Source organism: Nocardia amikacinitolerans NBRC 108937 (genome assembly GCF_001612615.1).
GTDB lineage: Bacteria > Actinomycetota > Actinomycetes > Mycobacteriales > Mycobacteriaceae > Nocardia > Nocardia amikacinitolerans.
This window is the reverse complement of record NZ_BDAU01000034.1, coordinates 56,775-114,445: the sequence shown is the minus strand read 5'-3', so window position 1 is coordinate 114,445 and position 57,671 is coordinate 56,775. Positions and strand designations below refer to the sequence as shown.

50 protein-coding genes (2 of these 50 cut by a window edge) are annotated in these 57,671 nt (G+C 69.4%); 26 read left to right on the top strand and 24 right to left on the bottom strand.

Annotated features, from left to right (window positions below; all coding sequences use genetic code 11):
* Nucleotides 1-543 carry the start of a UPF0182 family protein gene (locus NAM01S_RS25245; protein ID WP_067789599.1) on the bottom strand. 2,442 nt of this gene lie to the left of the window's left edge, so the window shows 543 of its 2,985 coding nt (coding positions 1-543); its start codon is at nucleotides 541-543; its stop codon lies off the left edge, out of view.
* Nucleotides 544-745: 202 nt separating this feature from the next.
* Here NAM01S_RS25245 and NAM01S_RS25240 point away from each other — a divergent pair, with 202 nt between their 5' ends.
* A complete protein-coding gene (locus NAM01S_RS25240; RefSeq protein WP_067789502.1) occupies nucleotides 746-1,336 on the top strand; it encodes a PPA1309 family protein in 591 nt (196 codons plus the stop codon).
* Here the strand turns inward: NAM01S_RS25240 and NAM01S_RS25235 are convergent, their stop codons facing one another.
* Nucleotides 1,337-2,362: a YlbL family protein gene (locus NAM01S_RS25235; protein ID WP_218018461.1), complete on the bottom strand. Its 1,026-nt coding sequence runs from the start codon at nucleotides 2,360-2,362 to the stop codon at nucleotides 1,337-1,339.
* Nucleotides 2,363-2,522: 160 nt separating this feature from the next.
* Between NAM01S_RS25235 and NAM01S_RS25230 the strand changes: the two genes are divergently transcribed.
* The 3 genes from NAM01S_RS25230 to NAM01S_RS25220 all read left to right on the top strand — a co-directional run bounded on the left by NAM01S_RS25230 (nucleotide 2,523) and on the right by NAM01S_RS25220 (nucleotide 6,295).
* Nucleotides 2,523-3,938: a zinc-dependent metalloprotease gene (locus NAM01S_RS25230; protein ID WP_067789498.1), complete on the top strand. Its 1,416-nt coding sequence runs from the start codon at nucleotides 2,523-2,525 to the stop codon at nucleotides 3,936-3,938.
* 88 nt (nucleotides 3,939-4,026) lie between these two features.
* A complete protein-coding gene (locus NAM01S_RS25225; RefSeq protein WP_067789496.1) occupies nucleotides 4,027-4,893 on the top strand; it encodes a hypothetical protein in 867 nt (288 codons plus the stop codon).
* Nucleotides 4,894-4,951: 58 nt separating this feature from the next.
* Nucleotides 4,952-6,295: an ABC1 kinase family protein gene (locus NAM01S_RS25220; protein ID WP_067789495.1), complete on the top strand. Its 1,344-nt coding sequence runs from the start codon at nucleotides 4,952-4,954 to the stop codon at nucleotides 6,293-6,295.
* A 156-nt stretch (nucleotides 6,296-6,451) separates the two neighbouring features.
* Here NAM01S_RS25220 and NAM01S_RS25215 read toward each other — a convergent pair whose 3' ends face one another.
* From NAM01S_RS25215 to NAM01S_RS25205, 3 genes are all read right to left on the bottom strand, one after another.
* Nucleotides 6,452-6,742, bottom strand: coding sequence for a WhiB family transcriptional regulator (locus NAM01S_RS25215; protein ID WP_067789589.1), 291 nt, complete (start codon nucleotides 6,740-6,742; stop codon nucleotides 6,452-6,454).
* A 140-nt stretch (nucleotides 6,743-6,882) separates the two neighbouring features.
* The gene (locus tag NAM01S_RS25210; protein WP_143861393.1) at nucleotides 6,883-7,236 is read right to left on the bottom strand and encodes a hypothetical protein; all 354 of its coding nucleotides are present in this window, start codon (nucleotides 7,234-7,236) and stop codon (nucleotides 6,883-6,885) included.
* A 158-nt stretch (nucleotides 7,237-7,394) separates the two neighbouring features.
* Nucleotides 7,395-9,548, bottom strand: coding sequence for an ATP-dependent DNA helicase UvrD2 (locus tag NAM01S_RS25205; protein WP_067789489.1), 2,154 nt, complete (start codon nucleotides 9,546-9,548; stop codon nucleotides 7,395-7,397).
* Nucleotides 9,549-9,670: 122 nt separating this feature from the next.
* On the opposite strand from NAM01S_RS25205, the gene NAM01S_RS25200 reads away from it, so the two are divergent.
* Entirely contained in the window at nucleotides 9,671-9,901 is a 231-nt protein-coding gene (locus NAM01S_RS25200) for a mycoredoxin (protein WP_067789586.1), read from the top strand.
* 3 nt (nucleotides 9,902-9,904) lie between these two features.
* Here NAM01S_RS25200 and nudC read toward each other — a convergent pair whose 3' ends face one another.
* The gene (gene nudC / locus NAM01S_RS25195; RefSeq protein ID WP_067789486.1) at nucleotides 9,905-10,804 is read right to left on the bottom strand and encodes an NAD(+) diphosphatase; all 900 of its coding nucleotides are present in this window, start codon (nucleotides 10,802-10,804) and stop codon (nucleotides 9,905-9,907) included.
* A 25-nt stretch (nucleotides 10,805-10,829) separates the two neighbouring features.
* Nucleotides 10,830-11,894 (bottom strand): potassium channel family protein, encoded by a 1,065-nt coding sequence (locus tag NAM01S_RS25190; protein WP_067789483.1) that lies wholly within the window; start codon nucleotides 11,892-11,894, stop codon nucleotides 10,830-10,832.
* 142 nt (nucleotides 11,895-12,036) lie between these two features.
* Here NAM01S_RS25190 and NAM01S_RS25185 point away from each other — a divergent pair, with 142 nt between their 5' ends.
* Nucleotides 12,037-12,438 carry a DoxX family protein gene (locus tag NAM01S_RS25185; RefSeq protein ID WP_067789478.1) on the top strand — a complete coding sequence of 134 codons (402 nt, stop codon included), beginning with the start codon at nucleotides 12,037-12,039 and terminating at the stop codon, nucleotides 12,436-12,438.
* Between the two features lie 136 nt (nucleotides 12,439-12,574).
* Here the strand turns inward: NAM01S_RS25185 and NAM01S_RS25180 are convergent, their stop codons facing one another.
* Nucleotides 12,575-16,165 (bottom strand): ATP-dependent helicase, encoded by a 3,591-nt coding sequence (locus NAM01S_RS25180; RefSeq protein WP_067789475.1) that lies wholly within the window; start codon nucleotides 16,163-16,165, stop codon nucleotides 12,575-12,577.
* Nucleotides 16,162-20,091, bottom strand: coding sequence for a PD-(D/E)XK nuclease family protein (locus NAM01S_RS25175; protein WP_373862694.1), 3,930 nt, complete (start codon nucleotides 20,089-20,091; stop codon nucleotides 16,162-16,164). Before NAM01S_RS25175 ends, NAM01S_RS25180 begins: the two co-directional genes overlap by 4 nt.
* Nucleotides 20,092-20,323: 232 nt before the next feature.
* Between NAM01S_RS25175 and NAM01S_RS25170 the strand changes: the two genes are divergently transcribed.
* The 9 genes from NAM01S_RS25170 (at nucleotide 20,324) to mtnC (ending at nucleotide 27,893) form a co-directional block, all read left to right on the top strand.
* Nucleotides 20,324-21,100: an alpha/beta fold hydrolase gene (locus tag NAM01S_RS25170; protein WP_067789577.1), complete on the top strand. Its 777-nt coding sequence runs from the start codon at nucleotides 20,324-20,326 to the stop codon at nucleotides 21,098-21,100.
* 10 nt (nucleotides 21,101-21,110) lie between these two features.
* Complete coding sequence (locus NAM01S_RS25165) at nucleotides 21,111-21,431, top strand: MGMT family protein (protein ID WP_067789472.1); 321 nt, start codon at nucleotides 21,111-21,113, stop codon at nucleotides 21,429-21,431.
* Between the two features lie 9 nt (nucleotides 21,432-21,440).
* Nucleotides 21,441-22,190: a VOC family protein gene (locus tag NAM01S_RS25160; protein ID WP_067789469.1), complete on the top strand. Its 750-nt coding sequence runs from the start codon at nucleotides 21,441-21,443 to the stop codon at nucleotides 22,188-22,190.
* Between the two features lie 101 nt (nucleotides 22,191-22,291).
* Nucleotides 22,292-24,031: an NTP transferase domain-containing protein gene (locus NAM01S_RS25155; RefSeq protein ID WP_084483283.1), complete on the top strand. Its 1,740-nt coding sequence runs from the start codon at nucleotides 22,292-22,294 to the stop codon at nucleotides 24,029-24,031.
* Nucleotides 24,032-24,154: 123 nt separating this feature from the next.
* The gene (locus NAM01S_RS35315; RefSeq protein WP_157107903.1) at nucleotides 24,155-24,319 is read left to right on the top strand and encodes a hypothetical protein; all 165 of its coding nucleotides are present in this window, start codon (nucleotides 24,155-24,157) and stop codon (nucleotides 24,317-24,319) included.
* Nucleotides 24,320-24,514: 195 nt separating this feature from the next.
* Complete coding sequence (locus tag NAM01S_RS25150; protein WP_067789466.1) at nucleotides 24,515-24,862, top strand: DUF1330 domain-containing protein; 348 nt, start codon at nucleotides 24,515-24,517, stop codon at nucleotides 24,860-24,862.
* Nucleotides 24,863-24,973: 111 nt separating this feature from the next.
* Complete coding sequence (locus NAM01S_RS25145; RefSeq protein WP_067789571.1) at nucleotides 24,974-26,641, top strand: bifunctional S-methyl-5-thioribose-1-phosphate isomerase/methylthioribulose 1-phosphate dehydratase; 1,668 nt, start codon at nucleotides 24,974-24,976, stop codon at nucleotides 26,639-26,641.
* On the top strand, nucleotides 26,638-27,213 hold the full coding sequence (locus NAM01S_RS25140; protein WP_067789465.1) for a 1,2-dihydroxy-3-keto-5-methylthiopentene dioxygenase: 576 nt from the start codon (nucleotides 26,638-26,640) through the stop codon (nucleotides 27,211-27,213). Before NAM01S_RS25145 ends, NAM01S_RS25140 begins: the two co-directional genes overlap by 4 nt.
* Nucleotides 27,210-27,893, top strand: coding sequence for an acireductone synthase (gene mtnC, locus NAM01S_RS25135; protein WP_067789463.1), 684 nt, complete (start codon nucleotides 27,210-27,212; stop codon nucleotides 27,891-27,893). The genes NAM01S_RS25140 and mtnC overlap by 4 nt, the downstream gene beginning before the upstream one ends.
* 62 nt (nucleotides 27,894-27,955) lie before the next feature.
* Here the strand turns inward: mtnC and NAM01S_RS25130 are convergent, their stop codons facing one another.
* The 3 genes from NAM01S_RS25130 to NAM01S_RS34335 form a co-directional block, all read right to left on the bottom strand.
* The gene (locus tag NAM01S_RS25130) at nucleotides 27,956-28,897 is read right to left on the bottom strand and encodes a hypothetical protein (RefSeq protein WP_067789568.1); all 942 of its coding nucleotides are present in this window, start codon (nucleotides 28,895-28,897) and stop codon (nucleotides 27,956-27,958) included.
* 428 nt (nucleotides 28,898-29,325) lie between these two features.
* Nucleotides 29,326-30,171, bottom strand: a complete 846-nt coding sequence (locus NAM01S_RS25125; RefSeq protein WP_067789460.1) for a helix-turn-helix transcriptional regulator — start codon at nucleotides 30,169-30,171, stop codon at nucleotides 29,326-29,328.
* A 428-nt stretch (nucleotides 30,172-30,599) separates the two neighbouring features.
* Nucleotides 30,600-30,812, bottom strand: coding sequence for a YdeI/OmpD-associated family protein (locus NAM01S_RS34335; RefSeq protein WP_218018460.1), 213 nt, complete (start codon nucleotides 30,810-30,812; stop codon nucleotides 30,600-30,602).
* Nucleotides 30,813-31,230: 418 nt separating this feature from the next.
* Between NAM01S_RS34335 and NAM01S_RS25120 the strand changes: the two genes are divergently transcribed.
* From NAM01S_RS25120 to NAM01S_RS25095, 6 genes are all read left to right on the top strand, one after another.
* The gene (locus NAM01S_RS25120) at nucleotides 31,231-34,986 is read left to right on the top strand and encodes a nitrate reductase subunit alpha (protein ID WP_084483282.1); all 3,756 of its coding nucleotides are present in this window, start codon (nucleotides 31,231-31,233) and stop codon (nucleotides 34,984-34,986) included.
* A 10-nt stretch (nucleotides 34,987-34,996) separates the two neighbouring features.
* Nucleotides 34,997-36,766, top strand: coding sequence for a nitrate reductase subunit beta (gene narH, locus NAM01S_RS25115; protein ID WP_253799376.1), 1,770 nt, complete (start codon nucleotides 34,997-34,999; stop codon nucleotides 36,764-36,766).
* A complete protein-coding gene (narJ, locus tag NAM01S_RS25110; protein ID WP_067789453.1) occupies nucleotides 36,763-37,443 on the top strand; it encodes a nitrate reductase molybdenum cofactor assembly chaperone in 681 nt (226 codons plus the stop codon). The genes narH and narJ overlap by 4 nt, the downstream gene beginning before the upstream one ends.
* Complete coding sequence (gene narI, locus NAM01S_RS25105; RefSeq protein ID WP_067789452.1) at nucleotides 37,440-38,198, top strand: respiratory nitrate reductase subunit gamma; 759 nt, start codon at nucleotides 37,440-37,442, stop codon at nucleotides 38,196-38,198. Before narJ ends, narI begins: the two co-directional genes overlap by 4 nt.
* Before the next feature lie 132 nt (nucleotides 38,199-38,330).
* Nucleotides 38,331-38,555, top strand: coding sequence for a type II toxin-antitoxin system HicA family toxin (locus tag NAM01S_RS25100; RefSeq protein ID WP_067789450.1), 225 nt, complete (start codon nucleotides 38,331-38,333; stop codon nucleotides 38,553-38,555).
* Complete coding sequence (locus NAM01S_RS25095) at nucleotides 38,552-38,950, top strand: hypothetical protein (RefSeq protein ID WP_084483281.1); 399 nt, start codon at nucleotides 38,552-38,554, stop codon at nucleotides 38,948-38,950. The genes NAM01S_RS25100 and NAM01S_RS25095 overlap by 4 nt, the downstream gene beginning before the upstream one ends.
* Nucleotides 38,951-38,982: 32 nt before the next feature.
* On the opposite strand, the gene NAM01S_RS25090 is transcribed toward NAM01S_RS25095, so the two are convergent.
* From NAM01S_RS25090 to NAM01S_RS25080, 3 genes are all read right to left on the bottom strand, one after another.
* Nucleotides 38,983-39,429, bottom strand: a complete 447-nt coding sequence (locus NAM01S_RS25090) for a cupin domain-containing protein (RefSeq protein WP_067789448.1) — start codon at nucleotides 39,427-39,429, stop codon at nucleotides 38,983-38,985.
* A 170-nt stretch (nucleotides 39,430-39,599) separates the two neighbouring features.
* The gene (locus NAM01S_RS25085) at nucleotides 39,600-39,935 is read right to left on the bottom strand and encodes a TfoX/Sxy family protein (protein ID WP_067789445.1); all 336 of its coding nucleotides are present in this window, start codon (nucleotides 39,933-39,935) and stop codon (nucleotides 39,600-39,602) included.
* 44 nt (nucleotides 39,936-39,979) lie between these two features.
* Entirely contained in the window at nucleotides 39,980-41,719 is a 1,740-nt protein-coding gene (locus tag NAM01S_RS25080) for an N-acyl-D-amino-acid deacylase family protein (protein ID WP_067789443.1), read from the bottom strand.
* A gap of 162 nt (nucleotides 41,720-41,881) precedes the next feature.
* Here NAM01S_RS25080 and NAM01S_RS25075 point away from each other — a divergent pair, with 162 nt between their 5' ends.
* Nucleotides 41,882-42,523 carry a TetR/AcrR family transcriptional regulator gene (locus NAM01S_RS25075; RefSeq protein ID WP_067789439.1) on the top strand — a complete coding sequence of 214 codons (642 nt, stop codon included), beginning with the start codon at nucleotides 41,882-41,884 and terminating at the stop codon, nucleotides 42,521-42,523.
* A gap of 119 nt (nucleotides 42,524-42,642) precedes the next feature.
* On the opposite strand, the gene NAM01S_RS25070 is transcribed toward NAM01S_RS25075, so the two are convergent.
* From NAM01S_RS25070 to NAM01S_RS25045, 6 genes are all read right to left on the bottom strand, one after another.
* Nucleotides 42,643-43,422, bottom strand: coding sequence for a sirohydrochlorin chelatase (locus tag NAM01S_RS25070; protein WP_067789436.1), 780 nt, complete (start codon nucleotides 43,420-43,422; stop codon nucleotides 42,643-42,645).
* On the bottom strand, nucleotides 43,419-44,663 hold the full coding sequence (locus tag NAM01S_RS25065; protein ID WP_067789433.1) for a uroporphyrinogen-III synthase: 1,245 nt from the start codon (nucleotides 44,661-44,663) through the stop codon (nucleotides 43,419-43,421). Before NAM01S_RS25065 ends, NAM01S_RS25070 begins: the two co-directional genes overlap by 4 nt.
* A 6-nt stretch (nucleotides 44,664-44,669) precedes the next feature.
* Nucleotides 44,670-45,065, bottom strand: a complete 396-nt coding sequence (nirD, locus tag NAM01S_RS25060; protein ID WP_067789430.1) for a nitrite reductase small subunit NirD — start codon at nucleotides 45,063-45,065, stop codon at nucleotides 44,670-44,672.
* Nucleotides 45,066-45,129: 64 nt separating this feature from the next.
* Complete coding sequence (nirB, locus tag NAM01S_RS25055) at nucleotides 45,130-47,670, bottom strand: nitrite reductase large subunit NirB (protein ID WP_067789428.1); 2,541 nt, start codon at nucleotides 47,668-47,670, stop codon at nucleotides 45,130-45,132.
* 28 nt (nucleotides 47,671-47,698) lie between these two features.
* Entirely contained in the window at nucleotides 47,699-49,156 is a 1,458-nt protein-coding gene (locus NAM01S_RS25050) for a nitrate/nitrite transporter (protein ID WP_084483280.1), read from the bottom strand.
* Between the two features lie 261 nt (nucleotides 49,157-49,417).
* Nucleotides 49,418-50,701, bottom strand: a complete 1,284-nt coding sequence (locus NAM01S_RS25045; RefSeq protein ID WP_157107902.1) for a CynX/NimT family MFS transporter — start codon at nucleotides 50,699-50,701, stop codon at nucleotides 49,418-49,420.
* Between the two features lie 41 nt (nucleotides 50,702-50,742).
* On the opposite strand from NAM01S_RS25045, the gene NAM01S_RS25040 reads away from it, so the two are divergent.
* The 4 genes from NAM01S_RS25040 (at nucleotide 50,743) to NAM01S_RS25025 (ending at nucleotide 54,868) form a co-directional block, all read left to right on the top strand.
* Nucleotides 50,743-51,414: a FadR/GntR family transcriptional regulator gene (locus NAM01S_RS25040; RefSeq protein ID WP_067789416.1), complete on the top strand. Its 672-nt coding sequence runs from the start codon at nucleotides 50,743-50,745 to the stop codon at nucleotides 51,412-51,414.
* 259 nt (nucleotides 51,415-51,673) lie between these two features.
* On the top strand, nucleotides 51,674-53,152 hold the full coding sequence (locus NAM01S_RS25035; protein WP_067789413.1) for an MFS transporter: 1,479 nt from the start codon (nucleotides 51,674-51,676) through the stop codon (nucleotides 53,150-53,152).
* Nucleotides 53,153-53,410: 258 nt separating this feature from the next.
* The gene (locus tag NAM01S_RS25030) at nucleotides 53,411-53,947 is read left to right on the top strand and encodes a GNAT family N-acetyltransferase (protein WP_169810902.1); all 537 of its coding nucleotides are present in this window, start codon (nucleotides 53,411-53,413) and stop codon (nucleotides 53,945-53,947) included.
* A 66-nt stretch (nucleotides 53,948-54,013) separates the two neighbouring features.
* Nucleotides 54,014-54,868 (top strand): hypothetical protein, encoded by an 855-nt coding sequence (locus NAM01S_RS25025; RefSeq protein ID WP_067789407.1) that lies wholly within the window; start codon nucleotides 54,014-54,016, stop codon nucleotides 54,866-54,868.
* Between the two features lie 16 nt (nucleotides 54,869-54,884).
* Here NAM01S_RS25025 and NAM01S_RS25020 read toward each other — a convergent pair whose 3' ends face one another.
* The 3 genes in view from NAM01S_RS25020 to NAM01S_RS25010 are tightly spaced (at most 33 nt apart) and all read right to left on the bottom strand, a layout consistent with a single transcriptional unit that may run on beyond the window.
* Nucleotides 54,885-55,886, bottom strand: coding sequence for an SCO2521 family protein (locus tag NAM01S_RS25020; RefSeq protein WP_067789405.1), 1,002 nt, complete (start codon nucleotides 55,884-55,886; stop codon nucleotides 54,885-54,887).
* 13 nt (nucleotides 55,887-55,899) lie between these two features.
* Nucleotides 55,900-56,916, bottom strand: coding sequence for an SCO2522 family protein (locus NAM01S_RS25015; RefSeq protein ID WP_253799370.1), 1,017 nt, complete (start codon nucleotides 56,914-56,916; stop codon nucleotides 55,900-55,902).
* 33 nt (nucleotides 56,917-56,949) lie between these two features.
* On the bottom strand, nucleotides 56,950-57,671 hold the 3' portion of the coding sequence (locus tag NAM01S_RS25010) for an SCO2523 family variant P-loop protein (protein ID WP_067789403.1). It continues 196 nt past the right edge of the window; only the last 722 of its 918 coding nucleotides appear in the window; its start codon lies off the right edge, out of view; its stop codon occupies nucleotides 56,950-56,952.

Genomic DNA, 57,671 nt, shown 5'->3' with positions numbered 1-57,671 from the left:
GATGACCACCGCGACGAACAGCCAGTTCAGCACCATCCGGTAGAAAGGCAGATCGAAGGCGTAGAAACCTACGTCCAGGCCGAACTGCGGATCGGTCTCGCCGAACGAGCCGCCGGTGCGGAACAACTGCACCGTGACCCAGTTCGACTGCGCCACCAAGCCGGAAAGCAGACCGAGCAGCACCGGGATGCCGACGCCGAACAGCTTGAGCTTGCTCATCACGGTGGTGCGGTAGCGCGCGATCGGATCGTTCGGCCCGGCGACCGGGATGAACACCGGTCGCGTCCGATAGGCGAGCAGCAACGCGAGCCAGACCACGAGACCGACGAACACCGCCACCGCGAGGAACAGCAGTACGCGGGTCAGCAGCACGGTGAGATACACGTCGCGGAAACCGACCTCACCGAACCACAGCCAGTTGGTATAGGTGTCGGTCAGCCGCGGTCCCAGCAGCAGCAACGCCGCCAGGATGATGGCCCCCACGAGCAGCACGCGGCTGCGTCGGGACAACGAAGGTAAGCCGGTTGGGGGCCGCATGCCCACGGTGCCACTCTCCAGGGTCCGGCGGCGCCCGACCGGCATATTCGGTCGGTGCGCCGCATTCCGACGTTGCGGTTCGGTCCTCGCGGACCGTCTGGCGCCCACTCTACGGAAACGGACATCGCGACGTCGTGTGTGGCCTCGGTGAACTCGGCGGAACCGATTTCGGTGGCTTCGCCGATCGGCTCGCGGTGGTGATGCGAGGATGTCCACCGTGAACGCCGATCTGCACGCCGAGCTTGTCCTGTCCCGCGCCGTACGGGAAGTCGCGGAGTTCGCCGACGCCGAGGGCTGGGGCCGTCCGCCGCAGATGTTCGCGCTGGTGCCGACCGCCGATCTGGTCGCGGCCGAACCCGGTCTGCTCGATCAGATCGACCAGGGCGACGAGCTGACGCCGATCGCGCAGGAGCCACTGCCCGACGACATCACCGGCGGTTCGATGGCGCTCGACGAGTTCCTCGCCACCACGAGCTGGCCGCCCGCCGTCAAAGGCTGTGTGCTGGTGCAGGAGATCGTGGTGCTGCCGCCGGACGCCGAGAGCACCCTCGACGACGCGCTCGCCCCGCTGCTCGCCGACCACGAGGCCGCCGACGCCGCGGCACGCGCCGCCGCCGAGGCGCACCCCGGCCGTCGCGAGGCGCGCCTGTTCGCCGCCGTGCTGCGCGACGGCGCGTCGCTGTCGCTGTTGCAGGTGCGCCCGCAGGACGACGAGGACGATTTCGGCGACCTCGACCTGCGGACATACCCGAACCTGGCGCCGAACCTCATCGAGGCGCTGCACCACACGCTCGACTGATCAGCCGCAGCTCGGCGCCTCGGCGCCCGCGTTGATCGCGTTCAGCGACTGCACCGCGCCGTCGAGGGTCTCCACCTTGACAAGGCGCAGGCCTTCCGGCGTGCGCTGCCTGGCCTCGTTGCAGTTGGCCGCGGGCACCAGGAAGGTCTCGGCGCCCGCCTCGCGCGCGGCCATCATCTTGTATTGGATGCCGCCGATCGGGCCGACCGCGCCCTCCCCGTCGATGGTGCCGGTGCCCGCGACGAACTTGCCGCCGTCCAGGTCGCCGGGACTCAGTTTGTCGACGAGGGCGAGGCTGAACATCAGTCCCGCCGACGGGCCGCCGATGTCGGCCAGGTTGAAGGTGACCTGCATGGGCGGCAGCGCGCCCTCGCCAGGGGTGACGCCGAGGTAGCCCTTGGCCGGATCGTCCGGGCGCGCGCCGAGGGTGATGGTCGCGGTCTGCTCGGCGTTGTCGCGGCGGAACACCACGGTCAACTGGCTGCCCGGCGGCTGCGAGGAAACCGCGGTGACCAGGTCTTTGGGCGTCGTGATGGGCGCGCCGTTCACGCTGACGAGTTCGTCGCCGGGGCGCAGCGCGTCCTTGGCGGGAGCGTCGTCACCGACATTGCGGATCAGCACGACGGTCGGCAGCTTCAGGTAGTGCAGCGCCGCGACCTCGGCATCGCCCTCGGAATCCTTGAACTCCTGCTGATTGGACTTGTCGATCTCCTCGCGTGGCACGCCGGGCGGATACACCTCGGCGCGCGGGACCAGACCGTGCTGGCCGCTGACCCAGAAGCCGAACGCCTCGAACAGGTTCAGCCCGTCGCGCACCGCCACCGTGGTCATGTTCAAGTGCCCGCTCGTCGGATCGAGTTCGGCGCCGACCACGTCGACGACCTGCTTGCCGTCCACCTCGCCGAGCGTGTTGAAGGTGGGCCCCGGTCCGAGCGCGACGAACGGCACCTTGACCACGGTGCCGATGACACCCAGCACGAGCACCGGAACGAGCGCGGCCAGGAGGGTGAGGATCCGACGATTCACCCCGCCCACCATAGTGATCCTCCCCGGCGGCGGACGGTGCAGGCGCGGAATCCGGCGGCGCGCCGCGCGGTCGTTAGCTGTGCGCGTAAAGGGCGCGCCAGCTGGTCGAGCACGGGCCGCCCACGTCACGCGCCGATTGTCCGCGCGTAACGTTAGAGGCATGACTGACTTCCCGTTCGGATTCTCGAACCGTGACGACGATGACCCGCGCAAGCGCGGCGAAGAGCCGAACGGTCCCGGGGCGAACAATCCGTTCGGCTTCCCGATCGGCGGCGGTGCGCCCGGATTCGATCCCGCGCAGCTCGGCCAGATGTTGACCTCGCTCGGTCAAATGCTCAGCGGCATGGGGCAACCCGGCGGCGCGTCCTCTGGTCCGGTCAACTACGACGTCGCCAAGCGACTGGCCCGCCAGCAGCTCGGCGCCGGTGTGACGCCCGTCTCGGCGAGCACCCAGAAGGCGGTGACCGACGCGGCACGCCTCGCCGAACTGTGGCTCGACGGCGCGACGACGCTGCCCGCCGGCGCGACGAAGACCGTCGCGTGGACGGCCAACGACTGGATCGAGGAGACGCTGTCCACCTGGAAGCGGTTGTGCGATCCGGTCGCCGAGCAGATCTCGGGCATGTGGACCGCGCAACTACCCGAGGAAGCCAAGGAATTCGCCGCGCCGATGGTCGGCATGCTCGGCCAGATGGGCGGCCTCGCGTTCGGCTCGCAGCTCGGCCAGGCGCTCGGCCAGCTGGCCAAGGAGGTGCTGACCTCCACCGATATCGGTCTGCCGCTCGGCCCGACCGGCACCGGCGCGCTGCTGCCCACCGCGATCGCGGAGTTCAGCGCGGGCTTGGAACAGCCGGAGAGCGAGATCCTGGTGTTCCTCGCGGCGCGGGAGGCGGCCCACCAGCGGCTGTTCGCGCACGTGCCGTGGCTGCGTCAGCAGGTGCTCGGCGCGGTGGAGGACTACGCGCGCGGTATCAAGATGGACTTCTCCGCGCTCGAGCAGGCCGCCCAGGGCATCGACCCGATGGCGCTGACCGACCCGTCGAAGCTCGAGGAGATCCTGGCGCAGGGCGCGTTCGAACCGCAGACCACACCGGAACAGAAGCAGGCGCTGGAACGGCTCGAGACGCTGCTCGCCCTGATCGAGGGCTGGGTGCAGGTCGTGGTGATCGACGCGGTCGGCGACCGGCTGCCCGGCGCGGGCGCGCTGGCGGAGACGCTGCGCCGCCGCCGCGCCACCGGCGGACCCGCCGAACAGACCTTCGCCACCCTGGTCGGCCTGGAGTTGCGGCCGCGCAAGCTGCGCGAGGCCGCGCAGCTGTGGCGACGGCTGACCACCGACGCGGGTGTCGACGCCCGCGACGGTGTCTGGGCGCACCCGGACCTGCTGCCCGATTCCGATGACCTGGACAACCCCGCGGGCTTCATCGACTCGGTCATCGGCGGCGGCACCACCGCGTTCGACGACCCGCTGGCGCAGCTGGCCGAGACCGAGGCGCGCGAGCGCGCGGAGGCCGAGCGCGAACGCGGCGACGGACCGGACGCACCCGACCTCGGCAAGGACGACGACAAGTCCTGAGAATTCCCGTGTGAACAGCGCGAATTCCTGTGGATAACCGCGGGTTTCGCGCCCGTTCGCGTCATGCGTGGTGCGCATACTGCTTGGCATGACCACGTTGCGCCCGCAGGGCCCGATGCTGCATCCCAGGGTGACGATCCTCGTCCGCCCGTCCGGGGTGGTCCAGCTCGGCTGGGATCCGGAACGCGCACTGCTCCTCGAACCGCCGGACCTGGACACCCAGACCGTGCTCGGCTTCCTCCGCCTGCTCGATGGGCTACGGACCCGGCCGCAGATCCTGTGGCAGGCGGGCCGCAGCGGCATCGCCGCCGAACGCGCCGCCACGCTGCTGGCGGAGATCGATGCCGCGGGTCTGCTGGTGCAGCCGAGGGACCGTCCCGGTCCGATCCGCGCGGTGCGGGTGCACGGCCTCGGGCCGCTCTCGGACGCGATCTCGGCGGGATTGCGCCGCGTCGGCATCCGTCCGGTGCGGTCGCGCGGGGACGCGCCGGAGGCCGTGGTCACGGGACCGAGGGCCGACGATCTCGTGGTGCTCGCCGACACCGTGGTCACCGACCCGCGTCTGGCGAGCGCACTTGTGCTGCACCGTATTCCGCATCTTCCGGTGCGCGTGCGCGATGGCACCGGCGTCGTCGGTCCGCTGGTGCTGCCCGGCGAGACCAGCTGCCTGCGCTGCGCCGACCTCACGCGGGTCGACTACGACGCCGAGTGGCCGCACCTCGCCGCCCAGCTGCTCGGCCGGGTCGGGCACGCCTCGCCCGCCGCCATCGCGGCGACGGCGGCGCTCGCGCTCGGCGAACTCGAGGCGATCCTGGACTGCTCGCCGCGCCGACCGCCCGCGACGCTGGACGCCACGCTCGAGTTGGACCTCGATTCGCACCTGCTCCAGCGAAGGTATTGGGCGCCACACGCCGCCTGTGGTTGTCGCACGATCGGCGCGGGGCGCGCAACGTGAGATCGAAAACTTCCCATTGCCATGGCAAAGTTCCGGGTGCTTCGGCCATGATGGGGAGGTGTCTGAGATCGTGCGCCGTAGCTCGTCCCGCAACGCCAAGTTAGCCAAGATTCCGCTGGGTATCGCCGGGCGGGCCGCCGTCGGCTTCGGCAAGAGGCTCGCGGGCGGTGACAAGGGAGAGATCAGCGCGCAGCTGAACCAGCGGGCCGCCGAACAGCTGTTCACCGTGTTGGGCGAGCTCAAGGGCGGTGCGATGAAGTTCGGCCAGGCGCTGAGTGTGATGGAGGCCGCGGTTCCCGAGGAGTTCGGCGAGCACTACCGCGACGCGCTGACCAAGCTGCAGGCCGCCGCACCACCGATGCCCGCCGAGACGGTGCACCGGGTGCTCGATCAGCAGCTCGGCACCCAGTGGCGGCAGCGCTTTCGTTCCTTCGAGGACGCACCGTCGGCCTCTGCGAGCATCGGACAGGTGCACAAGGCGGAGTGGTCGGACGGTCGCATCGTTGCGGTGAAGGTGCAGTACCCGGGCGCCGACGAGGCGCTGCGCGCCGATCTCAAGACGCTGTCGCGGATGACCGGCCTGATCTCCTCGGTGATCCCCGGCGCGGACGTCAAGCCGATCCTGGCCGAGATCACCGAGCGCACCGAGGAGGAGCTGGATTACCGCAACGAGGCCGCGAACCAGCGCGCGTTCGCCAAGGCCTTCGACGGGCACCCGGAGATCGTGGTGCCCAAGGTGGTGGCCTCCGCGCCGAAGGTGATCGTGACCGAATGGCTCGAGGGGACCCCTGTGTCCCAGATCATCAAGGCGGGCGCCGAGGATCCGGACGGCACGCTCGCGCTGCGCAACCGGGTCGCGTTGCTGATGGGTCGTTTTCACTTCTCCTCGCCCGAGACCGTCGGACTGCTGCACGCCGATCCGCATCCGGGCAACTTCATGGCGCTGGCCGACGGCAGGCTGGCGGTGATCGATTTCGGCGCGTGCGCGCCGCTGCCCAACGGTTTCCCCGAGATCCTCGGGCGGATGCTGGCGATGGCCGTCGAGGAGGACTACGACGGGCTGACCCAGTTGATGTACGACAACGGGTGGGTGATCCCCGGCCGCACCGTCACCCATCGCGAAATCGCCGACTACCTGCGGCCGTTCGCCGATCCGATCAAGACCGATTCGTTCCACTTCACCCGCCGGTGGATGCAGCGCGTCGCGGGCAAGGCGACCGACTTCACCAGCGCGGAGATGAAAACGGCTCGGGCGCTGCAACTTCCGGCCGAACACGTGATGATCTTCCGTGTTCTCGGCGGCTCGGTGGGCATCCTGGCCCAGCTGGACGCCGAAGTGCCGTTCATGCAGCTGGCCGCGACGTGGCTGCCCGGCCTGCGCGACGAGCGCTCGGCCAGCTGACCGGCGCGAAAGACGCTCCCCCACAACGCAAACGGGCCGCCCACCTGATCTCGAGGTGAGCGGCTCGTCTGCTTTCTCGTTCCTGGGCCACGGTGGGGTCCGGATCGGACGGTTGGGCCTCAGCGACCGGAGGGAGGAGAGGCCAGGGCCCGGCTCTCACGCCGGGACCGCGACCTTGCGCGGACGACCGCGCGGACGCTTGCGGGCGATCACGACACCCTGGTCGAAGATCTCACCGCCCCATACGCCCCAAGGCTCGCGCCGATCGATGGCCGCGCTCAGGCAGCCCTTGCGGATCGGGCAAGACGCGCACAGCGCCTTGGCCTGCTCCAGCTGGCCCGGGCTCTCCGCGAACCAGAGATCGGGATCTCCGGCTCGACAGGGCAGGACCTTGGTGACCTCCCGGGTGACAGCGGTGGCCTGCGGCCAGCTCTCTGCGGGGAACACGTCGTTCTCCTTCAGTTCGGTTTGCAGCGGTTCGTCAGTTGTCCACGAAACCGGTGGCAAACGGCTGAAGGGCCGCTTAAAAGTACTGGCCACGGTTTCGCTTCGTGCGATCCGTGGCCAGGAGGTCTGGGGTGGGTCCCCTACCTAGGTCGACACCTGTGTCGATTCCTGATCACGGTCGCTGGGTGTGCGGTGCGGAGGCGTGCTGCCTGCAGATCGATGTCTGCCATGGGCTCGGCCGCCGGCTCATAGCCGGCTTCGCGAGCGAAGACGCCGACTGCCGCGTTGGCGGTCGGATGCCAACCTCCGTTGGGCTTGTCCTGGAGAAGGGTGTGAATCGGCCGAAGCGCCGGCGAAGTCGTCGCCGGCGTACCAAAACCGCACACACTTACTGAGGACAGACCGATCCCCTGCAAGGCGAGGATCCCCCGGGAGGCCGACATGGACGTGCCGACCGCAACGCCGATGGCGCCGAAGTTGTTGTTGCCGTTCATTGGTCTGCCTCCCTCCTTGTTCTCGTTGTGTCGAAACTGTCCGGTGTCGAACCCGGTGGTCTGAAGCACCCCGGTGTCCGAAACTCTGCGCGCCGGAATGCCCTCCCGGTGCGTGATTCCCACCATATGCAATGTCGGCGGAACCGACAACCTATTTTCTACCTGCGGTTTTGTGATGTCGATCGGACTCGCGACGCGACGATCGCGAGCACGTCGGCCCCGTAGTCGACGATCTTCTTCGCGCCGATGCCCGGGATCGCTTCCAGCGCACGGTCGTCGGCGGGCAGTTGCTCGGCGATCGCGGTGAGCGTGGTGTCGGTGAACACCACGAACTCCCGAACCCGCAGTGCCTCGGCCTTTTCGGCGCGCCACTCCTTGAGCGCCTCCAGTAGCGCGGAGTCCAGTTCCGCTGGACAGCGACGGCACCGGCCGAGCATGGTGGCGTAGGTGCCGATCAACGGCTTGGCGCAGACCCGGCAGGACGGGCGTATCCCGTTGCCCTCGGGACGGCCGGTCGACGCCGCGATCCGCGACGCGGGGGAATCGTCGGGCACCAGACCGTTGAGGAAACGCGACCGCCTGCGGGTACGCCTGCTGCCCTCACCGCGCGACAGTGCCCATGACAGCCGCAGATGCTCGCGTGCCCTGGTCACGCCCACATAGAGCAGCCTGCGTTCCTCCTCCAGCGCGGCCTGATCGCCGACCGAGCCGTCGTCGGCGAGCGCGTGCGCGATCGGCAGCGTGCCGTCGGCGAGCCCGACGAGGAAGACCGCGTCCCACTCCAAACCCTTGGCCGCGTGCAGCGACGCGAGCGTCACGCCCTGCACGGTCGGTGGGTGCCTTGCCTCGGCGCGCGCGGCCAGCTCGCGCAGCAGGCCGGGCAGCTCCAGATCGGCGTCGTGTTCGACCAGTTCCTCGGTCAGCCGGACCAGCGCGGTCAGCGACGACCACCGCTCGCGCGCCTGCGCGCCCGCGGGCTCGGTCGCGGTCAGACCGACCGGCGCGAGCACCGCCCGGACCAAGGTGACCAGGGCCGCACCACGGCGGGACCCGTCGGGCAGGTCGTCGCGGGCGGCGGCCTGGCGCAGCGCCTGCACGGCCTGCCTGACCTCGGCGCGCTGGAAGAACCCCTCGCCACCGCGCACCTGATAAGGAATGCCGCGCTCGGTGAGTGCCTGCTCGTAGGCCTCGGACTGGGCGTTGATGCGATAGAGGACGGCGATCTCCGCCGCCGGGGTGCCCGCCGCGATCAGCCGCTTGATCTGGCCCGCGACACCCGCCGCCTCGGCAGGCGCGTCGTCGTACTCGGTGAACTCCGGCTCAGGACCGTCCGGACGCTGGCCGATCAGCTGGAGCCGGGTACCGGCGATGCGGCCACGTGCGGCGCCGATCACCCGGTTGGCCAGCGACACCACCTGCGGCGTCGAACGGTAGTCGCGCTCCAGTCGCACCACCGTCGCGTCCGGGAAGCGCCGCGAGAAATCGAGCAGATAGCTCGGGGTGGCGCCGGTGAACGAGTAGATCGTCTGGTTGGCGTCGCCGACGACCGTCAGATCGTCGCGCTCGCCGAGCCAGGCGTCGAGCACCCGCTGCTGTAGCGGCGTGACGTCCTGGTACTCGTCGACGACGAAACTGCGGTAGCGACCGCGGAATTCGTCGGCGACGGCCGGATAGTCCTCCAGCGCTGCGGCGGTGTGCAGCAGGAGATCGTCGAAATCGAGCAGCAGGCCCTCCGCGGAGGTCTTCAGCGACTCGTAGGCCGCGTAGACCTCGGCCACCCGCGCCGCGTCGTACGGCGGTTCCCTGCGCTGCTTGGCCACCGCAGCCGGATAGTCCTCGGGCGCGAGCAGCGAGGACTTCGCCCATTCGATCTCGCTCAACAGGTCGCGGACACTCTCGGTCGCGGTGCTCAGCCCGGCCCGGTGCGCCGCCTGCGCGACCACCGCGAACTTGCCGTCCAGCAGCCGCCACGGCACGTCGCCGACGACCTGCGGCCAGAAGTACTTCAGCTGGCGCAGCGCCGCGGCGTGAAAAGTTTTGGCCTGCACTTGATTCGCGTCGCCACCGAGACCGAGCGCGCGCAGCCGGGCGCGCAACTCGCCCGCGGCGCGCGCGGTGAACGTGACCGCGAGCACCTGGTCGGGCTTGACATGTCCCGCCGAGACGAGATGCGCGATGCGATGCGTGATGGTGCGGGTCTTGCCGGTGCCCGCGCCGGCGAGCACGCAGACCGGCCCGCGCGGCGCCCGGACGGCGGCGGCCTGTTCGGGGTCCAGGGCGTCGAGGTCGATGGCGGGCACGGTCACCATCATGGCAGCCCGGTCCGACACGCGACCGCCACACCTTGCGCTCGCGAAACCGGCGACACTGTGGAACAGGACGAGGTAGTACAGCGTTGAATGGATCCGTGACTGACGTGAACCCCGTTCTGACCATGTACTCGACCACCTGGTGCGGCTACTGCCGCAGGCTGAAGAAGCAGCTGGACGAGTCGGGTATCAGCTATGTCGAGATCGATATCGAGCAGGACCCGGCCTCGGCCGAGTTCGTCGGCAGCGTCAACAACGGCAACCACGTGGTGCCGACGGTGAAGTTCGCGGACGGCTCGACGGCGACCAATCCGTCTTTGGCCACCGTCAAGCAGACCCTCGCCGCCCTGGCCTGACGCTCAGTCCAGCGCCGCCCACGATTCGACGATGGTGCGCGCGATGGAGATGGAGCCGGGCAGCAGCAGTCGCACGCCCTCCCGTTGGCCGGACCAATCACCGGCCGCGAGGGCCTCGCGCACCTCGGCCCTGGTGAACCAGTGCGCCTCGGCGATCTCGCCGTCGGAGAAGGTGAGCGGCTGCTCCGGGTCGGCGACCGCGGCGAAGCCGAGCATCAGCGATCGAGGGAACGGCCACGGCTGACTGCCAAGGTAGTGGATGTCGCTGACGTCGAGGCCGACCTCCTCGCGCATCTCACGCGCCACGCAGCGCTCCAGCGACTCGCCCGCTTCGACGAAACCGGCGAGCAGCGAGAACAAGGTCTTCGGCCAGGCGTGCTGGCGAGCGAGCAGCACCCGGTCGCCGCCGTCGTGGATCAGGACGATGACGGCCGGGTCGATGCGCGGGAACTCCTCGTGCCCGCTCTCGGTGACGCGCGACCAGCCGCCCTTGGCCGACGACGTCGCCGAGCCGTCGTACGCGCTGAAGCCGGACTTGTCGTGCCAGTTCAGCAAGGCCATCGCGGTGGAGAGCAGCCCGGCGGTGAAGTCGTCCAGCTCGCCCGCGACGACGCGCAGGTCGGTGAGCTCGCCGGTGAGTTCGTTGTCACGTATCGCCCACAGGTGCCTGCCCTCGGCGATGCCGAGGAACACCGCCGCCGGGCTCGGCACGGTGGACAGTTCGACTGCCGCGTCGAGAACCAGCGCGCCGCCCTCGAAGCGCACCTGCCCCCGCCGGTTGATGCGGAGCAGCCCGGCCTTGGCCCACCCCTCCTCGAGCGCTTTCTCGTCCGCGCGGATCTCCTCGGCTCGGTCGACCGCGGCGCGGGACAGCAGGGGTATGGCGTTCAGCTGAAATGACACGCTTCGAGATTACTTCTGGACGGCGTCACTTCGCCGCGCGCCGGATGTAGAGCAGCTTGTCGCCCGCCTCGATCGCGTCCACCTCCGGCTCGCCGACCCGGATCAGGTCGCCGCCGCGCACCACGCCGAGCACGATGTCGCTGAGATGCCTTGGCGAACCGCCGATCTCGCTCGCCTCCACCTCGCGTTCGGCCACCGCGAAACCCTGCTCAGGGGTCAGCAGGTCTTCCATCATCTCCACCACGGTCGGTGTGGTGGTGGCGATGCCCAGCAGGCGACCCGCGGTCTCCGAGGAGACCACCACCGAGTCGGCGCCGGACTGGCGCAGCAGGTGGATGTTCTCGGCCTCGCGGATGGCGACCACGATCTTGGCCTTCTTGTTGAGTTCGCGGGCGGTCAGCGTGACCAGCACCGCGGTGTCGTCGCGGTTGGCCGCCACGATCACCGCCGCGGCGTTCTGCACACTGGCCAGTCGCAACACATCGGACTGGGTGGCCGAGCCGTGCACGGTCACCAGGCCCGCGTTGGCGGCGCGCTCCAGCGCCACCATGTCGGTGTCGACCACCACGATGTCGGCGGGCTGCACGCCGTCGCCGAGCATGGCGTCGATGGCGGTGCGCCCCTTCGTGCCGTATCCGACGACCACGGTGTGATTACGCACGGTGCGCCTCCAGCGCTGAATCTTGAATGACTGACGGGATCGTTCGGTGAGCACGCTGATGGTGGTACCGACGAGCACGATGAGAAAGAGGATGCGCAGCGGGGTGATGACGACGATGTTCGCCAGCCGCGCCTCGGGCGACGCCGGGGTGATGTCGCCGTAGCCGGTGGTGGACAGCGACACCGTCGCGTAATAGAACGCGTCGAGGAAGGACAGTTCGTCGCCGGTGTTGTCGCGGTACCCCGCCCGCCCGAGGTACACCACGGCCGCCGCGGTGAACAGCAGTCCGATGGCGAACGCGATCCTGCGGCTCAGCGAAACCCACGGACTGATCTGCGTCTCCGGAATGCGCAGCACGCCGACCAAAGCGAAGTCCGGACGGGTCGACAATCCGACCTTGGACGCGCGGTCCCCGAGATCACCGAGCATCGCACTCACCTGCCCGCTCGTTCGCCGCGCGGTCTACCTCCGGCACTGTTTCTCCCTCCGGCACAGCACGGGAGCCTACCGGGTCCGCGCCGCACCGCTCGGACTCGACGCGAACAGCCGGTGAATGTCAGGGTGAGTACCCATGGCAGACATTCGACCGACCACCGACGATGGCCGACGGCCCGCGCTACTGCTGGCGGCCTTGCTGTTCGGCGCCGGGGTGATGCACTTCGTGGCGCCCAAGTTCTTCGACGCGACGATCCCGCGAGCGTTGCCCGGCCGGGCCCGCGACTACACCTATGTCTCCGGCGTCGCCGAATTCGGTGTGGCGGCGGCGCTCGCGGCGCCGCGCACCAGGCGGCTCGGCGGGCGGCTCGCCGCGCTGTTGTTCGTCGTCGTCTTCCCCGCGAACGTGCAGATGGCGGTGGATGCGGCGCGCAGCGAGAAGGCATCCCGCGCGATGAAGATCGGGACAGTGCTGCGGCTGCCGCTACAGATTCCCTTGGTCACCACGGCGTGGAAAGTCGCGCGCCGTAGCCGATAGGTGTGCCGCGGGTTCGGTCGGATCGCACTGCGGCGGTCTAGGCGTGCGGACGGATCGGACGGATCGTCCTGTGTCCTTTGCAGGTCTGCCCCGGGACAGGTCGCACTGACCGAACGGGTCTCGCGGCGCTGCCGAGTCAGTCGTCCTGTCTGACCGGCGCGGCCGAACGGATGAGTTCGGCGAGTTCTTCGGGTCCTGGCAACTCCGCGGGCGCGATGGTGCGGCCCGAGCGCACGTAATGGAAAGCGGCGCCGATCTTGTCGAGCATCTCGTGTTCGGTGCCGCCGTGCCGCGCGGCCATCAGGCGGGCCCAGGCCAACCGGTAGATGGCCAGCTGCATGGCGACCGCCGGCTCGTCGGCGGGTCCGGGTTCGGCACCGGTCTTCCAGTCGACGACGGTCCACCCGCCGCCGGGTTCGGCGAACACCGCGTCCATGCGGCCGCGGATCACGGTGCCCGCGATCGACGTTTCGAAGGGCACCTCGACGTCGAGCGGACTGCGGTGCGCCCACGGCGAATTCAGGAACGCGTCCTGCATCCTGGCCAGCTCGGCGTCGACGCTCGCGTCGTGCGGGTCGGGTTCGCCCGCGCCTGGCAGCTCGTCGAGCCCGAGCAGCCGGGTGCCCGCGAACCAGCGCTGCACCCAGGCGTGGAACGCGGTGCCGCGGCGGGCCAACGGATTCGGCGGGTACGGCAGCGGGCGGCGCAGGCGCCGAGCGAGTTTCGCGGGATCGGCGCGCATCTCCACCAGGGCGGTGGCGGGAATCTGGCCGGGCAGTTCCACCACCTGGGCCTCGGCGAGGCTCGCCGCGTGCTCGGCGAGCAGCGCGTCGACGTCGGCGGCCCAGCCCTCCGGGTCGTCCGGGTCGACGGCCTGATCGGCCGGGACGAACTCGTCCGGCGGCGGCTCGAAGTCGTCGGGTGGCGGTGCGAAATCGTCGGCGGGAGAAGTCAGTTCGTCGATCGAGAACAGCGCTTCCGGCTCGGCCTCTAGCACCGGCGCGGTTGCCTTGGCAGGGCTCTCGTCTCGTGCGGATGATGCCGTGGGCCGTGCGTCGGCGGGCTTGGCGCGCAGGTCCGCCAGCGCGGTACGGACCAGAGCGGCGCCCTGCTCGATCGGGTCGCGGCGCGGGCCGAGCGGGTCGCGCGGCCACTCGGCGGTCGCCGGATTGTCGGTGAACGGATTGACCGCGTCGACCTCGGGCGGATCGTCCCACCGCGCGATGTCGAGCACGCCGAACGCGGGCCCGCCTGCCGACTCGCTCGCGTTCTTCAGCTCCAGAAGGAAGTCCGACGGTCCCTTGGGGGTCGAGCCGGTCTCTGCCCAGTGGTGCGCCGAAACCAGCAGCACCCGTTCGGTTCTGGTGAGCGCGACGTAGAACAGCCGCCGTTCCTCATCGAGGCGCCTGCGGTCCAGCGCGCCCTTGTGCGCCTTGATGGCGGCCTCCAGATCGGCCCGGTCGTACAGGTCCGACAGGTCGAGGACCGGGACGCCCTCGGCGGCGTCGTCCTGGATGCGGTCGCCGCGCAGCGAGGTCGGCAACTCGGCGAGCGCGCCGAGCCACGTCGCCGAGGCGGCGCCCGAGGGGAAGACGCCGCGCACCACGTGCGGAACCGCGACGATCTCCCATTCCAGCCCTTTGGCCGCGTGCACGGTCAGCACCTGCACGCGGTCCTTGGCGACCTCCACCTCGCCGGGCTCCAGCCCGTTCTCGACCGACTCGGCGGCGGCGAGGAACGCGAGCAGACCGCTCAGCGTGGCGCCTGAGTCGGCCGCGTAGCCGGCGACGACTTCGGCGAACGCGTCCAGATGTTCGCGTCCCGCTCCGGTACCTGCCATGGCGCGGCGCGCCTGGGTCTCGACGCCGACGCCGATGGTGCGCTCCACGTCGGCCACGAGTTCGACCAGCGGCTGGCCGCTGCGTTCACGCAGTGCGGCGAGTTCCCTGCCGAGCGCCTCGATGCGGCTGTAACCCGAGGCCGAATAGTTCTCCGGCGGACCGGGATCGGCGATCGCGTCGGCCAAGCCCGCCTGCTCGGCCGGTTCGGGTGCCACCTCGCGCAGCGCGGCGGCGAGCGCGGCGCTGTCGGTGATCTCGTCGGTCTCGCCGCCGGAGAGTCTGCTGATGGACAGTTCCCGCGCGCGCTTGGCGAGCGCGGCGAGATCGGCGACGCCGAGGCGCCAGCGGGCGCCGGTGAGCACACGCACGGCCGCGCTGCCGGCGGCGGGCTCGGCGATCAGGCGCAGGGTGGCGACGATGTCGGCCACCTCCGGCGTGGCGAGCAGGCCGCCGAGCCCGACGATCTCCACCGGAAGTCCTTGGTTGCGTAGCGCTTCCGCGAGCGGTGACGCATCGGCGTTGCGGCGCACCAGAACCGCCGAGGTCGGCGGCGGCTCCCCCGCCGCGTGCCGCGCGGACCATTCCGTCGCGATCCGCTCGGCGACCCAATCCCGCTCCTCGGCAACGGTTTCGGTCAGCGCCACCGCGACGACGCCCGGTTCGGCATGGGGTTTGGCGCGCAGTGCGTCGACGGTCACCCCGCCCGCGTCGAGCGCGGTGCGGCGCAGCGGTTCGGCGACCAGGTTGGCAAGCGCGAGCGCCTCCGGCGGATTGCGCCAGCTGGTCAGCAGCGGCAGGATCGGCGCTGGCACGCCGGGGGCCAGCGGGAAGTCGGTGGCGAAACGGGGCAGGTTGGCGGCCGACGCGCCACGCCAGCCGTAGATGGACTGCATCGGGTCACCGACCGCGGTCACCGCCAAACGCCGTGCGACGCCGCCAGTTTCGGGACGCAGCTCGGAAGCCGCCGGCGCTTCGCCGCCGAACAGCGCGGTCAACAGGATGCGCTGGGCGTGGCCGGTGTCCTGATACTCGTCGAGCAGGACGAGCCGGAACCTGCCGCGCTCGGCGATCGCCACCTCCTGATGCTCGGCCGCCAGCCGCGCCGCCAGCGACATCTGGGCGCCGAAGTCCAGCGCGCCGCGACGGCGCAGCGCGGCGGCCAACTGCTGGACGAGCGGCAGCAGCGCCACCCGCTCGCGCTGCACCTGCACGATGGACAACAGCGCCTGGCTCGGCCCGCCGCGCTGACGCGGCCCCGCGGGCAGGGTGTGCACGAGCTTTTCCAGCTCGGTGTGCGCCTCGGCCAGCTGTTCGGCCTCCACCAGGTGTTCGGCGAGCTGACCGGAGAGCGCAAGCACCGCCTCGGTCACCGAGACCGGCGTGCGGTCGGTGTCCAGGTCGCCGTCCCATGCCCGCACCACCTGGTGCGCGAGCTGCCACAGCTGCGTCTGGGTGAGCAGCGTGGCCGACGGCTCCACCGGAAGCAGCAGGCCGTGCTCGGTGAGCAGCCGACCTGCGTAGGAGTGGTAGGTACTGATCTCGGGTTCGGCGCCGGAGAGCTGGGCGCGCAGCTCGCCCGACGCGTCCAGATCGCGCAGCAGCTGTGAACCCGCCAGCCTGGCCAAGCGGGTACGGATGCGAGCGGTCAACTGCTGCGCGGCTTTTCGCGTGAAGGTCAGGCCGAGGACCTGATCGGGCAGCACCAGCCGATTGGCCACCATCCAGACCACGCGCGCGGCCATCGTCTCGGTCTTGCCCGCGCCCGCGCCCGCCACGACCAGGGTCGGCCCGGGCGGCGCGGCGATCACGGCTGCTTGTTCGTCGGTCGGGGGTGGCAGGCCGAGCGCCTCGGCGATCCGCAGCGGCGACACCGCGGGGTGACTCACTCGTCGGTCACCTGCCTTCCGGTGTCCTGCACCGGGCAGCTGCCCGCGACCGCGCAGTGACGACACCCGTCGTTGCGCATGGCGAGGTAGCTCGGCCCGCGGGTGGACGCGGCGGCGTCGTGGATGGTGTCGCGCCACTTGTCCAGCGCCGCGCGGTCGAGCGGCTCCTGCATGCGCTGGGTGGCGCCCTCCTTGCTGCTCGGCTTGGCGACGTACACCAGCCGCGCGCCACCCGGTTCAGCGGCGGATTCCGTTGGCCCGCCGTCGTTCTCGTCGAGCGCGCCGAGCGCGGCGGCCACCTGGTAGGTCGCCAGCTGCGCGTGGTCGGCGGCGGCCTGCTTGCTGATCGGCGTCTTGCCGGTCTTCACGTCGACGATCACGAAGCGGCCCATGGCATCCCGCTCCAGCCGGTCCACCCGGCCCTTGATCCGCACCGGCGGTTCGCCGTCGCCGCGCGGCGCGAGCACGGTGTCGACGGGCACCTCGACGCCGACCTGGGTGAGTTCGCCTCGAGTGTTGCGGATCCAGGCCATGAACGTCTCCAGCATCGCCTCGGTGCGCCGCAGCTCCTGGCGGGAATGCCAGCCGGTGCCGGGATCGATGGCCTGCCACGCCCGGTCGAGCGCCGCGCGCACCTGCGCCTCGGGCACCTTGCCCGCCAGCGCCTGCACCAGGGTGTGCACCAGATTGCCTTTGACGGCGTGCGGGTTGTCGCCGTCGGTGCCGCCGTGCCGTTCCAGCGCCCAGCGCAGCGGGCAGGTGCGCAGCAGCTCCACGGTGGACGGCGACAGCGCGACCGCGGTCTCCTCGTCGTCCCACAGCGGGCGCAGCGAGCTGAGTTCGGCTGTGCCGTACCACTCCTCGGGATGGGTGCCGCGCACACCGGCGTGCGCCAAGCGTGCCAGCTGGTGCGCGGCCCTGCGGCGGCGCTCCGGGTCGGCCTCGGCGTCGCAGACCACGCCGCGCAGCTCGGCAACCAGCGAGTGCATGACGAGCGCGCGACCGGGATCGGCCACCGGCAGCGCGCCGGGCTCGGTGTCGTCGTCGTGGCCGAGCAGCTCGGAGAGGAAGCGCGAGGGCACCAGATCGCGCTCGCCCGAGACGGATTCGACCGCCGTCACCAGCAGCGAACGCCGCGCCCTGCTGCACGCGACGAGCAGCAGCCTGCGCTCCTCCGCCAGGATCGGCGCGGCGCGGCTGACCTGTTCGCCCGCAAGACCGATGCCAGCGCCGAGATCGACCAGGTCCTCGGTGTGCAGCAGGGTGCCGCGCGGCCGGGTGTTGGGCCAGATGCCCTCCTGGACGCCCGCGACCGCGACCACGTCCCACTCCCGGCCCGCCGCGGCGTGCGCGCTGAGCAGGGCGACCGCCTCACCCGGCGCGGTCAACGGCGCGGTGTCCTGTGGAATCTCCTGCTGCACCAGGTATTCCACGAAACCCTCGATACCGGCCCGAGGAATACGGTCGACGTAGGCGGCCGCGGCGTCGAACAGGCCGACGGCGGCGTCGAGATCGCGGTCGGCCTGCATGCCGACCGCGCCGCCGCGTTCGGACTGGGCGACCCAGCGCCGCTCCAGGCGCGAGGCGGTCCACAACGCCCACAGCACGTCCTCCAGACCGGTGGCCCGCCTGCGCGCCTTGCGTGCGCGATCCAAGGCGTCGAGCACACGGCGCAGCGGGGCGGCCTCGACGTCGGTGAGGCGGTCGAGCAGTGCGCGATCGCCGATGCCGACCAGCAGATCGCGCAAGACCTCGGCCGACGACTGGTCGAGCGGGCTGGGATGTGCCGTGTCGCTCGGGGTTTCGTCGTCCTGTGCCGAATCGGCGGCTCCGCGATCAACCGGGCGCTCGTCGCCGGGACGGCTCGGCGTCGCACTGTCGTCCGCGTGCTCGGCGACCTCCAGACCCCATTCGAGATCGGCTTCCCGCCACTCCGATTCGCTGACGATCGAGTCGGGGTCGACGGCCGACCACTCGGTGTCCCCTGCCTCCGTATCGAATTCGTCCTCTGGCGGCGCATCCTGCCTCGAAAGCGCGTCCGGCGGCGCATCCTCCGCCGAAAGCACGGCCGCCGGAGCATCATCCGACGAAAGCACGTCCGACGACGCATCATCCGGCGGGGGCGCATCATCGGACGGCACATTCTCCGGCGAAAGTGCGTCCGACGGCACGTCATCCCGCGAAAGCGAGTCCGACGGCACGTCATCCGGCGAAAGCGAGTCCGACGGCACGTCATCCGGCGAAAGCACGTCCGACGGCACGTCATCCGGCGAAAGCGCCTCCGGCGGCGCATCCTCCGGCGAAAGCATGTCCGACGGCGCGTCCTCCGGTGGAAGCGCCTCCGGCGGCACGTCCTCCGGTGGCGGGGCATCCTCCGGCAACGGCACGTCGTCCGACGTCGTCGCCGCGGCCCACACCTGTCCTTCCGCACGCCTCGCCGACTTGCGCTCCAACTCGAGCACCGCGCGCCGGACACCGCGACGCAACCGCCGCAGCGTGATCTGGTCCGCGCCGCCGAGCGGACCGGAGAGCAGATCGAGCGCGTCTTCGGCGGAGAACATCGACTCCCCCGCTCGGCGCGACCGTTCCCCCGCGAGCAGCGCGCGCAACGCGAGCAGCATCCAGGCCGCGCCGCGCCGCCGCGCCAACGGCACGTCCAGCGCGGGCTGCTGCACCGGAACGCCTGCCGCGAGCAACGCGCGCCGCAGCGGAGCCAGCGAGAGCGGGACCGAGCGGACGATCACGGCCATCTCCGACCACGGCACCCCGCCGGTGAGGTGGGCGCGCCGCAAATGGTCGGCGATCAGCGCCGCCTCCTTGGCGGGCGTGGCGAGTACCCGGACGCGGACCGCGGCGCCGTCGTCCGCGGGCGCCGACGCGCGGTCGGGTAGCGAAAAGCGTTGCGGCGCACTGCCGGGCAACCTTGCCGCGACCCTGGCGACGGCCAGCTGGACCTGCGGTCCGGATCGGTGGTTGTGCCGCAACACGATTCGCTGTTCCTCGGGCCCACCTGGCTCGGCCGCGAAGCGCGGGTCGGCGCCGCGGAAGGCGAAGACGCCCTGATCCGGATCGCCAGCGACGACCGCGCAGTGCGCCGCCGCCCCGATGACGCGGACAAGGAGCGCCGCCTGCGGGTCGAGATGCTGCGCGTCGTCCACCAGCAGGTAGTCGATCCTGGCTCGTTCGGCGGCAAGCAGATTCGGGTCGGTGGCGAGCGCGTCCAGTGCCGCGCCGATCAGCTCGGCGGCGTCCAGCGCGGGCGCGGTCGCTTCGGGCGCCTCGACGCCGACCGACCAGCGCAGCAGCATGGCCTGCTCGTAGCGCTGCGCGAAGCGGCCCGCCGCCACCCACTCCGGCTTGCCGTGCTCGCGGCCGAGCGCCATCAGATCCTCCGGGCCGATGCCGCGTTCGGTGGCCCGCAGCATGAGGTTGCGCAACTGCTCGGCGAACCCGGCGAGGCCGAGCGCGGGCTGCAATCGCTCCGGCCACAGTCCGGTCGCGCCGTCGGCGAGGTCGTCGAGGTCGCCGCGCAGCATCTCGCGCAGCACGGCATCCTGCTCGGCACCCGTCAGCAAACGCGGCGGCGGGTTGCCGTGCGCGGCGGCGTGCCTGCGCAACACCGCGAAGGCGTAGGAGTGCAGGGTGCGCACCAGCGGCTCCCGCGTCGCACCGGGGACGCCGCCTTCGGCGTCGGGTCCGGTACCGCTCAGGCGCGCGGTGATGGCGTCGCGCACGGTGGCCGCCGCCTGCTTCGAATGGGTCAGGAGCAGCACCGATTCCGGATCGGCTCCGGCCGCGATGCGCGCGGCGGCGAGGTCGGTGAGCAGCGCGGTCTTGCCGGTACCCGGTCCGCCGAGCACCTGCCAGGGCCGCCACCCCTGGCGCGCGGGGGCGGGGCCCGCCATGGCCTCGAGCAGTGGGCGCACGTCGGCGCCCCAGAGCCGCGCCCGGGGTGCCGTTGCGTTCCGGCGAACAAGTCGCACCGCGCTATCCGATCGCACCACGTCGGCTATTGCAACAGACGGGGCCGACACGCCGCGGCCCCGCTCCGGCCGGACGTTGTCCACGTCACGGCCACCTCCGCGACACCGGGGCGTCGACCACCGCCGACCGGCCGCCCGGGATGACGTGCCGCGCCCGACCCGACAGAATGGCCCGGTGCCGACTCTCCACGTTCACCGCTTCGGTCCCGCCACGGGCCCGACCGTGCTCGCCCTGCACGGGCTCACCGGGCACGGCCACCGCTGGGCCGCGCTGGCCGCCGAGCATCTGCCCGAGGTCCGTGTCGTAGCGCCGGACCTGCGCGGACACGGCCGGTCGACCTCGCTGCCGCCGTGGGACTTCGAGACCATCGTCGCCGACCTCGTCGAACTGCTCGCCGCCGAGGTCGACGGGCCGGTGCTGGTGGTCGGCCATTCCTTCGGCGGCGCGGTCGGCGTGCACCTGGCCGCGCGGCACCCGGAGCTGGTGCGCGGGCTCGTCCTGCTCGATCCCGCGATCGCGGAGGACGCCGGCCTGCTCTCCGACATCGCGGCGCGGACCATCGCGCACCCCGACTACGCCGACATCGAGCACGCGCGCAGGGACAAACTCGCCAGCGCCTGGCACGACGTCGAATCCCGGCTGCTGGAGGCGGAACTGGCCGAGCACCTGGTGCCCACCGAGAACGGCAGGGTCGGCTGGCGGCTGAGCACGCCCGCCGTCATCTCCTATTGGGGGCAGCTGGCGCGCGCGTTCGTGCTGCCGCCGGCCGAGCTGCCGACGGTGCTCGTGCAGGCCATGAAGGTGCAGCCGCCGTTCGTGACCGCCGAGTTCCGCGCGGCACTGGCCGCACACCTCGGGCCGCGGCTGACCGTGCACGAGTTCGACTGCGACCACATGGTCGCGCAAGCGCGTCCGGCCGAAACCGCGGCCCTGATCCGCGCGGCGCTGTAGGGACCGCGCCATGCCGACCTCCGACGCGCAGATCGAGCTGGTGCGCGAGCTCGTCGCGAGCATTCCGCCCGGCATGGTCGCCACCTACGGCGACATCGCCGCGGCGGCCGGGCTCTCGACCCCGCGCACGGTCGGCTGGATCATGCGCACCGACGCCGCCGACCTGCCGTGGCACCGCGTGCTGCGCGCGGGCGGCAGGCCCGCCGCGCATCTGGCCGACCGTCAGTTGCGCCTGCTCGCCGCCGAGGACGTGCCGATCGAGGACGGCAGGGTGAATCTGCGCGAGGCGCGTTTCCGGTTTCCCGAAGTTCGGGATGCGCCAAGGCGTTAACGTGGAATCATGTCCACCCGCCTGGCGTGTGTCGTCTTCGATGCGCAGCGGCCGCGCGTCGTCGCGGAGTTCTGGGCTCAGCTGCTCGGCTGGTCGGTGACCGTCGACCGGCCGGACGAGGTCGACGTCGCCGCGCCCGACCCGGACGGCCTCGACATCGCACTGACCTTCCTGCCTGCGGACATCCCGAAGAGCGGCAAGAACCGTCTGCACCTCGACCTGGCGAGCCGCTCGCTCGACCACCAGCGAGTTCAGGTGGATCGGGCGCTCGCGCTCGGCGCGCGGCATGTCGACATCGGACAGGGCGGCGTGCCGTGGGTGGTGCTCGCCGACCCCGAGGGCAACGAGTTCTGCGTGCTCGAGCCGAGGGAGCAGTACGTGGACACCGGCGCGGTGGCGGCCATCGTGGTGGACACGCGGGATCCGGCGCGGCTCGCCGCGTTCTGGTCCACCGCCTCGGGCTGGCCGATCGCGCACTCCGGCGCCAAGGTCGCGGGTCTTCGTTCGGCGACGGGCCTCGGGTCCTGGCTGGAGTTCGTCCGCAACCAGGACGCGAAGCAGGGACGCAACCGGCTGCACCTCGATCTGACGGCGTTCCCGACCGACGATCCCGCCGCCGAGCTGGCACGGTTGCGCGAAGCGGGCGCGACGCCGGTCGACGCGGGCGCGTTCGGCGGCGTCCCCGGCACCGTGCTCGCCGATCCAGAGGCCAACGAGTTCTGCTTGCTCCGCCGGGCGACGGACCTGTCGCGCGTCTGAGCCGCGACCGGGATCGCCCCGCCGACGGCCTGCGTTCCCCGGCCGCCGCGCGCCCGAATTAGCATTTCGGACATGATGTACCTCGGTGCGGAGCCAATCCGGTGACGGCCGCCGACGCGATCGTGCTCGCGGGCGGGCGGGCCAGCCGCATGGGCGGGGTCGACAAACCCGCGATCGTGATCGGCGGCCGGTCGATGCTGGACGCGGCGCTCGCCGCGGTCGCGGGCCGCGGGCGCACCGTCGTCGTCGGGCCGCACCGGCCGGAGCTGAATCCGGAGATCCGGCAGGTCCGCGAGGTGCCGCCGGGCTCGGGTCCGGTGGCCGCGGTCGACGCCGGATTGCGCGCGCTCGCCGGTTCCAGGGCGCCGCTGGTGGTGGTGCTCGCCGCCGACATGCCCTTCGTGACGCCGGGTACGATCGCCGAATTACTCAGGCACGAAGCCGAATCCGGCGCCGAGGCGGTGTTCGCCGCGGACGAGTCGGGCCGCCCGCAGTATCTGATCGGCGTCTGGCGCCGCTCCGCGCTCAATGCCGCACTCGCCGAACTGGATTCGCTGACCAATCAGCCGATGAAGGCGCTGGTGCCCGCCGACACCGTGATCGTCGGGCTGTCCGGTATCGCCGACTGCGACACCGAGGACGAGGTGCGCCAGGCGCGAGCACGGGCTGCGGACACGACGCCGCTGACACTCGACGAAGCACGAAACACGCTGCGCGACGGCCTCACCCGGCTCACCGCCTACCGGACGGACCTGCCGAGCGTGCGCGGCGCCGCGCTGGCCGCGCCGCTGACCGCGGCCGAGGCGCTGCCTCGCTTCGACGTCTCCGCGATGGACGGGTACGCCGTCGCCGGGGACGGGCCGTGGCGGTTGCGCCGCGACATCGGCTTCGCGGGCGGACAGCGCCCGGTCGGTCTGCTGCCGGGTGAGGCGGTGCGCATCGCCACCGGAGCGCACGTGCCAGACGGCACCACCACCGTGGTCCGTGACGAGTTCGTCCGGGTGGGCTCCGACGAAACCCTGCACCGCCTGCCCGAGACACCGATCCGCGACGACATCCGCCGCCGCGGCGAGGACCGCTCACCCGGCGATCTGGTCGCGCCGCAGGGCGCTCGGGTGACCGCCGCGCTGATCTCGGCGGCGGCCAGCGTGGAGGTCACCGAGGCCGCGGTGCGCGGGCCCGTCCGCGCGCGCGTCGTGATGACCGGCGACGAGATCCGCAGCGACGGCCCGCTGCGCGCCGGCCAGACCAGGGATTCGATCGGGCCGATCCTGCCGGATCTGCTCGCCGGGTCGGGCATCCGGACGGTGGACCGGGTGCACCTGCGCGACACCCCCAACGGCTTCGACGAGGTCCTCGCCGCGTCCACCGACTGCGACCTGCTGGTCATCGTCGGCGCGACGGGCGGCGGCGCGGCCGATCAGCTGCGCGGCGCGATCGCGCGCGCCGAGGCCCGCGTGCTGGTGCCGCGCCTGCGACTACGTCCTGGCGGGTCCACCATCGTCGCCGAAACTCCCGGCGGGACAACTGTTCTCGGCCTGCCCGGGAATCCGTTCGCGGCGGTCGCGACGCTGCTCGCGCTCGCGCCCGCCATCGTGGCGGGACGCACCGGCGCTCAGCCGGGTCGCCCGCTGACCGGCCCCCTGCACAATGCCGCCGACGTGTCGGGACCGGTCACCCGCATCGTGCCCGCGCGCATCGCCCCGACCGGTGGCTGGATCGGCGATCCGACGGTGCGCACGGCCCATCTGGGCGGTCTTGTCGACCGCGACGGGCTCGTCGTCGTCCCCGCCGAGGCGTCCGACGGCATTTCCGTGGAATTCCTACTTCTGCCGTTCTGAAAAATCGGCCTCCGACCGGCGGCTCTCGACATGTTTTCGCTTTCCCCTTCCTCGAGTGATGCGCGCTCGCTATGGTGTTGTCGTTAGGCGAAATCAAATCACTTCGGAAAGGACCGAGTGGAGATGGCTGAAAAGTCGAAGAAAACGCCTAAGAAAATGCCCAAGCAGATGCCCCGGCAGCAGCAACAGCAGCGCCAAGAGCAGGACCAGAGGGGCATGAATCGAGCTGGGCGAGACCGGATGCCCGAAGACCAGCGGGAGCAGGACCGGCGTCACGGCCAGAACTGAGCGACTCCGAACTGCGTCTGCCGGTTTCTGCGGAACCGGCAGACGCAGTTTCTTTTCGTAGAGCTCACTAATTCATTGGAACGGCACAATCCCTTCGATCTATTACCTCGCGGGTAATCGACGCGCGACGCGAGCGGCGATACGTTCGACACACCGCTCGCCACGGAGCGGCACGCCGCGTCGAAGGGATCAATTATGTCCGCCTATGGCTTCGCCCACCTGCGCAGCCGCCGTCCACACCCGGAGATCCTGGAATACCTGGAACGCATCCAGGACACCTTGGACCCGTTCGACGGCCGGTTCGTGATCCACGGACCGCCCGCCGAGGTGGTGGAAGGCGAGTGGCCAGGCAGCATGGTGCTGATCGAGTTCCCGGATCTGGCGCGGGCGCGGGCCTGGTACCGCTCGCCCGAGTACCAGACGATCCTGCGGCTGCGAGCCGATCACATCGACGGCGACCTGGTGCTCGTCGAGGGCGTCGGGCCGGACTACGACCCGCGCGAACGTGCCGCGAAGCTGCGCGCCGAGGCTGCCCAGTCCTGAGTCTGCCCGATCTCGAGTCTGCCCAGCGCCGAGCCGATTGTCGGCGACACCGCCCGGTCGGATACCGTTTACCAGGCAGAATGCAGCTCTTCGCGACAAAGGATGCGCCTGATGGACGACAGTTCCCTGGTCTGGGACGACGGTGCCCTGGTCACCATCGACCAGCGCGGGCTGCCCCACGAGGTGCGCGAGCTGCGGCTCGGCACCGTGGACGAGATCATCGAGGCCATCAAGACGCTCGCCATCCGCGGCGCGCCCGCGATCGGGATCGCGGGCGCGTTCGGCGTGGTCATCGCGACCGCCGCGCACACCGTCGACGGTGTGGTGGACGAGGCGCGGGTGCGGGCCGAGGCCGACCGCATCGCCGCAGCGCGACCGACCGCGGTGAATCTGGCCTGGGCCGTCGAACGGGTCCGCACCCGGATTCCGGCCGGAGCCGACGCGGTGCTCGCCGAAACCCTGGACATGCTCGCCGAGGACGGCCGCGTCAACCGGGCCGCCGCCACGCACGCCGCCGACCTGGTCCAGCGACTCTGCGCGGACCGACCGCTGCGGGTGCTCACCCACTGCAACACCGGCCGCGTGGCGACCAGCGCGTTCGGCACCGCGATCGGCACGCTGCGGGTACTGGCCGAGCGCGGCGCGATCGAGAACGTGCTTGTCGACGAGACCAGGCCGCTGCTGCAAGGTGCGCGGCTGACGGCCTGGGAGCTGGCCGAGGCGGGCATCCCGCACCGGCTGACCATCGATTCGGCCGCCGCGTGGGCGATGGCCACCGGCCAGGTCGACTGCGTGCTTGTCGGCGCGGACCGGGTCACCGCCAACGGCGACGTGGCCAACAAGATCGGCACTTACGCCGTCGCCCTCGCCGCGCACCGGCACGGCATCCCGTTCATCGTGGTGGCGCCGGAATCGACGCGGGACCCGAACACCGCCACCGGCCGCGACATCGTCGTGGAGGAGCGGGCCGCGGCCGAGGTCACCGGATTCGGCGGCGTCGCAACGGCTCCCGCGGACACCGAGGTGTTCAACCCGGCCTTCGACGTGACGCCGAGCGAGCTGGTCACGGCGGTCGTCACCGAGAACGGCGTGGTGCACGGCACGAACAGTGCGGCGACAGAACCTGTTTCGGCGGCCCGAACCGAACTCGCCGACATCGCAAGGGAACTCTACGGCCGCGGCTGGATGCCGGGCACGGCGGGCAACCTCTCGGTGCGCGACGGCGCGACCGCCGTCGTCACCGGCAGCGGACTGTCGAAGGGCGAACTGACCCCAGCGGACATGGTGACCGTCGCCGTCGAGGACTCCGCCCCGCTGCCGGGTCAGCGGCGGAAACCCTCCGCCGAGACCACCATTCACACCGCGGTGTACCGCACCACCGACGCCGGAGCCGTCGTGCACGTGCACTCGCCGTACGCGACCGCGCTGGCGACCGAGGCCGGCGCGGCCGAGCGCGAAACTACCCTGCGCATCACCGATTTCGAGCTCATCAAGGGACTCGGTTCCGCCGACCCGTCGGCGATCGATATCCCGGTGTTCCCCAACTGGCGCGACGTCCCGCGCATCGGCGCCGACATCGAACGCTATCTCCGCGACAACCCCGCCGCCCCACCGGTGTTGTGCATCGCCGGGCACGGCATCACCACCTGGGGGGAGAATCTCTCCCGGGCGCGCGATCGCGCCGAATGCCTGGAGGCGCTGTGCGAACTGGTGATTCGCACCGGCCGCAGGCACGCCTTCGCCACGCCCGCCGAGTCACTCGAGATTGGACTGACATGACCCTGCTCCAGGTGATGGCCGCCGACAACGCCGCCGACGTGCGGGTGCGGACCACCGACGACACCGTGATCGCCGCCGAACTCGCCGCGCACGGCATCGCGTTCGAGCGCTGGCCCGCGCTCGAAGAGGCCGCCGCGACCTCCTCCGATGACCTGCTCGCCCACTACGCCGACCGGGTCGCCGAGCTCAACGCCTCCGGCCGCTACAAGCACATCGACATCGCGCGCATCCACCCCGACGACGCGAACCCCGAGTGGCCCGCCATCGCCAAGGGCGCCAGGGAGAAGTTCCTGAACGAGCACCGGCACGCCGAGGACGAGGTGCGCTACTTCGCGGCAGGCCGCGGCTGCTTCTATCTGCACCTGGGCGACGAGGTGCTCGCGGTGGTCTGCGAGGGCGGCGATCTGCTCTCGGTCCCGGCGGGCACGCTGCACTGGTTCGACATGGGTACCCGCCCCGATTTCATCGCGATCCGCTTCTTCGAGGAGGAGGACGGCTGGATCGGCGATTTCACCGGCGACCGGATCAGCGAGGGCTTCCCCACCCTCGACGAACTGCTCACCGCCTCGTGACCAGCGCGATCGTCCTCGACATCGAGGGAACAACGAGCCCGACCAACTCCGTGCGCGAGGACCTGTACGGATACACCAGGGAACGGCTGCCACAGTGGCTCGCCGACAACAGCGCCGGAGCGGCGGCGCCGGTCCTCACGGGCGCGAGGGAACTGGCCGGACGTCCGGACGCGGACATCGCCGAGGTGGCCGAGATCTTGCGCGGCTGGCTCGGCTCGGACGTCAAGGCCGAGCCGCTGAAGATCGCGCAGGGCTTGATCTGCCACGAGGGTTTCCGCAGCGGGGCGCTGCACGGCGAGTTCTTCCCCGATGTCGCGCCCGCGCTGGCGGAATGGAAGGCCGCCGGGCTGACGCTGTACGTGTACTCCTCGGGTTCGGTGCGCAATCAGCGCGATTGGTTCTCCTTCGCGCGCGGCGGCGAACTCGGCTCGCTGATCAGCGGGTACTTCGACCTGTCCTCCGCGGGCCCGAAACGCGAAGCCGCGTCCTACGACAAGATCGCGGGCGCGATCGGCGTGCCCGCGGCCGAGATCCTGTTCCTCTCGGACCACCCGGACGAACTGGACGCGGCCGTCGCGGCGGGCTGGTCGGCCGTCGGCGTGCACCGGCCCGGCGAACCCAATCCGCCGCGGCCGCCGCACCGATGGATCGGCTCTTTCGCCGAGATCGATCCCGCCTGAGCCCCGGACCGGGCGCTATCGCCCGGATCCGGGTCGGCTTACCTCCGGCCGTGCGCCGGGTGTCAGGCCCCGGACGCGCGCACCTGCGGACGCACGGCGCCGATGCGGCCGTGCTGCACTGTCGCGAAGATTCGGCGCGCGTGCACCGCGACGGGACTGGTCGACCACGGCGCGAGCGCGGTGGTGAACATCAGCTCGCACCAGGACAGTGCGGGCACGTCACCCGCGGCGAGCGTGGCGATGAGCGACATCTCGGTGTCGTGCCCGGCCCACGCGGCCAGCAGCCAGCCCGCGTCCAACCTGCCGAGGAACTCCTCGGCGTCCTCCGGCGGGCCGTGCGGGGTGTCCACCGCGAGGTGCACCGTCGCGGCGATCGCGTGGCGCATCTTGGCATCGAGGCCGACGGCGTCGTGCAGCAGCAGCGCCTCGAGCGCGGCGCGCAACTCCACGCCGAGATCGACCGTCTGCTTCCCACCGATCGAACCGATGTCTCCTGCGTCGCGGATCATGGGCAACCCTTCCTCGATGTCGTTGTTCGTGTGGGTGTCGACGGCGCGTAGATGTCTGCCGGGTGCCTGCTCCTGGGATTCGCCGTCCATCAGATCGACAAGCGCGCCAGGATTCCAGTCCAGGCTGCCGAAGACCTGGCACCAGTCCAGCGCCGGATTGTCTTCCGAGCAGATCAGGTCGAGCACGAGACCGGACATGGACGCGGTGCAGGCCAGGGTGACGATGTCGATGTCCGGTTCGGTCACCGTGAGATGCAGGGTGGCCTCGGCGTGGCCCGCGTCCGCGCGAGCCCGTCCGGCCAGCCACACCGCGCGGTTCGCGGCGGCCATCGCGCCCGCGCGCCGATCGCCGTGCGGATGATCGGCGTCGCCGTCGAGAAACGGCCCATACCACAGTGCGCGACCCTCGTCGCCGCAGACCGCGAACGTTCCGTTCGCGCAGTTCGCGGCGGCCGCCAGCGAGATATGCGGTACCAAACCGATGTCATCGACCATGAGCACACACTCCCCGCAATGTTCACGCAATCCGTTGTCTTTCGAGATCTGCACAGTGTCGCAACTAATTGCCCGACCGCGCCGATAAACGGATCAAATACGTTTCCCCAACCGTTGTCCAGACGAAGTGGAACTTCCCCCCGCGCCCTGTGAGGTACCCCCACCGACCAGTGGAAGTACCGCAGAGCCGGTACCCGCGACGGGGCATGGCATATCTCCCGCAACGCATTTCGACAGCGTAGCCCGCGCGCTATCGTCTACCCATGACTTCGTCGGAAAAGGCGCTACCCCAGCGGTTTTCGCGCACGGGTCGGCACGGCGCCGCCCCGGCGACCGCTTCGCCGACGGGGCCGACGGTTGCGCGCATGGCGATGCCGCGCGGTACGTTTCCCACGAAAACCGCGCTGCCACTGGGCCTTTACAACGAGCTACCCGCCGAGCGAACCGTTGACCGCTGCCCCGTTGGCGATGCCTGCCCGCGCCGGGTGGTTGGGCGTGCGGATGCCGAGGAAGAATTGAATCCGGCCGGGGTGACTTCCCGAATCCACCCGGAAGAGCTGCACGTCCAGGCTGAACGGCCGTCCTGTTTCGATATCGCGGAGCAGCATTTGCGGACTTTCCCGGCCGTATGCGGTTCCCCCGGCCGCCCACATCCTGCGGAATTCCGGATACCGGCCGAGTTCGGCGAGCAATTCGGTGGACCAGTCGGCGCCCGCGGACTGCCCGATGAGTCCGCGCAGCCAGTCCACGGTGAGCGCGGCCTCGCGCTCCCATTCGACCATCACCCGCTTGGACACCTCGTTGCCGAAGAACCACCGCAGGACGTTCACGTCCTCGACCAAGCCGGGGAAGACGGCGGCGTAGGCGTCGTTGCAGGACAGGACGTTCCACCGGGTGTCGAGATAGCCCGCCGCGTTGGGCTCGTGCATCGCGAGGCCGTTGCGCATGTCCTGGGTGATCTCGGCGCGCAACTCGGCGACCGTCGGTGCCGAGGCGACGGCCAGCCCGGCCAGGTCGAACAGGTGTCTGCGCTCGGCGTCGGAGAGCGGCGCGATCCGGTGCAGGTATCCGATGAGCGCTTCGACCACCACTTTCGTCGGGTGGGCGCGGTCGCCGCCCTCCAGGTGCGTGATGTAGCTGGAACTCACCCCCGCCGCGAAGGCCAGCTTTTCCCGGGACACCCGCCGGTCGTCGCGGAACCTCCGCAACAACCCGCCGAAGGTCGGCGGTCGCAGGAGATCGCCCGTCCCGGCTTCGGTCGACTTGCGTGACACAGCTATTCGCTCCTATGAAAACGTAGATGTATCAACCAGTTGGCTACTTCCAAGTGGCAGCGCTGCCGAATCCCTCGTGCTCGCGGCGTCCAGGCCACGATGCCGTTGTCCATGGCTCCAATCGTCGATGATCCGAGCTGTTGTCCATAGCGGACGATATTAACTGATATACCTTCTTTATATTCCGCACCACGCATGTGTCATGGTTACATTTCAGCAATCTCGCGGGGCGTGAAAAGTCACCTCCGCCAGTGCCATTCATGACGCCGCACGCCCGCTCGGCAGAGACAAGTCGCTCGACCGACCATTCGAATGCGCGCACGTACGGCGCTATATCCGACCGGTCGGTACCCGTTTGCCCCGCCTCGCTGTCGCCCAAAAGAATTGAGCGAATCGATTCGGAAATGGCCGCCGCTCGAGGACTCGCGTCACCCCGCCGCGGCGACCGCCCTATCGATTCGCTTCGCGCGTGTCTCCGGGCGCTTGGCCGACTCGATCGCCCCGACGAGCTGACGGCGCCGCGAATAGGAGAGCGCGTCGAAGGCGGGGCGCGCGCGGCGGTCGACGCCGCCGCGAGATCCTCCGGACCTCGACCGTCCGTTCTGCGGTGTCGCGGCGCACGGTGACCGCGACGGTGTCACCGGAGCCTTTGCACCGCCGGTTTACGGCAAACGAATGGCGAACCACTTGGGTCTGGACGAATCGGGGTCCGGCATGGTAGCCACGAGGGCAGTGGGCGGCGCCACAATTCGGGCTCTCCGACCCCGCCGCGTTGTGTTAACGATTGTAAACCGCCCGAGAACCCCCGGTTTCGAAAGCTTCACCGACAAGGCCCCGAAACACCTGCCCACTGCCGTATTTCGGCCGGTCAGCCCGCATCGGCCCAGGTCACGTGAATGTCACCGAAGGTCGGTCGCAACCGCCCAGTGACCGGCAGGTTGCCGCGACCTCACAACTCACCGGCGGCCTCCGCGCGCTGTGAGAGAATCGTTTGGCCGCGCGTCTTCACCTCCTTACAGTCGGTGCAACAGCCCGATTTCACAGCTCGAAGGGGGCGTCGTGGTTAACTCACGCACTCATGTTTCGGCACCCTCCGATCAGGCGGGCCCGCTTTCCTCCGACGCCGGTGACGCATTGCTCCGGCTGGGCAAATACTTTCAGCGCGGCGAGGTCTCCTCGGACCAGCGCAGCCTGCACAAGGTCGGCGGCCGCGGCGCCGACGACTTCTATCGCGACCGCTGGGCGCACGACAAGGTGGTGCGCTCCACGCACGGCGTGAACTGCACGGGCTCGTGCTCCTGGAAGATCTACGTCAAGGACGGCGTGATCACCTGGGAGTCGCAGCAGACCGACTACCCCTCGGTCGGCGCGGACAAGCCCGAGTACGAACCACGCGGCTGCCCGCGCGGCGCGTCCTTCTCCTGGTACACCTACTCGCCCGCGCGGGTGCGCTACCCGTACGTGCGCGGCGCGCTGCTGGAGCTGTACCGCGAGGCCAAGACCGAGCTCAAGGACCCCGTGCTGGCCTGGGAGTCCATCGTGGAGGACCCGGCGAAGGCCAAGAAGTACAAATCCGCCCGCGGTAAGGGCGGTTTCGTGCGCGCCGAGTGGTGGGAGGCCGCCGAGATCGCCGCCGCGGCGCACGTGCACACCATCAAGCGCTACGGGCCCGACCGGGTCGCGGGCTTCTCGCCCATCCCGGCCATGTCGATGGTCAGCCACGCCGTCGGTGCCCGATTCATCTCGCTGCTCGGCGGGTCGATGCTGTCGTTCTACGACTGGTACGCCGACCTGCCCGTCGCCTCGCCGCAGGTGTTCGGCGACCAGACCGACGTGCCGGAATCGGCCGACTGGTTCGACGCGGGCTACCTGATCATGTGGGGCTCCAACGTGCCCGTCACCAGGACACCGGACGCGCACTACATGACAGAGGCCCGCTACCGCGGCCAGAAGGTGGTCGTGGTCTCCCCTGACTACGCCGACAACACCAAGTTCGCCGACGAGTGGGTGCCCGCGCGGCCGGGAACCGATGCGGCGCTTGCCATGTCGATGGGGCACGTGATCCTGAAGGAGTTCTTCCTCCAGCGCGACACCCCGCGGTTCCTCGACTACGTCAAGCGCTACACCGACCTGCCGTACCTGGTCTGCCTGGACGACCCGGCGGGCTGGGACGCCGAGGGCGTCTACCACCACGACGGCGCGCTGGCGGGCAAGTTCCTCACCGCCGCCGACCTCGGCGAGACCGTCGATGGCGCGGAGCACAAGCCGGTGCTGCTGGACGACGTGGGAAATCCCGTGGTGCCCAACGGTTCTCTCGGCCACCGCTTCAACGAGGCGGACGCCGGCAAGTGGAACCTGGACCTGGGTGGTGTCGACCCGCTGCTGAGTCTCTATGGCGCGGAGGGCAATCAGCCCGTCGCGGTGCGGCTGCCGCGCTTCGACACCGACAAGGCGGGCGTGCTGCTGCGCGGCGTGCCGACGGTGACCGTCGCGGGCAAGCGCGTGACGACCGTGTTCGATCTGCTGCTCGCCCAGTACGGCGTCGGGCGCGACGGACTGCCCGGTGAATGGCCGACCGGCTACGACGACGCCTCCACCCCCTACACCCCCGCGTGGCAGGAGACCATCACCGGCGTCCCTGCCAAGCAGGCCGAGCGCATCGCGCGCGAATTCGCCGACAACGCCGACCGTTCCGGCGGTCGCTCGATGATCCTGATGGGCGCGGGCACCAACCACTGGTTCCACTCCGACCAGATCTACCGCGCGTTCTTCACCCTGACGCTGCTCACCGGCTGCCAGGGCGTGAACGGCGGCGGCTGGGCGCATTACGTCGGTCAGGAGAAGTGCCGTCCGGTGACCGGTTGGGCCACTTTGGCTTTCGGTCTGGACTGGCAGCGTCCGCCGCGTCAGATGCAGGGCACCGTGTTCTGGTACCTGACCAACGACCAGTGGCGCTACGACCCGTTCACCGCCGAGTCGTTCGCCTCGCCGCTCGGCAAGGGCGCGTTCGAGGGCCGCACCGCGGCCGACAACATCGCGCTGGCCAGCAGGCTCGGTTGGATGCCGAGCTACCCGACCTTCAACCGCAACCCGCTCGATCTCGTCGACGAGGCCGAGGCCGCGGGCACGACGCCCGCCGAGCACGTCGTCGCGGGCTTGAAGTCCGACGAGCTGCGCTTCGCCTGCGAGGACCCCGACGCGCCGGAGAACTTCCCGCGCTGCCTGACGGTCTGGCGGGCCAACCTGCTCGGCTCGTCCGGCAAGGGCAACGAGTACTTCCACAAGCATCTGCTCGGCGCGGACTCCAACCTCCAAGCGGGCGAGGCGACCGGGGTGCGGCCGCAGGAGCTGGTCTGGCGTGACGAGGCGGCGACCGGAAAGCTGGATCTGCTGCTCTCCCTGGACTTCCGGATGACGAGCACCACGCTGTTCTCCGACATCGTGCTGCCCGCGGCCACCTGGTACGAGAAGCACGACCTCTCCTCCACCGACATGCACCCGTTCGTGCACGCGTTCTCCCCGGCCATCTCCCCGCCGTGGGAGGCGAAGACCGACTTCGAGGCGTTCCACCGGATCGCCCGCGGCTTCTCCTGGATGGCCGAGAAGCACCTCGGCAAGCGCAAGGACATCGTCGCGGTGCCGTTGCAGCACGACTCCCCCGATGCCCTCGCGCAGGCGGGCGGGCGCGTGCTGGACTGGAAAGCCGGTGACTGCGAACCGATTCCGGGCAAGACCATGCCGAAGCTGGTGGTCGTCGAGCGCGACTACCCGAAGGTGGCCGAGAAGATGGCCGCGCTCGGTCCGCTTGTCGACACACTCGGCCTGACCACCAAGGGCGTGACCACTCACCCGGATGCCGAGGTGGAGTACCTGGCGGGCATGAACGGCACGGTGGTTTCCGGTGTGGCGCAGGGCCGTCCGTCGCTGGCCAAGGACACCCACGCGGCCGAGGCCATCCTCGCGCTCTCCGGCACCACCAACGGCCGCCTCGCGGTCGAGGGCTTCGAGGCGTTGGAGCGGCGCACCGGCACCAAGATGGCCGACCTGGCCGCCGAGCACGAAGGCAAGCGAATCACCTTCGCCGACACCCAAGCTCGGCCGGTGCCGGTGATCACCTCGCCGGAGTGGTCGGGCAGCGAGACCGGCGGACGCAGGTACTCGCCGTTCACCATCAACACCGAACGGCTCAAGCCCTGGCACACCCTCACCGGGCGCCAGCACTTCTACCTCGACCACGACTGGATGATCGAACTCGGCGAGCAGCTGCCGATCTTCCGTCCGCCGCTGGACATGACCGCGCTGTTCAGCGAGCCGGGCGTGGGTTCGGTGACCGAGAAGGGCGTCACCGTCAGGTATCTGACGCCGCACTCGAAGTGGTCGATCCACTCCGCCTACCAGGACAACCTGCACATGCTGACGCTCTCGCGCGGCGGTCAGTCGATCTGGATGTCGGACAAGGACGCCGCCAAGATCGGTGTGGCCGACAACGATTGGATCGAGGCGATCAACCGCAACGGCATCGTCGTCGCGCGCGCCATCGTCTCGCACCGCATGCCAGAGGGCACCGTGTTCATGTACCACGCGCAGGACCGCGCGGTGGACGTGCCGCGCATCGAGGGCACCCCCGAGGTGAACGACGCGCGCGGCAAGCGCGGCGGTATCCACAACGCGCTCACCCGGATCATGATCAAGCCCTCGCATCTCATCGGCGGGTACGCGCAGCAGTCCTTCGCGCTGAACTACCACGGCCCCACCGGAAATCAGCGCGACGAGGTGACGACTATTCGCAAGCGGTCGCAGAAGGTGGAGTACTGATATGCGTGTCATGGCACAGCTCGCCATGGTGATGAACCTGGACAAGTGCATCGGCTGTCACACGTGCAGCGTCACCTGCAAGCAGGCGTGGACCAACCGAGGCGGCACCGAGTACGTCTGGTTCAACAACGTGGAAACCCGTCCTGGACAAGGCTATCCGCGGCAGTACCAGGACCAGGAGAAGTGGAAGGGCGGCTGGACGCTCACCAAGCGCGGCAAGCTGACCCTGAAGTCCGGTTCACGCATGAAGCGGCTGCTCAACATCTTCGCCAACCCGGACCTGCCCACCGTGTCGGACTACTACGACCCGTGGAGCTACGACTACGACAACCTGCTGTCCTCCCCCGCCATCGACACCACGCCGGTGGCGCGGCCGAAATCGCTGATCACCGGCGAGGACACGAAGGTCACCTGGGGCGCGAACTGGGACGACGACCTCGGCTCCGGCCCCGAGCAGGTGGGCAAGGACCCGCTGCTGAACAAGCTCTCGGACAAGGTGAAACTGGAGTTCGAAGAGACCTTCATGTTCTACCTGCCGCGCATCTGCGAGCACTGCCTGAACCCGTCGTGCGCGGCGTCCTGCCCCTCCGGCGCGATCTACAAGCGCGCCGAGGACGGCATCGTGCTGGTTGACCAGGACAAGTGCCGCGGCTGGCGGCAGTGCATCACCGGCTGCCCGTACAAGAAGATCTACTTCAACCACAAGACGGGCAAGGCGGAGAAGTGCACCTTCTGCTACCCGCGCGTGGAGGTCGGCATTCCGACGGTGTGCTCGGAGACCTGCGTGGGTCGGCTGCGCTACATCGGCGTCATGCTCTACGACGCGGACAAGGTGCTCGAGGCCGCGTCGGTCACCGACACCAAGGATCTGTACCCCTCGCAGCTCGGCGTCTTCCTCAACCCGCACGACCCGCGCGTCATCGCGGAGGCCGAGCGCGCCGGTATCTCGCCGGAATGGATTCAGGCGGCGCAGGATTCGCCGGTCTACAAGCTGATCGTCGACTACCAGATCGCGCTGCCGCTGCACCCGGAATACCGGACCATGCCGATGGTCTGGTACGTGCCTCCGCTCTCGCCGGTGGTGGACGTGCTCACCGAGACCGGGCACGACGGGGAGAACCACGCGAACCTGTTCGGCGCCATCGACGCGCTGCGCATTCCGGTGGAGTACCTGGCGGAGCTGTTCACCGCGGGTGAGCTCGGACCGGTGCGCGCGTCGCTGCAAAGGCTCGCCGCCATGCGGTCTTTCATGCGGTCGGTGAACCTCGGTGAGGAACCTGACCCCTCGATCGCGCCGTCGGTGCGGCTGGAGCCCGAGGAGATCGAGGCGCTGTACCGGCTGCTCGCCATCGCGAAGTACGAGCACCGCTACGTGATCCCGCAGGGTGCGACTTCGCAAGCGCACGAACTGGATTCGCTCGCCACCGGATGCAGTCTCGACACCGACGGCGGACCCGGTATGACCGCGTTCGATCAGATGGTGGAGAAGTTCCATCTGACCGACACCAATGGCGCCGCGCCGGAGGAGAAGTCGAACCGGATCAATCTGCTCAACTGGGATGGCAAGAGCACCGAGGGGTTGATCCCGACCAGCAACGGTGCTGGGTCCAACGGTGCTGGGCAGAACGGCTCGGCCAACGGCGCCGGGCACGACGACGCAGAGGCGAACGGTAGCAACGGCGCTGCCGAGGTGGGGGCCGCGAACGGCAGCAACGGCGCTGCCGGGAACGGTTCGTCCGCCGGGGACGTGACCGCGGCGCCGAGCGGGGCCGCCAGATGAGTTTGCTGAAGCTGCGGCGGCGGCCCGAGCCCGCCGTGCGGATGGCGGAGCGGGACCGTCGCCTGGTGTGGCGGCTCGCCGCGCTGCTGCTGGACTATCCCGGCCGGGACCTGCTCGCCATGCTGGACGAATTGGACGGCGCGGCAGAGCAATTGCCGGACGAGGTACGCCCGCAGCTGGCCGGTCTGCTGACCCACCTGCGCACGACGCCGCCGATCGACCTGGCCGCCGACTACGTCGCGACCTTCGACATGCGACGCCGCGCCAGCCTGCACCTGACCTTCTACGCCTACGGCGACACCCGCAAGCGGGGCATGGCGCTGCTGCGTTTCAAGCACGCCTACCGGCACGCCGGGGTGGAACTCGGCGATCAGGAACTGCCCGACCATCTGCCTGTGCTGCTCGAATTCGCCGCGACGGTGGACCCGATCGGCGGCGAGCGCCTGCTCGGCGAGCACCTGCCGGTCATCGAGCTGCTGCGACTCTCGTTGTCCGACAGCGGTTCTCCGTACGCGGGGGCGCTTGCCGCGGTGGTGGCGACACTGCCGCCGCTCACCACGGCCGATCGGCGGCGCATCGCCGAGCTCGCGGCCGAAGGTCCGCCGGAGGAAGAGGTCGGCCTGGAACCCTTCGCCATGGACCCAACGATGTTCGCTCAATCGGAAGGCCGTCGATGAACGCCGTCCCGCACCTGCCCGTCGAGTTGTGGCTGATCCTGCCGTACGTCGCGTTCACCTCGTTCGTGCTCGGCCACATCTGGCGCTACCGCAACGACCAGTTCGGCTGGACCACCCGGTCCTCGCAGATCTACGAGAGCAGGCTGCTGCGGCTGGGCAGCCCGCTGTTCCACTTCGGCATGCTCGGGGTGTTCTTCGGGCACGTGCTCGGCGTGCTGATTCCCGAGTCGTGGACCGCGGCCGTCGGCATCAGCGATCACACCTATCACCTGATCGCGGTGGGCGCCGGATCGGTGGCCGGTCTTTCCGTGCTGGCCGGTGTCGGCATTCTGCTGTACCGCCGATTCACCGTGACGGCGGTGCGCAAAGCGACCACCGCCAACGACAAGCTGATGTACGCCCTGCTCACCGCCGCGCTGGTCACCGGACTGACCAACACCTGGGGCGCCAACCTGCTGTTCGGCACCTACAACTACCGGGAAACCGTCTCCCCCTGGTTCCGCAGCCTGTTCACCCTGAACCCGCAACCGGAACTGATGGTCGGCACCCCGTGGCCGTTCCAGCTGCACGGGCTGGTCGTCCTGGTCTTGGTCGCCCTGTGGCCCTACACCCGCCTTGTCCACATGTTCAGCGCCCCCATCGGCTACCTCACCCGCCCCTACATCGTCTACCGCCACAAACAACCCAACGCCACCGACTCCCGCCGCTACGCAAAAGCCTGGGACGCCCCGGTCACCCCGGAACGCTGGCGCTGACCCAACCCCTTCGCCCCCACCGCGCTTCGGTGGGGGCGATCTCGTATGCGGAGAACCATCCCGCAAACCGACTAGCGGTATTTTTGCCTAGTCAGCTAGCGATAGTTGCGCCTAGCGCACTAGCATGTTGTCATGATTGCGGAGCAACCGACCAGAAAGGTCCTGAAGGCCCTCAAAGCCGCCGGCTGGTCGAAGCTCCGCGACGGAGCGGGCAGCCACACTATCTACGGTTGCCGGACCGGCAAGCATGACGTGAGTGTCCCGGACGGGCATACCACCATCTCGCCGGGGGTGGCCAGGTCGATCAACAAGGCCGTTGGGTCCTGCGACTGCCCGGAGGAGGAAGAGAAGCAGTGAGCAAGGCAATCACCTACGACGTGCACGCGAGCCGTGTCGGCCGGTGGTGGGAGATCACCATTCCCGACGTGTACGGTACAGACCCCTGTGGTCAGGCGCGCCACCTCACCGACGTGGGATACGAAGCACGCACCATCATCGCCGCGAAGCTCGACGTACCGCTCTCCCGCGTGGAATCGCGACTGATCGTCGACGATTTCGGCGACGCACACGATGTCAACGAACGAGTCGAGCACATCGCGCAGCTGCGCTCGACCATCGAACGGCTGACCGAAGAACTGAACGCCGAGCAACGCGCGCTGGTCAAAGAGCTACGGCGCGAAGACGTTCCGGACGTCGACGTGGCCACGTTGCTGAATGTGGCGCGGCAGCGGATCGGCCAACTGGCGAAATAGCTTGGGGCCCAGAGGCCGACCGCGGGTTCGGATCAGGCGCAGGGTGGGGCCGGGGCGTCCTGGAAGAGCGGGGCGCCGGTTGGTGGGGCGTAGACGACGTCGAGGATGAGGGGGTCGGGGCCGAGGTTTTGGCCGATGTGGACGTTCCACTCCCCCGCGGGTTCGTAGATGAAGTCGCCCGTGCGATACACCGGCGCGACGCAATCCGGGCCAGGGTGGGTGAGGGTGCCGGAGCGAACGAAGCCGAATACCGGCCCGTCGTGCCAATGCCATCCCGTCGACCCGCCCGGCCCGATCGTGATCTCCCGAACCACCAGATCGGTCCCCGCCACGAACGGCAGCAGACCGGCCGGAATCTGCGCCTGCCCGAGGGTGACCGCCGTGATATCCGACCCGGGCGTAGCCTCCGCCCGCGCCACACCGACCACCGCCCCGCCGACCACCGCCACCACGACGGCCCCGCCCACAATGGACATCATCGCCGCAGCGTATCGAGCCCCCGGCGGTCGAGAACGGAAACGCGTCGATTCCGCCCGGACTGTCCGTTTCGGCGGACTCAGCGCGACACGTTCAGCACCCGCGCGGCCTCCCTCGCCCCGCCCCAGCCCGCCCGATAGTTACCGCACCCCCGCGGAACCGGCGCACGGATCTACTTCTTGGTAGGGAGGGAGCGGGCGTAGTGGACGCCGCGGTCTACCCACTCACGCAGTGTGGTGTCATCGCCGAGCGCCGCTGGGGCAACGTGGAGCCAGCCGTGCATTTCGCGGCTACCCATCGTCATGGTGGTGACGAATTCGTCGTCGAGAAGGCGGTCGGCTTCGGTCGGGGCGACGCGAACGAGTAGCCCGCCGTCGCGAACGGCCGACACCGCCATGTTGCCGCCGATCAGGAAGGCGAGGCCGCCGAACATCTTCTGTTCGGTGACGTCGAGTCCGGGGTCGATGTGGTCGCGGATTCGCTCGGCCAATTCCTCGTCGTATGCCATGGGTCACAGTGTGGACCCGGGTACCGACAGATCGAAGCCGGTGCTCATCCGGCGTGCAGGAACCGCCCCGCCCGTTCCGTGCCCAGCCCGGGGTCGGCGGCGCCGGAGCCGAACACATACTTTCCGCCGATGAACACGGCGGTGACGGTCGCGTCGTTGCGGTTGACCATGCGGGACAGACCTGCGTAGTGCGGGGCCGGGTGTTCGGCGTAGGTGTCCAGGGTGGCGTCGAGACGGGCCGGGTCGATCACGACGGCGTCGGCACGGTCGCCGACGCGCAGGTGGCCCGCGTCCAGGCCGTACCAGTCGGCGAGTTCACCGGTCACCCGGTGGACCGCGTGTTCGAGGGTCATGAACGGCCGGTGCGCGCGTTCGGCGTCGTTGACGCGGCGCAGCAACCGCAGGCCGAAGTTGTAGAAGGCCATGTTGCGCAGGTGCGCGCCGGCGTCCGAGAAGCCGAGCTGGATGCCGGGATCCGCGGCGAAACGGTCGAGCACGGCGGGGCGGTGGTTGGAGATGGTGGTGCGCCACCGCACTTCGCCGCCGTGTTCCACGACGAGATCGAGGAACGCGTCGACCGGATGCAAGCCGCCGCGGTCGAGACCGACTTGACCGAAGGTCTTGCCGAGCACGGATTCGTCGGGACATTCGACGATCTCGGCGTCGAAGAAGTCGCGATGCCAGACGCGGGGACCGTACTTCTTGTCGTAGTCCTTGCGGAACCACCGGCGGTAGTCTTCGTCGCTCAGCAGGTGCTTACGCTCTTCGAGCTGGTCGGCGAGATGCAACGCCGCCGCTCCCGACCCGAACTCCTCGAACACCGGCAGGTCGATGCCGTCGGAGTACACCTCGAACGGCACCGGTAGATGCTGCCAGCGGAAGTCGCCGCCGAGGGCGTTGACGGCCCGGGCCAGCGCCGGAAACACGTGCGCCACACCGGGAATCGCCTTCACATCGGCGGCAGAGAGCAGACTCACCTTCAGCGGTTCCCGCCACAGCCCGATGCTGCTCGCGGCCATCGCGACCAGGCTCTGCGGCCGTGCCACGTCGGGTCCGCCCTGCAGGGCGCGCCCGCGGCGGCGCAGGATCGTGTTGAGCATGCCGCGTTCCCCGCGCGTCGCGTACGTCGAGGGCAGGGTGCGCGAGCGACACAGCTTCCCGTCGAGCTTGTCGAACAGCAACTGCTGGGAGGACATGCCGACGAAGCCCGCGTCGAGCGCTTCGGTGAGCGCGCGCCGCATCGTGGCGAGTTCGTCCGGCGTCGGCTTCACCTCGTGCCTGGTCGCGCGATCGAGTCCCATCACCGCGGCGCGGACGTCCGAATGTCCCAGGAAACTCGCCACATTCGGTCCGAGCGCCAGCGCGTCGAGCGCCGCGGCGTACTCCTCGGCGGTGCGCCAAGACTTCAGGTCGCCGATGGCCGCGACGACGTGTTCGCGCGGAATGGCTTCGACCCGGCCGAACAGATCGCCCGCCGTCTCCGCGTCGGCGTGCACCGTCGACAGCGAACACGATCCGAGCAGCACGGTCGTCACGCCGTGGCGCGCCGATTCCGGCAGCGCCGGATCGAGCAGTACCTCCACGTCGTAGTGGGTGTGGATGTCGATCATGCCGGGGATCACCCACTGCCCGGCGGCGTCGACGACCCGGCCGCAGCCGGTCTCGTCGAGCGGTGCGGCCGACACCTGCGCCACTCTGCCGTCGCGGATGCCGAGGTGGCGGACCGCCGACGGGGCGCCGGTGCCGTCGAACCACCGGCCGCCCTTGATGATGCTGTCGAACATCGCCGACTCCCTACAGTTCGATCTCGCGTCGCACGACCTCGCCGATCGCCTTGCGCGACAACGGTTCCGTGTCGGCGAGGCCCGCCGACGTGACCTGAACCACAAAGTAGCACTGACTGGACGTAGTGTCTAGTGAGTTTGCATGTCGTCTAAGATTGGTCCATGCCGACCGAACCGACCGGGACCCGCCGCGGCTCGCTGCGCGCGGAACAGAAGCGCCTGACCAGGGCGCGGATCGTCGACACCGCGCGCCACCTCTTCGAAACGCAGGGGTACTCGACCGTCCGCGTCGACGACATCGCCGCCGCCGTCGGTTGCAGCCGGGCGACCTTCTACCTGCACTTCACCGGCAAACCCGAGGTGCTGCGCGCCATCGCCGAGGCAGGCACCCTCGCCACCATCCGCCTGTTCTACGCCGACCTGGACCGGGTGCTCACCACCGGATCACGAGAAGCGTTCGCGGACTGGATGACCCGCGCCATCGACTGGTTCTTCGCGAACAAGGACATGCTTCCCGCCTGGGACGAGGCGACCGCGCTCGAGCCGGAATTCCGCGAGGTGGCGCGCGAGGGCATCATGACCCTCGCCGACAGCATGCCCGCCTACTTGTCCCGGTGGCCCGCCGAACGCAGGGACGAGGCGCGGCTACGCATCGAATTGCTTGTCGCGCAATTGGAGCGCTTCTTCACGCGCTGGGCGATGCAGGGCACGATCGACGTCTCCGCCGACCGAGCGGCCGAGGTACTCACCGACATCTGGTTCCCCGCCCTCTCGGCGCCGGAACGCGAACAGCCCGGACCATAGGCGCCCCCACCCCGGCTGACCATCCCGACAGCGCCAAAGGTCAGGGCCGCCTCCCTCAGCGGCCCTGACCTGAGCGAATCCCTAAGTGCCGAGCCGCGAAACGCTCGAAACGAAGGCACTCAACGTACGCGAGTATCGACCATTTCCCGCACCGCCGCGCGATACCGATCCGCGATGAGCCGGACGACCGCGGGATGCACGCCGATGGGCTCGGCGACGCCGTCCGCACCCGCCTCGTGCAGCCGCTGCTGGAACAGCCCGTGCGCCAGCAGATACGACGCGACGAACACCCGCCGCGCACCGGAGGCACGCAGGTCGGCGACGACTTCCGGGACGCGCGGCGCGCCGGTGGCGACGTAACCGATGCGCACCGGCGCACCCAGGTGCTCGGCCAGCATCGCGGCCGCCCGCCGAACGTCTTGCCGCGCACGGGCATCCGAGGAACCCGCCGCGGCGAACACGACGGCGTCACCGGGCCGCCAGCCCGCCGCGCGCAACCGCATCGCCATGATCCTGGCCAGCGCCGGATCCGGCCCCATGGCCGGGGTGACGGCCACCGCGTCGTGCCCGCTCTCGGCGACCTCGCGCGGCACGTCCTGGTAGACGTGGTAGCCGGAGGCGAGGAACGCCGGAACCACCACGGCGGGAACGGATTCCGCCGCACCGGTCAGATCGCGCAGCACCTCCGACGGCGACGGGCCGAGCACGTCGACGAAGGCGGTGCGGACCGCGGGCGCGTCGGTACCGTCGCCGCGCCCCGAAATCGCGGCGGCCGGTTCCGAAAGAGCCTGCGCCGCACCGAGTTCACGGGATACGGCTTCGGCAAGGGCGGCGATCATCTCCACGCCCCTTGTGCTTCGGGTGCCGTGCGCCACCAGCACAAGGGCGGGGGTGCTCACCAGGTCCCCATCGGTTGCGGAGCGTACTTGGGGGCACGCGCGGGCGAGCCGACGCCGGGCACCTGCGGCCGCGCTTGCGGCACCTGGCGCGGATTGTTGTCGGTGCACTCGGCGGCGTCCAAGGCGAGCCGGTAGCCGCGCTTGACCACGGTCTGGATCGCCTTCGGCGTGCCGAGTCCGGCGCGCAGCCTGGCGATCGCGGTCTCCACGGCGTGCGTGTCGTCACCGCCGCCGGGCAGCGCGGAGAGCAGATCCTCGCGGGACACGACGCGACCGGGCTGGCGAGCCAGCGAACGCATCAGCGCCATCGGCGCGGGCGCGAGCTGACGCACCTGACCGTCGACCACGACGCACGCGCCGCGCACGCTGATGTTGTGCCCCGCGGCCTGAATTCGGCTGGCTCGCCTCGGCAATTCCTCGGCGACGTGCCTGGCCAGCGCACCCAGTCGCGCCCGCCCCGGCATCGAGGTCGGCACGCCGAGCTCTTCCAGCGGCGCCGCGGTGATCGGGCCGACGCAGGCCGCGAGCACCCGGCCGCGCAGGGCGTGCAGCACGCCCTCCAGCAGCCCGGTTTCCTTGGCGCGCATCAACATCGACGCCACGGCGGGCGCGCTGGTGAAGGTCACACAGTCCAGGCTCGCGGTGACGATGGCCTCGATCAGCTGGTCCATCGGGCCCTGATCGGCGGGCGGGGTCCAGCGATACACCGGCACCGGAACGACATCCGCTCCGGCACAACGCAATACCTCGCAGAAGTCCGGTACCGGCTCCCACTCGGTGGTCGCGCCGTGCAGCTGCACCGCGATGCGCACACCCTCAACGCCCTCGGCAAGCAGGTGATCGAGCACCTCGGCCGACGACTCGGAGGCGGGCGACCATTCCTCGCGCAGTTCCGCGGCGCGGATGGCGCCCTTGGCTTTCGGGCCGCGCGCCAGCATGCGGGTGGCGGCCAGCGTGCTGCGCAGCTCCTCGGCCAGTCCCCAGCCTTCGGCCGCCTCCATCCAGCCGCGGAAGCCGATGCCGGTGGTGGCGACGGTGATCTGCGGCGGCTCGGCGACGAGAGTCCTTGTGACGCGCTCCAATTCGTTGTCGTCGGCCAGCGGAATGATCCGGATGGCCGGCGCCGACACAATGGTGGCGCCCCTTCTGGTCAACAGGGTGGCGAACTCCTCGGCTCGCCGCGCCGCCGTGATGCCGACCGTGAATCCGGCGAGACAAGCGCCCGCTTCAGTTGTCGTCATGGATGCTCATCCGTCCGAGGAATCGAGCGCGACCGGCTCGTTGGAAACCGAAACGATGCCGTCGTCGACCCGCACCGCGTACACCGGCAGCGCCGCCGATTCATCGTCCAGGCAATGCCCATCGAGCAACGAGAACGCCTGCTTCAGCAGCGGCGAGGCCACGACGGGCACGCCGCCGCGATCACCGACGATCCCGCGCGACATCACGGCCGCGCGACCGAACGGATCGATATTGCCGACGGCGTACACGCTGCCGTCGGTCAGTCGGAACAGTGCGGCCTGCTGGCCACCCTTCAGCAATACCGCAACGCCGCGGCCTGGGATCAAATAGTCGAGTCGGCACGCTTGCGTCCAACCGGTGGCCGTAGCTGGCGAGATGCTGGGTGTATCGATCACGGTCATCGGGTTCCTCCTCCGAACGCCTTACTCATTGGTACCGGCGTCCTGTTTCCGCACGGTTAAGTCGTTATTTCCCGTGCGTGGCGGCCGGCATTTGTGGCACACCCAACAGCACCGGCACCTTCCGCTCGCCGCTGTCGTCGAACGAGATCGTCGGGTCGGCCTCCGCCGGCGCGTTGACGAAGGAGACGAAGCGGGAGAGCTTCTCCTCGTCCTCGAGCACCGCGGCCCACTCGTCCTTGTAACCGTCGACGTGCTTGGCCATGGCGGCCTCCAGCTCGTCGGCGATACCGAGGCTGTCCTCGCAGATGACCGCCTTGAGGTAGTCCATGCCGCCCTCGAGCGCCTCCTGCCACGGCGCGGTGCGCTGCAGCCGGTCGGCGGTGCGGATGTAGAACATCAGGTAGCGGTCGATGTACTTGATCAGCGTCTCGTCGTCGAGCTCACCGGCAAGCAGCACCGCGTGCTTCGGCGTCAGACCGCCGTTGCCGCCGACGTAGAGGTTCCAACCGTTCTCGGTCGCGATCACGCCGACGTCCTTGCCCCGCGCCTCGGCGCATTCGCGGGCGCAGCCGGACACGGCCAGCTTCAGCTTGTGCGGGGAACGCAGTCCGCGGTAACGCTTTTCGAGCAGCACGGCCATGCCGACCGAGTCCTGCTGGCCGTAGCGGCACCAGGTGGAGCCGACGCAGCTCTTGACGGTGCGCAGCGACTTGCCGTACGCGTGGCCGGATTCCATGCCCGCGTCCACCAGACGCTGCCAGATCCGCGGCAACTGCTCGACGCGCGCGCCGAACAGGTCGATGCGCTGGCCGCCGGTGACCTTGACGTAGAGGCCGAATTCCTTGGCCACCTCGCCGATGGTGATCAGCTGCTCGGCGGTCACCTCACCGCCGGGCATCCGAGGCACCACCGAGTAGGTGCCGTTCTTCTGCAGGTTGGCAAGGAAGTGGTCGTTGGTGTCCTGCAGCGCGGCCTGCTCACCGTCGAGAATGTGGTCGCTCGAGGTGGAGGCGAGGATGGAGGCCACGGTCGGCTTGCAGATGTCGCAGCCGGTGCCCTTGCCGTACTTGGCGATCAGGCCCGAGAAGGTGCGGATGCCGGTGACCTGAACGATCTGGAACAGCTCGGCGCGCGACTGGGTGAAGTGCTCGCACAGCGACTTGGAGACCTCGACGCCGGACTGCTCGAGCAGCTTCTTGAGCATCGGCACGCAGCCACCGCAGGAGGTGCCCGCGTTGGTGCAGCTCTTGATGGCGGGCACGTCGCAAGCGCCCTCGGCGATGGCGCCGCAGATCGCGCCCTTGCTGACGTTGTTGCAGGAGCAGATCTGGGCGTCGTCGGGCAGGGCGTCCGCGCCGAGTTCCGCGCCCGCCGGGGAGATCAACGAGGCGGGATCGGCGGGCAGCGGACGGCCGACCAGCGGACGCAGCGCGGAGTACGCGGACGCGTCGCCGACCAGGATGCCGCCGAGCAGGATCTGCGCGTCGTCGGAGACGACGAGCTTGGCGTAGGTGCCCTTGGCCGCGTCGTGCAGCACGACCGACAGCGCGCCCTCGGTGGTGCCGTGCGCGTCACCGAAGCTGGCCACGTCGACGCCGAGCAGCTTCAGCTTGGTGGACATGTCGGCGCCGGGGAATTCGCCGGCGCCGCCGAGCAGCCGGTCGGCCACCACCTCGGCGGTGCTGTAGCCGGGGGCGACCAGGCCGTAGCAGACGCCCTCGACCGCGGCGCACTCACCGATGGCCCAGATGTTCGGGTCCGAGGTCTGCAGACCCAGGTCGGTGACGATGCCGCCGCGCGGACCGACCTCGATGCCCGCGTCGCGGGCGATCTGGTCGCGGGGACGGATGCCCGCGGAGAACACCACGAGCGAGGCGTTGTCGATGGTCGACTCGTCGGAGAGGGTCAGCTTGAGCTTGCCGTCACCCGCTGCCTCGATCGACTGGGTGCCGACGCCGGTGTGCACGTTCAGGCCGAGGTCGGTGACCAAGCGCTCCAGGATCGCGCCGCCGCCCGCGTCGACCTGCGCGGGCATCAGCCGGTCGTTGAACTCGATGACGTGCGGGGTCATGCCGAGCAGGCGCAGCGCGTTGGCCGCCTCCAAGCCGAGCAGACCGCCGCCGATCACCACGCCGACCGCGCCGGGACCGGCCGCCTCCGCGGTGGCGCGGATCCCGTCCAGGTCCTCGATGGTGCGGTAGACGAAGCAGCCGTCCAGGTCGTGGCCGGGCACCGGCGGCACGAAGGCGTAGGACCCGGTGGCCAGCACCAGCGCGTCGTAGGCGATGGTGTCGCCCGCCGAGGTGACGACCTTGCGCGCGTCGCGGTCGATGCTCTCGGCGCGCTGGCCGAGGCGCAGCTCGACGAGTGCGTCACCGGCGTACTCGTTGCCGGGCAGCGCGAGCAGGCTCGGATCCCAGCTGCCGACGTAGGACGAGAGTCCGACGCGGTCGTAGGCGGGCAGCTGCTCCTCGCTGAGGATGACGATCTGCCACTGGTCGGCTTCGTCACGCGAGCGAAGTGCCTCGACGAAACGGTGCCCGACCATGCCGTGGCCGACGACCACCGCTGTCTTGCGCTGGGCGGGATCGACTGTGGGGTTCATGGTGACCTCCCTGGGAATGGTTCGGGCGTCAGGCGCGAGCCGACGAGTTGGACTTGGTTGCGGCAGCCTCTGCCTCGAGGACAAGCGCCTCGGCCTCGTGCACGACATCGCTGTCGACGGCCATGGTGGGACGGCGGAGGAAGACCAACCAGGTCACCGCGGCGCAGACCACGTAGAAGGCCATGAACACCCAGAAGGCGGTGGTGGCCGAGTTGGTCGAGGCGTAGGAGGTGCGCAGCACCAGGTTGATGCCGACGCCGCCGAGCGTGCCGATCGCGCCGACGAAGCCGATGAGCGCGCCGGAGGTGTTCTGCGACCATGCGGCCTGCTCGGCAGGGCTCGCGTCCAGGCTCTTCGACTTGGCGTCGAAGACCGACGGGATGATCTTGGTGACCGCCCCGTTGCCGAAGCCGGAGAGCACGAACAGGGCGATGAAGCCGATGACCAGCACAGCCATCACGCCACCGCTTGCGACACCGTCGTTGCCGTCGGCGACAGTGCTGGCCAGACCGACCACTAGCGCGGCCGCCATCATGGCGCCGAAGACGTACAAGCTGACCTTGCTGCCGCCGATCCGGTCGGCCAGCTTGCCGCCGTACGGCCGGGCCAGCGAACCGAGCAGCGGACCGATGAAGGCGATCGACGCGGCGTGCAGCGCGGCCTGCGCGGCGGTGTCGCCGCCCGCCTTGAAGCTGATCTGCAGGATCTGACCGAAAGCGAAGCTGTAACCGATGAACGAACCGAAAGTGCCGATGTAAAGGAAGGCGATGGCCCAGGACTGCGGCACCTTCAGGGCCGTGACCATGGAGGACAGGTCGGCCTTCTGGTTCTTCAGGTTGTCCATGTAGAGCGCGGCGCCGACACCTGCCAGCGCGACAAGGACCAGGTAGATCGCGCAGATCAGCGAGGCGTAGCCGTCGCCGAGGGTCGCGATGACCAGCAGGCCGAGCAGTTGGATGACCGGAACACCGATGTTGCCGCCGCCCGCGTTCAGGCCAAGTGCCCAGCCCTTGAGCCGCTGCGGGTAGAAGGCGTTGATGTTGGTCATCGAGGAGGCGAAGTTGCCGCCGCCGAAGCCCGCGAACGCCGCCACGATCATGAAGGTGGTGTAGGAAGTGCCCGGCTGGTTGATGAAGTACAGCGTCAACAGCGTCGGGATCAGCAGCATGAGCGCGCTGAAGATGGTCCAGTTGCGTCCGCCGAACCGGGCGGTGGCCACGGTGTAGGGAATGCGCAGGAACGCGCCGACCAGCGTCGGCATCGCGACGAGGAAGAACTTGCCCGCGGGATCGATGCCGAACTTGTCGGCGGGCATGAACAGCACCATCACCGACCAGATCGACCAGACCGAGAATCCGACGTGCTCGGCGAAGACCGACCAGATCAGGTTGCGCTTGGCAATGTCTTTGCCGCCCGCCTCCCAGGCCGCGACGTCCTCGGCATCCCAGTGCTCGATGTTGTGGTTACGCGTCAGCGTGCTCAACAAGGGCCTCCCAAAATCGGTTGGCCCCAACGGTAGGAAACAGGTATTGCCGAAATGCTGCGGTAAATGACCGCCAAATCAACGGTTGCTCACGATTCCCCGGGTTTCGGGGTGAGTTTCAACGTTATGTTTCACCCGTGTGACACAAGCGTTTCCACGGGTGACAAACAGCCGATCTCGCGCACAGCGGCCGGTGAGGTGTGACGCGCACAGCATGCGCCGGGCCGCACCGGCACGCAACTCGAACCGGGAGATTCCGCCGGATCAGTTCCAGGTGTCCTCGAGCATGCGCGGCTTGCACGCCTGCCACGCGCCCGCCAGCAACACAAGCACCGCGAGGCTCAGCATCGCGAACGGCGCGAGCCAGCCGCCCGTCGCGGTGTGCAGCATGCCGAACAGCAACGGACCCGCGCACGCCACCGCGTAACCGACGCCCTGGGTGAAACCGGACAACGCCGCCGAGCCGCGCGGGGTCTTGGTGCGCAGATTGATGAGGGTGAGCGCCATCGGGAAGGTGCTCGGGCCGAGGCCGAGGATCAGCACCCACAGCACGGGCGCGCTCATCGGCGCGATCAGCAGGCCGGCGAAGGCGGTGAAGAACAAGGCCGCGCAGCCGACGACAACGGGGAACGGATTGCGGAAGCGCGCGACGATCGTCGGCGCCGAGAGCGCGGCCACCAGACCGACAAGAGCGAACAGGCCGACCATGGTGCCGCCGAACGCCGCGCTCGCGCCCGCTTCGCTCAGGATCTTGGGCAGCCAGGCGAAGATCGCGTAGGTGGTCAGCGAGGTCATGCCGAACATGCCCGCCATGCCCCAGGCGACCGGCGAACGCCAGACACGGCCCGCCGGCTCTTCGCCGTCGGCGGGCAAACCGGTGGTATCGGCCACGTCGCGGCCGCGCCGATCGCGCAGCACTTTGATCCACGGCAGCGCGGCGGCGAAACCGAGCAGCGCCCACAGACCGATCGAGATCCGCCAGCCGTGTGCCTCGGCGACCGGCACGGCGATCAGCGCGGGCACGACGGTGCCGAGTTGCACCATGGTGATGTAGAGCGAGCTGATGACCGCGAGCCGGTCCGGGAAGTACCGCTTGACCAGCGGCGGGATCACCACGTTGCCGATGCCCATGCCGCCGAGCGCGAGCGCGGAGAAGATCAGCAGCTCGGCGGTGCCGTGCGTCATGGCCCGGATCAGCATGCCGAGGCCTGCCATCACCATCGCGGTCAGCGCGGTCCGCTCCAGGCCGAGGCGGCGCACCAGGATCGGGGTCAGCAGGCCGGAGAGGGCGAACATCGCGGTCGGAATCATGCCGAAGACGCCGACGACCGCGGTCGAGTAGCCGATGTCCGCGCCGATCCGCTCGGCAAGCGGACTGAACGCCGTGACGGCGACGCGCAGGACCAGTGCGGACATCACGATCGCGGTCAGGACGAGTAGTCGACCCTCGACGAGCGCGCGCTTGCGCTGCTCGAGAACGGCGGAATCCTGGCGGGTCGCGGTGTTCGAGAGGGTCGCTGTCACCGAGAAATCATAGGATGACCCCATGATCGGCGGCAACAATTTGTGACGGGCGGTACTCTGTTTCGGTGCAACCCGTCCGGCGCACCAGCCTCATCGCCCAGGTAACCGAACAGCTGCGTGCCGAAATACGTTCCGGCCGTTGGGCTATCGGCTCCCGCATCCCGACGGAGCCGGAGCTCACCGAGCTCACCGGCACCGGCCGAAATACGGTGCGCGAGGCCGTCCAGGCGCTCGTGCACGCGGGCATGCTGGAACGCCGCCAAGGTTCGGGCACCTATGTGATCGCGGCCTCGGAAGTCGGCGGCACCCTCGGCAAGTACTTCGCCGACGCCGAGGAGCGCGACGTCCTCGAACTGCGCCTCGCGCTGGACACCACCGCCGCCGCGCTCGCCGCGCGCCGCCGCGACGACGCCGACATCGCGAACCTGCGCAGGTTGCTCGAGGAACGCAGCCACCACTGGGACGCGGACACCCACAGCGCCATCGCCGCCGACGTTGCGCTGCACCGCGCGATCGTGGTCGCCAGCCACAACGCCGTGTATCTCGAGTTCTACGACTCACTGCTGCCCACCATCGAACAGGTGATCCGCTCCCGGACTTCGAAATCCGACGATTCCTACGACGCCGAGCACAACGAACTGGTGCAGGCCGTCGTCGACGGCGACGCCGATCGCGCCGCGCAGGCCGCGCGCTGCTTCCTCGGATCGCTCATCGCGGAATACCCGGACGCCCGATAGTTCCGACCGGTCCCGCGCCGCGATCGCCAGGTAACCAACTGGTCACTGAGGGCGTTCCCCCCATGTGAGTCGGATTTGCCTGGAACGTCATCGAAGGCCACGGGCCCGCAACAACTGGCTTCTACCTTTGTCTCGACCGTACAAAGGCAACTCGACGGCCCCTCCCCGACTTGGATGGGCGTCCCGAGACGAATCAACGTCGCAACGGCGCGACGATTGCCGCGATGAGGGTCGGTCGAGCCTAATCGAGAGGAAGCCGATGACTGCCACAGTTGCTGCCACCGGCCAGCAGTCGGAATCGTTCAGCCACCAGAAGCGTGGCCGCTGGCTGGACCACTGGGAACCGGACAACCTGAAGTTCTGGGAATCGGGCGGGAAACTGACCGCGCGCAAGAACCTGGCCTTCTCGGTCTTCGCCGAGAACCTCGGCTTCAGCGTGTGGGTCATCTGGGGCACCGTGGTCACCAGCATGGGCGCCGCGGGCTTCGACTTCCTCGCCGGGCTCGGCAAGGGCAACCCCGTCGCCGTCAGCAACGCGCTGCTGCTCACCTCCACCCCGACGCTCGTCGGTGCGGCGCTGCGCATTCCGTACACCTTCGCCATTCCGAAGTTCGGCGGGCGCGCCTTCACCGCGTTCAGCGCGGCGATGCTGCTCATCCCGACGCTCGGCCTGGCCTACTTCGTGAACCAGCCCGGCACGCCGATGTGGGTGTTCATGGTGCTCGCGGCGCTGGCCGGCTTCGGCGGCGGCAACTTCTCCTCGTCGATGGCCAACATCTCGTTCTTCTTCCCGGAAGGGAAGAAGGGTGCGGCCCTTGGCATCAACGCCGCGGGCGGCAACCTCGGCGTCGCGCAGACCCAGCTGGTGCTTCCGCTGCTGATCACCCTCGGCACGCATCTCACGGCCAAGGATCCGGCGGGCTACCGCTTCGGCATCACGCTCTCGGTGCTGGTTTGGGTGCCGTTCATCCTGATCGCCACCTTCGGCGCGCTGCGCTACATGGACAGCATCAGCACCGCGAAGTCCGACGGCAAGTCCTACAAGCTGGCGCTCACCAACCGGCACACGTGGGTGATGTCGTTCCTCTACATCGGCACCTTCGGCTCCTTCATCGGCTTCTCCTTCGCCTTCCCCACCCTCATCAAGGCCAACTTCCCCGACCTGGCCAAGATCGGCTGGATCACCACCCTCGGCAACTTGGCCTTCCTCGGCGCCTTCGTCGGCTCGTTCAGCCGCCCGTTCGGCGGGTGGATCTCCGACAAGGTCGGCGGCGCGAAGATCACCGTGATCGTCTTCGGCGGCATGGCCGCCGCGGTCGCCGCGATCATGGCGGCGCTCGAGCTGAAGAGCTTCCCGCTCTACCTGATCGCCTTCCTCGCGCTGTTCATCATGACCGGCATCGGCAACGGCTCCACCTACCGCATGATCCCGTCCATCTTCAACGCGGAGGCCAAGAAGTACGCCTCCGAGCACGGCATGGACATCGCCGAGGCCGCGGCGTCGGCCAAGCGACAGGCGGGCGCCGCGATCGGTGTCATCGGCGCGATCGGCGCCTCCGGCGGCTACCTGTTGCAGCAGGCACTTCGCTTGTCCAACATCAACTTCGGTAGCATGGCGCCCGCCTTCTGGGCCTACTCGGCGGCGTTCATCGTGATGGCTGCGGTCACCTGGTTCTTCTACCTGCGTTCCTCGTTCGCCATCGGCCGCGTCCCCTCGCTGGCCTACGCGAAGGTGTAACCGCATCACCGTCCGGCGTTCGGACCGATCCCCGAACGCCGGTCGGGGCGAAGCGATCCCGATTTCCCCTCCGGGACCGCCGCCCCGGTTCGACCCGAATGCCGCTGGGAAGACTGTCCTCCCAGCGGCATTCGGCGTCCGCGGGCAACCTCCTGGCTGTCACCACCACGTCGGCTAGCCCCCTGGATTCCGAACCCCACAGCGCAACAACGCTTTACGCTGGAGCACAGACTCACGAGGGGCGACAGAGGTGAGCTGTTGGATATCGGGACAGGGGCGGGGGCAGGGCCGGTGTTCCGTACCGCACAGCTCGATGACCTCGAAGACATCGCCGCGCTGGAGCGGGAACAGTTCGATGATCAATCGCTGTCCTACGTCGCGCTGCGCCAACTGTTCGAATTGCACGGAACGAACTGGGTGGTCGCCGAACTCGACGGCGCGGTGCGCGGCTACGCGCTGGTCGGCGTCGACACCGGGCGCCGCGGCTGGGTCATGGGACTCGCCGTCGCCACGAACTACCACGGGCGCAAGCTCGGCCGGGCGCTGCTGGAACTGGCCGTGGCGAGATGCCGCGCCGCGCCGGTCGACAGCGTGTACCTCACGGTGCGGCCCTCCGACGAGATCGCGAGCAGGCTGTACAAATCCGTCGGATTCGAGCTGGCCGAGCACGACGAGCAGTATTTCGGTCCGGGCCAGCCGCGCGACGTGCTGCGGTACCGAATCCGCCGGGCGCCGACGGGCCCGCCGTTGTCCTCCGCCGACCCGCGCTGGCTGAAACCGGGCCAGGGCCGATAGCCGAAATACATTGCTATCGTGGAAAAGACGTCGTAACCGACGTTGTTCCACCGGGGGAGAAGCATCATGATCGACCATCCGGATCAGTCGTCACTGCCGTTCGTCGCGTCGATGACAACCCGGATCAACCGCCACGCCGCCGCCTACGCGTCCGAGATCGCCGAGCACCTGGCCACCGCGCATGATCACCGGCCGGAGCAGCTGCTGCTCGACTCCTTCAACACCCACGTGGAAACCGTTCTCGCCAGCTACGATCCGCCCGGCGTCCGCAGACGCGGTGACAGCCTGGTGTTCGCCGACAGCTATGCCGAGGCGCGGTCGCCCCTGCCGGGGGCGCGTCGATCCAACGACGTGCCTGTCGAATTCCTCGCTGCCCTGCTCGCCGCGGAGGTCGAGTTTCGTGGACCGCTGCGCTCGAGCCGCACGCAGAACACCATGCTCGCGAGGGTGTACGAACGCCTCGGCGAATGTCTGTCCGCTACCGGCTTGCCCGGCCACGCGACCTTGGCGTTCGGCCGCGCCACCGGCCTGCACCGGCAGAACGAAGACGAGGACGCGGCCGACCGCTGCGGTCTCGCCCGCGCCCGCGCCCAGTGCCGTGCCCGCCATCCGCGCTGGCGCCGGATCGGCGGCCAGCTCTCGGACCTGTTGTGCGGCTATGGGTATCGGCCGTTTCGGCTGCTGATGTGGATGCTGCTGCAACTGCTGCTGTTCACCGTGGCCATCAGCTGGCTCGCGGACACGGCGCTGCACTCGAGTCTGTACCTGTGTTTGATCAACTTCCTCAATCCGGCGGGCATGGGCGACACCGAAGCCGTCGGGCGGACGGGACGCGCGCTGCTCGTCATCGAGTCGTACGCGGGGACGGTGTCGATGTCGGTGTTCTTCGCGCTGTTGGTGCGCCGGTGGTTCCGGCTGTGACCGGCCGCCGAGCCGCTCACCACGGCGCTGCCGCGACCTTCGCGTCACGCAGCGCCGCCAACGTGGCGACCGCAAGGCGATCGCGCAGCTGACCGACGCTCATCCGCCATTGGCGGTCGAATCCCGGCTCGGCGTGCAGCTGTTTCCAGAGTTCGCGCAGACCGGGCGGGCTGTGCACGCCGGGCATCCACAAATGGGCGAGATGCTCGAGGATGGCGGACAGGATCCGCGCCGATTCCGCACTTCCCGCCGGGTGCCGGTTGGTCTCCTCGATCGCCGTTCCCGCGGCGGTCAGCAGCCAGTCGTGCACGGCCAGATCGGCGCAAAACCGCTGCGCGAGAGGCAGATCCGCCGGATCGCGCACGGTCACCCGGACAGTGCGCAGCGCGCCATCCTCGAGCCGCATCCGCACTTCGGGCTCCACGTCCGTTCCGGCGTAACGCGCGACCCAGCGCAATCGTGTCGAGCCGGCCAGCAAGGGCTGCTGCTGATCGAGCAAGGGATGGACGCGAACCGCGGCCAGGGTTCGCTCGCTGATCGAGCACAGATCCAAGGTGTCGGCGATTTCCGGAACGGCGAGGAAGCCGTCGGCGAGGTCCTCGGGCGTCCCCGGTTTGGTCTTGGTGACCACCTCGGTCACGCCGACCCGGCTCAGATAGTGCGACCACGGCTGCCGTTGGGTCTGCTCGGCCCGCCGGACGGTGGTGCGCGCACAGCTCTGCAGCACTCGGCCGCCGTACACGACAGCCTCGGTGGCCACCGTTCCGATCGCGTGCACCGTAGCTCCCGAGACGGTCGCCAACCTGCAGTCCACTCCGCACACCGTGGTCGGCGAGATCGCCAACGGGATCGGGCGCGCGCGAGTGGAGACGAGGCTGCCCGGCATCAGGGCGGCGAGCAGACCTTCGACTTCGGTCGCGTTCAACGTCCCGGAATCGGGCACGAGGCAGGTGTGGATCTCGCCGAGCAGTATCAGCGCGTCGGCGGGCACGGTCCGCCCGCCGGTCCCGTTCGTCATCGCCGCCGACCCGTCAGGATCCCGGCAGGAGCACGTGCCCCAGCCGCTCGGTGACCTTGCGCGGCACGGTGACGCCCTCGGCCACACCGCTCCAGATCGCTTCATCGATCACCGCGTCGTCCACCTTGACGTGGGCGAGGATGACCCGGACCGCGTGCTCGATCTCCACATAGCGGTGCGGCAGGATCGACATCGATTCGAAGGCCGAGAACGGATCCGCTTCCGGGTTCAATCGCACCACGGTCGGCAGGTCGCGCCAGCTCTCCGGCCAGCCCGCCACCGGGTCCCACTCCTGCGGCTCGGCGACGGCCGCGCCTTCGTAGCGAAGCATGCCGAGCCGGAGCAGCTGCCATATCGAAGCGAGGAACGGACACGACCACACCCGCTGCTGCCCGGGCCGGGCCTTGGTCTTCTTCGTCGGCGGCGCCCACAACTGTGCGTCGAGGAAAATGGAATGCTCGCGCCGCCCGTATTCCTCGGCAGGCCGGTACTTCTCGAGACGCATGGCCTGCTGTGGCTCGTCGTCGGAGGAACGGCGGCCATTGCACAACCATCCGGAGACGTCGGTAGGCGGTCTACGGCCGGTCGTGTTCTGTACCGGCTCGGGTACCACGCGCGCGGACACCATCTCCGCCAACGGAATCCGGATGCCCGTGGCGACGCCATCGGCGTAGACCGGCGCCTCGAAACATCCTTCCTCACGCGCCAGGTAATCGATGCGCATATCGCATTCCGCGGCCGCGGCAAGGAGCTTGCCGATGATCCGCGCCGGGTCGGTGTCCGGCCCGAAGTAATCGTCGACAAGAAAACAAGTACTGACTTTCGTGTTCCTGCCGTATCGACGCCTGACTTTGGCCTCGATGAAATCCAGGTACTCCTTGACTTCCCGGAATTGCGCCCTGATCCGATCCTCACCATTGGTGAGATCGTTCATGTAGAAATGCCCCACTTCGATAGATACATGCGACATCGGCACCGCGGCGATTCGTGCGCTCGCGGTCGCCTCGCTGTACCGTGCGGCGATGTCCACTGGCAGTCCAGACCTTTCCTGTGCTGGTGTAGATCAGAACGTTTCCCACACGGCGGGATCGGTGAGCCTGCGGGCGAGTTCGCCGAACGCGCCGACCGTCGTCTCGTTCGCTATCTGCGCGTCGACGTCCGCGTCGACGAGCACTTGCTCGCGCCACTGCAGGACCGGCTCCATCGGCGTCTCGCCGAGCAGCGTGTCGGCACCGAGTTTCTTGACCGAGGCGAGCCGCTTGAGCGCCTGATGCTGCTCGAGCAGCCACCGGGCCTGGGCGGGTTTCTCGCTGCTCGCGCCGCGGAACGGGTCGGGTACCGCGGTCCGCACATACCGGATCGATTCGGTGAGGTGCACCAGGTCGTGCCCGTATTCGACGCCGGAGCTGAGCAGGCCGTTCGGACCGTGCACCAGGGCGCTTGTCGCCATGATGTGCTGGCGCGTCCACCGGTGGAAGACCAGCCACCGCGCCACCGCGCCTGCCAGCTGCCGCCGCGCCGTCGCCTGCAGCACCAACTGCGCGGCTGCCGAGCGCCCCGCGCTGAGATCGACCAGAACGACGTGGAATTCGGACAACGCCTCCGTCAGCAGGGCGAGGCAGCGCTCCACCATGTCGTGACCCGCGCCGAGAAATTCCGCGCCGCCCTCGTCACCGGGAAAGAGGACCAGCTTTCCGGATCGGGTCGGCATCTGCCGCAATGCGCCGCGATCCGATTTCGCGCGCACGTCGACCCGTGTCGCGGTGCCCTTCTCCCCCAGCAGAT

Bases quoted from the DNA above. Each gene is read 5' to 3' on its own strand.
- NAM01S_RS25240 (WP_067789502.1), top strand. From the start codon at position 746: ATGTCCACCGTGAACGCCGATCTGCACGCCGAGCTTGTCCTGTCCCGC.
- NAM01S_RS25230 (WP_067789498.1), top strand. From the start codon at position 2,523: ATGACTGACTTCCCGTTCGGATTCTCGAACCGTGACGACGATGACCCG.
- NAM01S_RS25225 (WP_067789496.1), top strand. From the start codon at position 4,027: ATGACCACGTTGCGCCCGCAGGGCCCGATGCTGCATCCCAGGGTGACG.
- NAM01S_RS25210 (WP_143861393.1), bottom strand. From the start codon at position 7,236: ATGAACGGCAACAACAACTTCGGCGCCATCGGCGTTGCGGTCGGCACG.
- NAM01S_RS25205 (WP_067789489.1), bottom strand. From the start codon at position 9,548: ATGATGGTGACCGTGCCCGCCATCGACCTCGACGCCCTGGACCCCGAA.
- NAM01S_RS25200 (WP_067789586.1), top strand. From the start codon at position 9,671: ATGTACTCGACCACCTGGTGCGGCTACTGCCGCAGGCTGAAGAAGCAG.
- NAM01S_RS25190 (WP_067789483.1), bottom strand. From the start codon at position 11,894: ATGCTCGGTGATCTCGGGGACCGCGCGTCCAAGGTCGGATTGTCGACC.
- NAM01S_RS25185 (WP_067789478.1), top strand. From the start codon at position 12,037: ATGGCAGACATTCGACCGACCACCGACGATGGCCGACGGCCCGCGCTA.
- NAM01S_RS25165 (WP_067789472.1), top strand. From the start codon at position 21,111: ATGCCGACCTCCGACGCGCAGATCGAGCTGGTGCGCGAGCTCGTCGCG.
- NAM01S_RS25160 (WP_067789469.1), top strand. From the start codon at position 21,441: ATGTCCACCCGCCTGGCGTGTGTCGTCTTCGATGCGCAGCGGCCGCGC.
- NAM01S_RS35315 (WP_157107903.1), top strand. From the start codon at position 24,155: ATGGCTGAAAAGTCGAAGAAAACGCCTAAGAAAATGCCCAAGCAGATG.
- NAM01S_RS25150 (WP_067789466.1), top strand. From the start codon at position 24,515: ATGTCCGCCTATGGCTTCGCCCACCTGCGCAGCCGCCGTCCACACCCG.
- NAM01S_RS25145 (WP_067789571.1), top strand. From the start codon at position 24,974: ATGGACGACAGTTCCCTGGTCTGGGACGACGGTGCCCTGGTCACCATC.
- NAM01S_RS25140 (WP_067789465.1), top strand. From the start codon at position 26,638: ATGACCCTGCTCCAGGTGATGGCCGCCGACAACGCCGCCGACGTGCGG.
- NAM01S_RS25130 (WP_067789568.1), bottom strand. From the start codon at position 28,897: ATGGTCGATGACATCGGTTTGGTACCGCATATCTCGCTGGCGGCCGCC.
- narH (WP_253799376.1), top strand. From the start codon at position 34,997: ATGGCACAGCTCGCCATGGTGATGAACCTGGACAAGTGCATCGGCTGT.
- narJ (WP_067789453.1), top strand. From the start codon at position 36,763: ATGAGTTTGCTGAAGCTGCGGCGGCGGCCCGAGCCCGCCGTGCGGATG.
- narI (WP_067789452.1), top strand. From the start codon at position 37,440: ATGAACGCCGTCCCGCACCTGCCCGTCGAGTTGTGGCTGATCCTGCCG.
- NAM01S_RS25100 (WP_067789450.1), top strand. From the start codon at position 38,331: ATGATTGCGGAGCAACCGACCAGAAAGGTCCTGAAGGCCCTCAAAGCC.
- NAM01S_RS25090 (WP_067789448.1), bottom strand. From the start codon at position 39,429: ATGATGTCCATTGTGGGCGGGGCCGTCGTGGTGGCGGTGGTCGGCGGG.
- NAM01S_RS25085 (WP_067789445.1), bottom strand. From the start codon at position 39,935: ATGGCATACGACGAGGAATTGGCCGAGCGAATCCGCGACCACATCGAC.
- NAM01S_RS25080 (WP_067789443.1), bottom strand. From the start codon at position 41,719: ATGTTCGACAGCATCATCAAGGGCGGCCGGTGGTTCGACGGCACCGGC.
- NAM01S_RS25075 (WP_067789439.1), top strand. From the start codon at position 41,882: ATGCCGACCGAACCGACCGGGACCCGCCGCGGCTCGCTGCGCGCGGAA.
- NAM01S_RS25065 (WP_067789433.1), bottom strand. From the start codon at position 44,663: ATGACGACAACTGAAGCGGGCGCTTGTCTCGCCGGATTCACGGTCGGC.
- nirD (WP_067789430.1), bottom strand. From the start codon at position 45,065: ATGACCGTGATCGATACACCCAGCATCTCGCCAGCTACGGCCACCGGT.
- nirB (WP_067789428.1), bottom strand. From the start codon at position 47,670: ATGAACCCCACAGTCGATCCCGCCCAGCGCAAGACAGCGGTGGTCGTC.
- NAM01S_RS25045 (WP_157107902.1), bottom strand. From the start codon at position 50,701: ATGGGGTCATCCTATGATTTCTCGGTGACAGCGACCCTCTCGAACACC.
- NAM01S_RS25035 (WP_067789413.1), top strand. From the start codon at position 51,674: ATGACTGCCACAGTTGCTGCCACCGGCCAGCAGTCGGAATCGTTCAGC.
- NAM01S_RS25025 (WP_067789407.1), top strand. From the start codon at position 54,014: ATGATCGACCATCCGGATCAGTCGTCACTGCCGTTCGTCGCGTCGATG.
- NAM01S_RS25020 (WP_067789405.1), bottom strand. From the start codon at position 55,886: ATGACGAACGGGACCGGCGGGCGGACCGTGCCCGCCGACGCGCTGATA.